The sequence below is a fragment of the Metabacillus litoralis genome, from assembly GCF_020524045.1.
GTDB lineage: Bacteria > Bacillota > Bacilli > Bacillales > Bacillaceae > Metabacillus > Metabacillus litoralis_C.
On sequence record NZ_JAIVKL010000002.1, the window covers coordinates 460,622 to 518,292 of the forward strand.

Below are 57,671 nucleotides of genomic sequence, written 5' to 3' on the forward strand. Positions count from 1 at the left end.
AAATCGTTCGTCTAAAAAACGTGATTACATCTGTAGATCCTCACGCATTTGTAGCTGTTAGTGATGTGCATGATGTGCTAGGAGAAGGATTTACTCTGGACGAAAACAAAAAGCCATTAACTAAATAGTTAATAGCTTATAAATCTTTATTCTTTATATTCTTACAAATATCGCCTTATTGATATTTCAATAGCAAATTCATGAGAAGCTAGATCGAAGTAAACTTGAAATAGAGCATGGAGATAAGTGAAGCTATTAAAAGCAAATTCTGTGAAAGTAAACAAGAATTTCAAATACAGCCTTTTATTCCTTATCTCTCTCTCTTTTTATTTCTTTTTCTTTTTCACCACGATACTTTCTCCACCCAGAATAAGATAGAGCTAATAAAATAACACTTCCTGTAGAGATCATAACCCACAGCAAAGATGGATCCGCTTCATCCTCTTTAATTCTTTCAAAGATTGCTTTTAATTCTTCTTCCATAATATTCAATTGCTCGGTTCGACTTGTTACAGGGATATCTTGAAAGAGTTTATCTTCTACTACAGAAATATGAACATCCATCCTTTTTACTCTCTCAGTATCCAAGTCTATTTGGATACTTGGATAAATTACTTCATATAAAGCTAAAAATTCATTAAGATCATGTTTAAATGACTGTTTATCTCCTTCTTCAACATCATTCTTCATCTGTGAAAAGGTAGCCATAATGGAAGATTCCATTGCTCCCCATAAAGGTTGGTGCTCTGAAACCATTGCATCGACAACCAACCTAAACTTTGTTAATGTACGAACCTTTTCTTCCTTACCAATTTGATTATTTAAAATGACATTTTGAGCAGTTTTGTATGTACTAGTAATGGTCCGATAGTCATCTAGTGAAATATATTCACGATCAATTGGTATCTCCTCAAATTTCACAGCAAAATAGGTTAGCAATTGGGCAGACTCACTAAAGCGTTCTTGCTTTGCTAGTTGTAATGCTGTATCTGAAATTTCATTTAATGATTCCCAATCATAGGTTTCTTCTGCTAATACTGGTTTTATATGAATCAGCAATATCCCTAATATGAGAGCAAATATTATTTTCTTCATCCTTGTCCCCCCTAGAGCTTCTATTACAAAACGTATGTTAATTTGGACAAGGTTAGACCATTTTTTTATGGTTTAATTTTTTTTATTATTGAGTACATCATAAAGACCAGCTCACTTATTACTTAACTTTTTAGATGTAATAAAGTACATGAAAAAATTTACAAATATTATACTTACAAAGACTTTGACTATAGGACGCAATATTGAGTATTAATTTTGACCTAGGGGAAATTTGAAATGTTGCCTTTAGGTTTATGATTTCTCTTATTCTCTTAGTAAGTATTAATTTCCTGTAAAGAGTTAGGCACTCCAACACAATGTTTAACTAATTAAATATTAAATAAGAGGCTGGGACATAAGTTTTTAAGCAAATGATAAACCCGAAATATTAGGAGATATTTAAATTAATTATTCACCTAATATTTCGGGTTTTTATTTGCTGTATTTAATTAGATTTTTTGATCTTGCATACTATTTTTAAGAACTAGTGGAATGAAGCGGAAGACATTTGACTCCTGAGGGTGTAGAGGAAAAGCTGAGACCCCACAGGCGCTTGCGCCGAGGAGGCTTAGCTTCCTCCCCGGCGAATCTTATGTCTGCAGCGCAATGGAACAAACTTGTTTCTTTCAACTTAACTGAATTTAGATTTATTCGTCTTTTTGTATGACATCTTTAATTATGTCCCAGACTCTTAAGGTAATTTAAGTTGAGTTGTTTGTTGTTTTAATACTAATAAATAGGCAATTACTATTGAAACAATACTTAACCAAAAGGTCATATACCCTATTTCATTAATATAATCCATCAAGAGACTATATCTTGGCATCATCTCAAACACATAATCTATTACATCATTATGTAGTGTCCATATTGCAGCAATTAATAAGTGTCGTAATTTGAATCGATAATATGGAGAATACAAAAGTCCTTGAACAGCCATACCAAAGTGTGAGGCTATTAACATATAACCCTCCCAAGGTAATGAGCCATTGATCAGTAAGACTAAAACATTCATAATTACTGCCCAAATTCCATATTTAAATAAAGTAACTATAGCCAACGCTTCTATGAGAGGTAAGTTTTTTTTCATTAAAAACCCTATTAAAACGATCACAAAAAACAAGCTAGCTGTTGGGCTATCAGGCACAAAGATATAAAAATGAGCTGGAGTTTCAACAAGCTGGCTTTTATACCAATAATATCCATAAAGTGTACCGAATAAATTTATAACGAACATTATCATTAAAATAGGTTTTTGTCCTAATAAAAACTGGAACATTTTTATCATTTTTTCACACACCAGACTATTAGAAGTATTTTGATAAGTCTCTAGCGTAATATACATAGCTTTTCTTACTTCTATTGTAACCTTATAGCACATACTTAGTCCTCTTATGAGCATTAACTAAAAATATACATCAAAATGGTACAAACTTGTTGGCCCTTGATTAGCCTAGAATAAATAAGTCTTTACAAAAAAAAGCTGACAAATGTCAGCTTTATTTTGAAGTAACACCAGAAATGAATTCTGATAATACTTTTAATTCCTCATCAGTACCTTTGAAGACTCCGGCAGGCATACTACCTTGACCATTTTTAGCAATATCAGCAATTGCATCAGGCTCTAATCCATTATCAACAAGTGCCTTACCAGCTGCTCCACCTTCAAGATTATCACCGTGACAAGAAATACATCCTTGTTCTTGGTAAATTGCATATCCTTCAGACTCTTTATCTATCTCAGCTTCTACTTGGATTTTCCCTTGCTCAGCAGCAGCTTCCCAGTCATGTGTAACAACTGATTCCCAAGTTAGATAAAAAGTTGCAGCAACACCTAATATCATCATACCAACAGCAATAGGACGTTTAGCTGGTCGGCGCTCTGAACCACGATCTAAGAATGGTGCAAGCATTAATGCACCAAACGCAAGTCCTGGAATAACAATTGCACCAACAACTGTATAAGAACCAGCAGCAAACTCATATTTTAGTAATTGGTATAAAAATAAGAAATACCAGTCTGGTAAAGGAATATAACCAGCATCAGTAGGATCAGCCACACGCTCAAGTGGTGATGGATGAGCTACAGTTAAACATAAAAATCCGATTAAAAAAACAGCACCAACTAACCATTCCTTTAGGAGGAAGTTTGGCCAGAATGCTTCTGTCTTCCCTGGGAATTCCGAGTAATCCTTCGGAATATTCGGTTTTCTCTCTGCAGGAACACGAGAGTCACCAACAAATTTCATACCTTTTCCGCGATGCATAATTTCCCCTCCTTACTAAGGTGGTTTACGAAACTAATAATAAGTTCATAAATAAAATTTAAACTAATAGTAATTCTTATAGTGGACCAGAAATACCTTGTTTACGAATCATAACAAAGTGAGCTGCCATTAAACCAAATAATGCAGCAGGTAAGAAAAAGACATGGATTGCGAAGAATCGAGTAAGTGTTTGAGCACCAACGATTTCTGGATGTCCAGATAACAATGTCTTAATAGTAGGCCCTATGAATGGAACTGATTCAGCAATTTGCAACGTAACTTTCGTAGCAAATAATGCTTTCATATCCCAAGGTAATAGATAACCTGTTAAACCTAAGCCAAGCATAATGAAGAAAATTAGTACGCCAACAACCCAGTTTAACTCACGAGGTTTTTTATAAGCACCTTGGAAGAATACACGTAATGTATGTAAAAACATCATAACGATAACTAAACTAGCTCCCCAGTGGTGCATACCACGAACTATTTGACCGAAAGCCACTTCATTTTGCAAATAGAATACTGATTCCCAAGCATTCTTAATATCTGGTACGTAGTACATTGTTAAGAACATACCAGAAAGAATTTGAATAACTGTAACAAAGAATGTTAATCCGCCAAAACAATAAACGAAAGCGGAAAAATGGTGTGCAGGGTTAACGTGTTCAGGAACTTCATGGTCAGCAATATCGCGCCACATCGGCGTAATATCTAAACGTTCATCAACCCAATCATAAATTTTGTTAAGCAATAGATTACGCCTCCCCTCGTGGTTTTGCTTTACCTAAGAATAAATAGCCATCCTTAACTGCATGTTGATAAACATCAAGCGGTGCAATTGGAGGTGTTCCTTTAACATTAGTCCCATCTTTTTCGTATCTTCCATAGTGACATGGACAGAAAAATTGGTTTGGATTAGCTGGGTCATTATTCCAACCTACTGTACATCCAAGATGTTTGCAGACTGGTGATAATGCAGTGATTTTGTCGCCACTTTTAAATACCCAAGCTGATTTTGTTTCTTCTGATTCATACCAAGCATCTTTTTGTTTGATTTTAAAGTCAAAGCGTTGAGGTTCTTCTGTAATTTCGTCAACACTAACCACTTGCACTAAATCTGTTACTTCTGCTGGTCGGAGCACTGGGTCAAGTGCGAAGCGAACCATAGGCATTAACATACCTGCAGCCATGAAACCGCCTACACCAGTAAGCGTGTAGTTTAGAAATTGACGTCTAGAAACTCGATGTTTTTTCTCGCTCATCATTTTCCCCCCTCTATCTTAAGCTCAGTCCGTTTAGGACATACGGAAATGATATATAAAACTAGGACATACTCATGATATATCAATCTTGGGATGAGGTCAATAAAATCCTGTTTTTGAATACTAGAAATGAAAAGGTTTTTATTATTTATTCCAAGATTGTAATAAAATGTTCAAAATTTGTTCGACTTGATCTTGCAAAAGCTTTCTTTTCAACTGATCGTCCATGTGTTCGAAGGGAACAGTTGGTAACCATACTACATGATCTTCAAGCACATCGGACTTTGTTTCTTTTATTGATTCATCACTAGTTAGAAAAATGATATACTTAAATTCTTTTTGAATTTCACTTTTCCAATCTTCCATCATATGAATTACATGCTCGTTATTTTTTAGATATGACAGCGTTGGAAAAAGGAAAACCCTACCTTTCAACTGCCTTTCTAATTCTGTACTTACATAATGAATAAATTCTCCTTTGGCAGCAGTGCTTTTAAAATCTGAATTCAAAGATATCGGTGTTAGAGGTACAACTGCAGTATCTACATACTCTTTCGATTGACTATACTTGTCTACATCACCTGAAGACCATTTCATTTTTTTCACTCCCTACAATAATCACGCATTAAGTCTATTATAAAGCTTGCTTATTTATTTGTTAACTATATCATATTCTCTAATAAACTTTGCTTAGACAAATAAATAGGCTGACATAAATGCCAGCCTATTTATTCGATATCTTTAAATATTCACTTATCATTTTGCTTTTTTAGTATTCTTCCTCTAGGATTAAAGGTGCTTTTCTTTCGGAAAATCGTATGACTGAACCTGAACACATTAAAAAGCTTTATTTAAGGTAATCAACTGTTCTGTTAGCTTTTGAAACCCTTCTTTATCTTGTTTATCAAGGGCCTCATCAATTAACTGAAGAAGCTTCTCTTTTTGAAAGCTTTGGATGGAATGCTTTAGTACTTTTTCCGCTACTTCACGATCTTTTTCATTTTCATGAAGGTGCTCTGGCATAAAAGGATTCGATTCGAGAACTGCTGCGTATTGTGGTGATTGATAAGAAGACCTGAAATTTAATTGAATAAAAAGTTCTTCGTCTTTATTTAAACGAATGTCATGAAAAGATTTTTCTGCATCTGTTGTCATAACATTTTCTTTATAAAAGCGAAAAGGTACTTCTTCAACACAATGAGTAGACATAATAATTCCTCTAGGACAATATTGTGCTTGTTCAACAAAGTGAACATTTTCCATCAAGGTATCATGACTCATTAAATAATTTAAAATCCACACACATTCTCTTCTTTTCAGTTGATAATGATTTAAGAACCACCTGATGAAATCTTTCTTTTCATGGACAGATACAGGGGCCACCATACAATTCCCTCCTCTGCAGTTCATTATTTCTTACTTTGATAATTCCACAAAGTGAAAATGAAATCCTTCTTATATCTCTTAAAACTCATCTTCTAATTGTAACAAAATCTCACCTATTTCGACATTCGAAGGATCTTGCTTAATGATTTGTTCAAAAACACTTTTCGCTTCTTTCCTCTTTCCTTCTTCCAACAAGAAATATCCGTATTCATGTAAAAACTCTTGTTGTTCCTTGAAAAAATTATATGCAACATGGTAATGATTTAATGCCTGTGTATAGTCTTCTTTTTGGTGATAAGCTCGTGCTAAGTTCCATTCAAACTGAGGATCTTCTTCACCATATCGTTTACTTTCACTAATTAGATCAATAACTTCATCATATCTTTCTTCTTGTAAAAAGATATGTGTTAATGTAATTGCAGCTTCCATATGACCTGGATCAATTGCAAGTGATTCTCTTAAAAGAGATTCAGCTTTCTTTGTGTTGCCCAGCTTTATTGCTATTTTGCCTCCAAATAAAAACAATTCCTTGTTATATTCATCGACCTTGATACCTTCTTCAACGGTTTCAAGACTTTCTTCTAAAAGCCCTTCATGTTCATATGATTTTGCCAAATATAAGTACAAAGAAGTAAACTGTGGATCTGCTTCTTTTAGTTTTATAAATTGTTGTATGGCTGTTTTATAGAATCCGCCTTGAAATGCTGTAAAGCTATAACCAAATAAACTATGTGCATCTTCATGTTCTATTATTCCTTGTTTATAATGTTCTAAAGCTTCTTCAAAATTCCCAACTGCACTTAAACATTCTGCAAGCCTTAGCTTGATATGAACACCTGAGATGACCTGTTGCTCATTCTCAATATTTTGATAAAAAGGAATAGCATGCATATACTGACCTTGATGAAAATAAAATTCCCCCAATGCAAAATCAATAATTGGATCGTCAGGCAATAAATGCTTTGCTTCTTTTAATTTTTGCTCACTTACCTCAGCGAGACCTTGTATCTGATATAAGTCAGCTAAAAGTAAAAGTGCTTGTGGATATGCTTCATGATCTACAGAAATCGAATTTAATAAATCAATCGCTTCTTCTTCTTTTTCCATATCTAAATTGATTTCAGCCAAAAACAATGTTATTTGAGTTTCTTCCGGATAAAGAAAATGTAATTCTTCAATCATATTATGAGCTTTGTCTATAATCCCCCACTGATAATATTGATCTGCTAAATGTAGTTTTTCTTCGTCATGTAGTGTTGGTTCAATGTTTTCTAATAAATTTAGCCCTGATTCTGTTTCACCGTTATTCACAAGACTAATTGCTTCGTTTAGTACTGTGTTAAACATACATTTTTCCTTTCTTTTTGGCTCTGTTATACTTTGTTGTTGATTTCCGTTACAATCAATCGCTTTCCCGTGATAAAAGGCTTTTTGCCTAGAGAAAAATAAGGACAATTCTTCATAGGAACGAGAACCTGATAGGTGCAAGCGCCTGTGGGTCTCCCATTAACACGACTAAGCAGGAGTCAATCAACAAAGTGTTAAAAATCAATATTAAGCTTTAACATAGCCTTCTTTTCAATGAGTTTTTATTACGAATTTGTACTTATTTAGTGTAGGTTATAAAATCATTTAGGACTTATACTTAGCATTTCAAAATCTAATGAAAGAAGAAGTCAAATACCTCATAAACACTACAGTTTTTTTTAAGTAGTTAGAAAAAATATCTTCTTACTCATATCATACCTTAAAGAGTCATCTGATGTGATATAAAACGACCTGAAATAGGAATAAAACATTCTTCACCTGTACCTGGATTAAAAGAAATTTCCCCATCTATATTTATTAACTTTCCATGGTGAATTGTAAACATAGGAGGACTACTATTTAGGATTGGTTGTCCATCTGTATGATATTTTATGTTATCTAATTTATACAAATTATAATTCACTTGTCCACCTACACGTATTTCTCCTTTTTCAGGATATATACCCAATGTCATCAATGAATCTCTTGTTAGTTGTTCACCATCGGTTAATTGATGTGACAAAGAAGATAATCGATGCTCTTTCATATGAATTTCCCAACTTTTTAACAATTTTTGTGTGAAGCTTTCTTTATATAAACCTTCTTCTACAAAAGGTACTAAAGTAATTGGATTTGAAAACATTGCGTCTCTAATCCATCCCCATGATTTCCCTCTCATTTTATCATCTTCACATAGTTCAACAAAAACAACAGAAATATTTTGTTGTCTTAACTTTCTTAATAAAGAGGGTTTTAAAATTTTCAATGGAATTTTCACACCTATATAATAATCAATAGGTGAGTTTATCATAAGATGTCGTCTTTGTTTAAGCTTAGGCAAAAGATCTTGCTCTTTTTCCACTGAGGTAACCGTTAACAACGTTGTACAACCTTTTTTTACATAGTTTTCAATTATATGTTGTTTGAATTCTTGAAAGTGTAATGGTGATTGAAGAGAAAAATCAAGCATAACATAACCTGGGGTTAATAAATATGAGCTCATATCCATTCTTATAAATCGGAAATTACTTAAAGATGTTTTCATAAACTCTATTTTATTACCTTTTATTAACAAAGAAGTTTTCGTCGTACCACCCGATTTTAGTAATGTTGCATTTTCTATGATATAACACATTTCTAAGCGCCCCCTTTCATCTCCTTAAGACAAGCTATGAAAGAAGGTATTCTTTTATGCTTAGTTATCATTTAAGCTTTTAAAAACTTATTATGAAGTAAAGAAATCCTATTATTTCATCATTTTAAAGTATATATAAAAACGAATAATAGTTTTGCACACCACGACATCCTTTAAGCCTTTATCTTTCATATGGAGTAAGTAGAAAGAAAAAAACACTAGGAGCCTTTTTGATCGTTTTAAAAGGTGCTCTATACCTTTAAATAGCTATTGACTGAGGAATAGGAATTAGGGGTTATCTTTTTTCCTATCGAGGTGATACGCCTTCATACTTTACGTTTTTAAAAAGGCTATGTTAAAGCTTAATGTTGATTTTTAGCACTTTGTTGATTGGAGTGAAAGGCATGAGACTCCTGTGGGAGAAGCGTGTCAAAGGGAGACCCCACAGGCGCTTGCGCCGAGGAGGCTCCCGGACCGCCCGCGGAAAGCGAATGCCTGTAACGGAAATCTACAACAAATTTTAACAGAGCTTTTAAAAAAGCCTAAGTACTATTCAAGTAAAACACAACATGAATAGTACTTAAGCTCTATGATAAAACTATTTAGAAAGTGAAGATAAGTGCTCAAAAAAATTAGGGTAAGACACATCAATTGCATCAGCATCTTCTAGTTGAACAGGTTCATTTGTTATACATGAAGCTATTGCGAGCATCATTCCAATTCGATGGTCACCGTGACTTGATACAGTGGCATTACCTTTTAAAGAAGTTTTACCTGATATAACCATACCATCATCAGTAGCACTGATATTTGCTCCAATTTTAGACAATTCTCCTACAACTGTATCAATACGATTTGTTTCTTTCACCTTAAGTTCACTTGCATCTTTAATGATTGTCTCTCCTTCAGCTTGTGTTGCAAGTAACGCAATAACAGGGATTTCATCTATTAGTTTAGGTATTAAATCTCCACCAATTGTTGTTCCTTTCAATGTTGATGTTCTAATGATGATATCTGCAATTGGTTCAAATGAGTGTTCTTTATGAGGAATCACTTCAATTGATGCTCCCATCATTTCTAAAACATCAAGAATTCCAGTTCTAGTTGGATTAATCCCAACATTTTTAAGTACAATCTCACTATCTGGAACAATAGCACCTGCAACTAGGAAAAATGCAGCAGATGATATATCACCTGGTACAAAGATATTAGTTGCTTGAAGACTTTGTCCACCAACCAATGATGCAGACTTTTCATCTTCATATACTTCAACACCAAATGCTCTTAGCATTCTCTCAGTATGGTCTCTTGATTTATGTGGTTCCGTTACAATTGTTTCTTCTCCATTTGTTTGTAAACCAGCTAACAAAATGGCTGATTTAACTTGTGCACTTGCAACAGGAGATTCATATCGAAGTCCTTTTAAATTTCCACCTCGAATGGATAGAGGAGTATATTGTCCGTTTTCACGTCCATCGATAGAAGCACCCATCATCTTTAACGGTTTTGTTACCCTAGACATTGGTCTTCTAGCAATTGATTCATCACCAATTACACAGGAGTGAAAAGGTACTCCTGCTAATATTCCCATCATTAGTCTAGTCGTTGTCCCTGAATTTCCAACATCTAAAATATCAGTTGGTTCTTCTAGACCTTGTAGTCCTTTACCTTCAACAGAGACTTGGCCTTCTTGAATATTTATTGTCACGCCCATCTTCCTAAAGCATGAAACTGTACTAAGACAATCTGCCCCCATTAAAAAGTTTGATATAGTCGTTTTACCATTTGCTATAGAGCCGAACATAATCGCTCTATGGGAAATTGATTTATCTCCCGGGATATCAATTTCACCTGTTAAACGCTCAACTTTTAATAATTTCTTGAAATCAGACATTTGTTCCACCTCATTAATAATTTATCTTAAGTAAACAAAACTATTTATTATAATCACAATCAAGTATTTCGATAATGCATCTATTAATATACCCTCATATAACGTGGTGACATCAATTTCATAAGCTTTCACAATGCTTATATAATGGCTTCATAAAAATTGTTACCAAAGGAAAGATTGATTTGCGCCACAGGATGCTTGCTCCCATCAACCCTAAACATTTTAGTACGCAAGAAATGCAAATCACCATTTACTTATTTGAACCTATATAATAAATGTATCATAGGAAGAGTATTTACTAATACAGTCTATTGCAAGCTCTCTATCATGCTCTGTTTGGAAACTTAATCTTAAAACCCCGTATATCTCTTCTCGTGTTTCAATAATCCGTATATTTGTTAAGCTGATTTTTTCTTGAGCTAAGAAACCAGTAACTTCTGAAATAATTCCTGGATAATCTGGTACATCTACATATAAATCATAAAATGAGGGAATTGCTCCTTTTTGGTTTTCAGGCAAACCGTCTCGATAATGTTTCGCATGTTCAAAATAATCATACAAATTTTCTGCCTCTTCATTTTCGACAAAACCCTTGACCCGTTCCATTTCAGAGATCCATTCATCAAACAAATGTAATAGAGGACCTTTATTATGGATAAGAATATCTCGCCACATATAAGGGTTACTAGAAGCGATTCTTGTAATATCACGAAATCCTCCAGCCGCAAGTCTCTTTACAAGTGGAAATTGCTCTTCATGATTTTTTGCTTGGTATACTAAACTAGCAGCAACAATATGAGGGAAGTGACTAATAACACCTGTTACTCTATCATGTTCCTGAGGGGACATTTCTATGAAATTAGCTTTCGTGCCAGCTAGAATATTTTTTAATTGGGCTAAATCATCAGAAGTAACATATTTTGAAGGAGTTAAAATATAAAAGGCATTTTCGAATAAGTGTGGCTTCGCAGCTAATATACCCGACTTATGTGAACCTGCCATTGGGTGACCCCCAACAAATTTGATTCTACCATTTAGATATTTATTTGCACTGTCTACTATTTTCACTTTTGTACTGCCTACATCAGTGATAATTACATCTTTCTTCAAATCTACATCTTTTAGTTCTTTTATAATATTTATTGTTTGTTCTACAGGAGTTGAAACAAATATTATATCCACCATTGAAAGCGAACTTGGAAAAATCTCAGATGATACTTCATCTATTGCTCCTAGCTTTTTCGCAAGTACTGCTTGGTCTTTATTAATATCGAAACCGATAATATGTATGGATGGATCTTTATGTTTAATTGATAACGCAATTGAACCTCCAATTAAACCAAGACCTATTAAATATATTTTTCTAACCATTTTTGATCACCTTTTTTGGCCTATATCATAGAGGCTTATTCGAAAAATCACATAGAAAATTTAAATTGAATATTTAGTTATTTCTTAAAAGACTTCTTTAAAGCTCATTGTCGTTTTTTGAAAATTTGTTTTTATTACAGAAAGATAGAGCTCCTGTTTAGAGAAGTGACAAAGGAAGCCCCCACAGGTCGCTTAACTTCCGGGAGGCTCCCGGGCCCAGTAAATCCCTGTAATAAAATTAACAACCACGTTTAACAGTGACTTTAGAAAAAAGAGAGATCAAAACAAACATAGCTCCCTTTAGTAGGAGAGCGCTTGTATTCATCCCTCTTTTTATAAGGCTCTTTTCTGAAATTTTTTTGCTATTTGACCTAAATCTCTGTTAGAAACAGTGGAATCACCGTATAAAAGGTACTATTCTATAAGAAAAGATGCCACTAGACTTTATATAGTGCTGTTTCCATCAAGTATTAAAAAGCAACAAAGTTTAAGTAACAGTTTTTTATAATTAGACTATTGTATTTTTATTGCTCAAAAAGAGTCTATATTTTATACACCTTTAATCAATAAGACTTCTAAAACTAAATAAGAGGTACATCATGAGATATAGTCAATATATTATGGCTCTGTTAAACTTTGTGGTTGATTTCCGTTACAGGCATTCGCTTTCCGCGGGCGGTCAGGAAGCCTCCTCGGCGCAAGCGCCTGTGGGGTCTCCCTTCGACACGCTTCTCCCGCAGGAGTCTCATACCTTTCACTCCAATCAACAAAGTTAAAAATCAACCTTAAGCTTTAACATAGCCTATATTATTTAACGAATTCTTTTAAGATCTCAATGATTTCATTATTTTGATTTTCAGTACCTACTGTAATTCTTAAGTGTGTAGGAAATCCTAATGCATTACCTGAGCGAACGATATACCCTTTTTCTAATAGAGCTTGGAAAACCTCATCAGAATCACGGTTAAAATCGATTAAGATAAAGTTCCCCTCTGAAGGGTAATAATCTAATTTTAATTCCTCACAGAATTGGTAAAATTGTTGTAATCCTTTTTTGTTTTTTATACGACACTCTTCTACAAAGTCTGGATCATCCAAAGCGGCAACTGCAGCTACCTGAGCTATGCGACTTGTATTAAAAGGTTCGCGAGCTGGTTCTATTTTACGAATAAGCTCTGCATTAGCAATGCCATAACCAATTCGTAAAGAAGCTAGTCCGTATGCTTTAGAAAAAGTGCGGAGAATCATTAAATTTTCATAATCATTTAATAATGAAACAGTTTGAGGATAATCCTCTGCTAAAACATATTCATAATATGCTTCATCAACTACTACTAACACATGCTTAGGCACTTGACTTAAGAAATTCAGCAAAGCATCTCTTGTTACATATGTACCAGTGGGATTATTAGGAGTACAAACCCAAACAACTGTTGTATTTTCATCAATTTGCTTAAGCATTTCTTCCAAATTATGATCACCATTCACAAGAGATACCTCTCGTATTTCCGCTCCTTCAATAACAGCATTATGCTTGTATTGAGGAAATGTAGGTGTTGCCATAACTGTGTTTGTTTGCGGATTTAGTAAAGCTCGACAAATAATTTGTACTACTTCATCTGAGCCATTTCCGAAGATGATCTCTTCTTCTTTTACCTTAACGTGTTCTGCTACTTGTGTTCTTAATTTAGCACTATAACCATCAGGGTAAATCGCTAATTGTTCTAATTCATCAACTATTGCTTGCTTTGCTTTTGGTGAACAACCATATGGATTTTCATTTGAAGCAAGTTTAACAACTTTTGATAAATTGAATTCCTTTTTCACTTCTTCAATTGGCTTTCCTGGCTGATACGGTTTCAAACTTAATAATTGTTCTTTTACTTGCACTACTTAACACCTCTCCTATATGAAAAGATCGTACTCACTTTTGCATTTAAAGTCATTAAACTTTCATAACTAAAACAGTGACTTCTATCATAAATTCTATTGAAAGATAAAGCAATTTTTCATGCGATAATCACTGTTAATTTTCAGTACCTAAAGAATATATTTAGAGGCTTTACATAAGAATTTTCTCGGAAGTATAGTTTTTTCAAAGTAGAAGACTTTCATTTTGTATAAAAGACTTTGTAAACTTTCTGTTGATTTCCACCCCAAGGCCTTAGCTTTCTATTGTTTGATGAGACTTTCAAAAGAAGAATTACTCAGTCTTATACAAAAACAAGTAAGTGTTTAAAAATCAAGAAGCTATTACAAAGTCTCTATATAGGAATTCTACCTTTCCTTCACAATAAATATGAGATTACAGATTTTAACTAACAAAATTCGTCGCAAATGCTCTAAACTGATTTATTGCTTCTTGTCGTGTACTTTCATTCATTAGTTGATTTCCTAATCGCTCGATTTCACGTACTAATGCACTACCTACGACAACACCGTCTGATATGTTAGAAAGCTCTTCAACTTGCTCTTTTGATGACACGCCAAAACCAACAACAACAGGTACATTACTATATCTTTTTACTTCATTTAAAAAATTTTCAATGGATTTGTCGAAGTTCTTTCGTTCTCCTGTAACACCTAATGATGAAACACAATAAACAAAACCTTCTGCATTTTCTGCAATCATTTTTATTCTATTTGAGGATGTTGGCGCAATTAGAGAAATAAATGAGATATTATGTTCTTGACATTTAACTCTAAGCTCTTCGCTTTCTTCAAACGGAATATCTGGGATAAGCAGTCCATCTACAGTATTTTCTCGCAGTAAAGCGAAAAAGGATTCTTGATCTAATTGTAACACAGGATTGTAATACGTAAATAAAATAATTGGTATTTTCAAACCTTTTTTGCGCATTTCAGGTACAAGTTTGATTGCCTTTATGATATTCATACCTTTTTCTAATGCACGACTTGATGCTTTTTGAATAACAGGTCCATCTGCAACTGGATCTGAATAGGGAATTCCCAATTCTATTGCCGATGCTCCTGCATCTTGCAGGGCGATAGCTAATTCAATGGTAGAATCAGCATGTGGATCACCTGCCGTAATAAAAGGGATAAATAAATTATTTTGTAACGGTTGTTTGAAGAGTGCTGTCATGATTTTCTACCTCCTTATAATACGACATTAATGTATGAACATCTTTATCTCCTCTACCTGAAAGACAAATAAGGATTGAATCTGATTTTTTCATAGACTTTGCATGATCAAAAGCGGATGAAAGAGAATGAGCTGATTCAATAGCAGCTAACAGCCCTTCTTCTTTCGCCAACAATTCCAATGCATTCAATGCCTGTTTATCAGTAACACTCTCATATTTAACACGACCCGTTGAAGCCAAATGTGCATGTTCTGGACCAATTCCAGGATAGTCTAAACCAGCTGAAATAGAATAAGGTTCTGTGATTTGCCCATATTCATCTTGTAATAAATACGTTAATGAACCGTGAAGGACACCTCTAGTTCCTTTTGTGATTGTAGCTGCATGCATATCAGTGTCAACACCCTTACCAGCTGCTTCTGTAGCAACAAGTTCAACATCATCATTTAAGAACGCTGCAAACATTCCAATTGCATTGCTTCCACCACCAACACATGCCATTACTTTCGTAGGTAAACTTCCCTCTAATTGAAGAAATTGAGCTCTTGCTTCGTCACCGATAACACGTTGAAATTCTCTTACAATATAAGGATATGGATGTGGCCCTACAACTGACCCGATAATGTAAAAATGATCTTCACAATGTTGAACCCAATAACGCATCGCTTCATTCGTAGCATCTTTTAATGTCTTATTTCCACTTGTTACAGGAATGACTTCCGCTCCTAGTAATTGCATACGAAATACATTTAATTCCTGTCTTCGAACATCCTCTTCACCCATAAAAACTTGACATTTCATACCAAATTTTGCTGCAACAGTAGCAGTAGCCACACCATGCTGACCTGCTCCAGTTTCTGCAATAATTTTGGTTTTACCCATCCTTTTGGCTAGTAGTACTTGACCAATTGCATTATTAATCTTATGTGCGCCTGTATGATTTAAATCTTCACGCTTTAAATAGATCTTTGCTCCACCTAATTTTTCAGTTAAATTACCTGCAAATGTAACAGTTGTAGGTCTGCCTGAGTATTCCTTTAGTAAATGATGATATTCTTGCATAAATAAAGGATCATTCATTGCTTCTTTATGTGCTTTTTCAATTTCAGCTAATGGACTCATTAAAGTCTCTGGCACAAACCGTCCGCCAAAATCACCATATCGGCCTTTTTCATCTGGATACATTGACATAATGTAACATCCTTTCTTCTATCTGTTGAATTTTGGCTTCACTTTTCTGATCATCTACTTCTATACCACTCGAAAGATCAATTCCTTGAGGCTTTAATTCTAGTAATCTACTAATATTATCTTCATTTATACCACCAGCTATAAAGCATTCTTTGTTGTGTAGCCATGCATAATTAATGTATTGGGGTGCTGCTTTCCAATCAAAGCTAACCCCTGTCCCACCCCAGGCACCTTTTATTCTCGAATCAATGACAAATCCATCAACAGTATCTACAAATTCTTCCATTTGCTTTAAAGTATTTTCATGATGATGAAGTGCTTTCCAAGTCATGATTTCTTCATGATTTTCTTTTGCATGTTTCATTTGTGCTAATGTTTCATTTCCATGAAATTGGATAACATCAACTGGTATTTCAACTAATACATCGTTCAATTGCTTACTCGTAGGATTAACAAACACCGCTACAAGTTTTTTATTCGATATATCAATCTCTTGAAGCCATTTCTTAACATCTTTTGGATCAACCTTACGTTTACTTTCAGCAAAAATAAAACCAATATAATCTGCTCGTGATTGTGAGACAATTCTTAAGTCTTCAATATTGCGAATTCCACAATATTTCAAGTTAGGTTTATCCATATGTCGCCTCTCCAAATAATTGTTTTATTGCAAGTGCTTGATCGTCTTTTCTCATTAACGATTCACCAACTAAGATAGCACTTGCTCCATACTTTTGCACAAGCTGTAAATCATCGTACGTATGAATTCCACTTTCACTAATAAGTAATGTATCTTTTGGAACTGTTAAGGCCATTGATTCTAATTGATGGATATTTGTTTCAAACGTTTTTAAATTACGATTATTCACGCCTAGTATTCTAGGGGTAATCACCTTTAATACTTCATCTAATGTTTCCTGATCATGAACCTCTACTAATACATCTAAAGAAAGCTCTGTAGCATAGTGATAAAGCTCTTTTAATAATGTTGGCTCAAGTGCTTCTCCAATTAATAAAATTGCATCTGCTCCGATTCTTTGCGCTTCATCAATTTGAATAGTATCTATTATAAAATCCTTCCTTAGAATTGGAAGATTAACAGCTCTCTTTACTTGAGTCAAATACTCTTGTTTACCTTGAAAATAAGGAGTATCTGTCAGAACAGATAAGCAATCTGCTCCACCTCGCTCATACGATAATGCTATTTCAACTGGATGGAAATTTTCTTTTATTAATCCTTTCGACGGTGAAGCCTTCTTTACTTCAGCAATCAATGCTGTCTCTCTTTTCGGAGATAACAGAGCGTTAAGAAAAGAGACACGCGGTAACTTTGCATCTTCTGGTAGTACAAGATTTTTGACTTCTTCTTTTTTTGTTAAAATTATTTTATCAAGCATAATTTTCCTCCCGTTGATGCCTTAACATCTCTAACTGTTGAAGTGCAGTTCCATTTCGAATAGCTTCCTTCGATAGCATAACACCCATATCAAGTGTTTTTACATGGTTTGCAACGTATAAAGCAGCACCAGCATTTAATGCAACAATATTTTCTGCACTCGCTGGTCCTTCTCCTCTAAAAATTTGTTCAATCAGAGCAGCACTTTCTTCAGCATTACTCACTCTAAGTTCCTCATTATCTCCTTCAATAAGACCTACATCTTTAGGATTAAGAACATATCTAGTAATGGACCCGTTCTTAAGCTCAACAACATCTGTTTCAGTTGAAATAGAAATCTCATCCAACCCATCTCTTCCAGTTACTAGTAATACATGCTCAGCTCCGAGCCTATTTAATGCCTCAGCCATCTTTTCTGCATATTCAGTTGAAAAGACACCTATTATTTGTCTTTTTGCATTTGCAGGATTAGATAATGGACCTAATAAATTAAAAACGGTTCTAAATCCAATTTCTTTACGTGGATTAACAGCATGTTTCATAGAAGAATGAAACATTGGAGCAAACAAGAAGCTCATATTTCGTTCATTTAGACTGTTCACTGCATCTTCTATTGAAGTTTGAATGTTAACACCTAATTTTTCGAGCACATCTGCACTTCCACTTTTTGAGGAGATAGCCCGATTCCCATGTTTTGCCACCTTGACCTTTAATGATGATACAACAATTGCTGCTGCTGTTGATATATTAAATGTTGAAGCACCATCTCCTCCAGTTCCACAAGTATCAACAACATCACTATCATATTCTAGTGACGTCATATGCTGTTTCATAGATCTAGTGAACCCTACTAGTTCATCAACCGTTTCTCCTCTAAGACGCATGATTGAAACTAGACTTGCAATTTGACTAGATGTTGCATGACCAGTCATAATTGAGTTCATTACCTGCTCTGCTTGTTCTTCTGAAAGAGTATGACCCTCAATACAATGTGCTAGTAGTTTTTTCATCCTCGTCTACCTCCTTAGAAAAGACTTTCTCAGCTAATTGAATCGCTTTTAACATCGCACTTGCTTTATTACATGTTTCTTTCCACTCAAGCTCCGGGACACTGTCGACAACAATACCTGCTCCTGCCTGAACATAGGCTGTATTATTTTTAACTGTAATCGTTCGAATAGTAATACAAGAATCAATATTGCCATCAAATCCTACGTATGCTACACATCCTGCATAACTACCTCTTGCATTTGGTTCTAATTCATTGATAATTTGCATTGCTCGAATTTTCGGGGCACCTGAGACAGTTCCTGCAGGGAAAGATGATAAAAGCGCGTCCATTGGATGAACTTCTTGCTTTAATTTTGCAGTAACCTTAGAAATAAGGTGCATAACATGTGAAAACCGGCCGACTTCCATTAAAGTAGGTGTTGTTACAGAGCCATATTCTGCTACTCTTCCTAAATCATTTCTAGCTAAGTCGACAAGCATATAATGCTCTGCTTTTTCTTTATCATCATTTATTAATTCTTCTTCAAAATATTGATCTTCTTCAATCGTTTTCCCACGTCTTCTAGTACCTGCAATCGGGTGAATTTCAAGATGCTTATCTTGAATATAAATTAACCTCTCCGGAGAGCTCCCTACTAATTCAGTATCATTTATCCGTATATAAAATAAATAGGGTGAAGGGTTAACAATCCTTAAAATTCTATATAATGAAAATCCATCTGTTGAGATTGGTATTTCAAAACGTTGAGACAATACACCTTGAAAAATATCACCTGCTCGAATATACTCTTTTACTTTTTCTACATCTTCTAAAAATTTGCTTTTCTCATAATTTGATTTAATATCATCAAAATTCACATCAAAAGACTCTGATACAGCTAAAGGCAATTGTTCCGGTTGAGTTTTTTGATTTAACATACTAACATATTTATTTAGTTTAGCCTCTGCAAGCTGATATATCGCTTTTAGATTCCCCTCTTTTTCATCACCATTTACCCGAACATAATGAATGAAATATAGTTGTTTTTCATGATGATCATAAGCAATGATTGTTTCACAGACAAAGAACATACAGTTTTGTTGATTTAAGTCATTAGTGTGATGTTTTTCAACTTTTTCGAAAATTGAAACGGCATCATATCCTATATAGCCTACAGCTCCACCGACAAAAGGTATATCTATATCTGGCAATTTAATGGCTAAATGATTTTGTAATTGCTTAAACGTATTCGTAATTGAATGTGATTTTGATAATGTTTTTCTTTGCTCATTTAGGATTGAAAATTCTCCATGACTTTCTTCGATAAATAAAAATGGATTAAGACCAATAAATGAGTATCGTGACCAATTCGATTCAGCATCTTTACTTTCTAATAAATAAACAGCTTCATCTTTAAAGAGTTGAAACAATTGGATTGGTGTAATGGTGTCAACCATATACTTTTCTACAATGGGGATTGTTCGATAATGTTTGCTATCTTTACTAAAAGTGGTAAAAGAAGAAAAATTCAAAATAACTCACTCCTCCAATAAATTGTGGAGAATGAGATTTTAGGAGGTTATAAAATTATAGAAGATTAATTAAAAGCACAAATTTTATTTGTTTTGACATGAGGACTTTTCAAATCATTAATCATAATTTTGAAAAGTCCTATGTAATAAAATTAAAACCCAAAAACACTCTGGTTTTTGGGTAGACTTGTGCCATCATCATATACCTCAGCTAAACTCACTCATTCTCTGCTACCCTATACTCTTATACTCTACTCAACTATTATTTAATCTTCTTCATCATGTTAATATAATTCACTAAAAAATGTCAAGGAGGCATATTCTGATTTCATCATCTAGTTATACCCCTACTAACTATTTACAAATGAACTAAGAAGAAGAAAATTCATTACTTTTGATGTGAAAAAGATGCTCTATTAAAACTATTTTATTAGATCTGGTCTAAGTACAACAGAATTTCTTGCATACACATGTTGAATTTGATTCTGTTCGATATCGCTTTGAACAGTCATCATGATTCTAATACACTTTTCTAGGCTCCCTGGAACAGGTATTTCTTGCATACACATGACTGGAACATAAGTCCATCCTTCTATTTCTCTCAATGCTTTTGCAGGAAAAGTAGCATTAAGATCTTCTGTTACAGTAATAATAACATGTGCAACATCATCAGCATGGATATTGTTTTTTTGAATCATTTCATAAAGAAGCTCACTTGTTGCTTCAACAATCATATTAGCTTCATTTTGATCTACTGTTGTTGCTCCTCTAATCCCCCTAATCAAGATTTCTCCCCCCGTTCTAAAACACGCCACTCTTCAAGTAAAGATTGTAGTTCTTCTTTAGTAAAAGTATTTGAAGTTGTGACTCCAATTTCTTTTAGCATAATCATTTTAATCTGATTAGCTTTTGTTTTCTTATCTTTTGTCATTTTATTAATTAAATCTTCAGTTAATTGTTCTGTTGGTACACTAGTTGGAAACCCAATTGTTTCAAACCACTTTTTTATCTCATCATAAGGTAGTTTTATATTTTGTGATTTATTACTTAACCATAATGCAAATAACATACCTATTGCGACACAATCTCCATGAGAAATTTCACCATAACCAGCTTCTGCTTCTATTGCATGTCCTAACGTATGACCAAAATTTAAAATCTCTCGAAGTCCTAATTCACGTTCATCTTGTGAGACAACATCTGCCTTAATTATAATACCCTCAAGTATCATTCGTTCTATTTTATCAGATGCAAGATCCTCTAAATTGGGTACTTCTTTATAGAGAAATTCATACAAAGTTTTGCTACGGATGAGAGAATGTTTAATAACTTCGGCAAAACCAGAACGTAATTCTTCGTGTGGTAGGCTTTTTAAAAATTGACTATCGTAAATAACAGCTTTTGGTTGATAAAAAGCACCAATCATATTTTTACCCTCAGGATGATTGATCGCTACTTTTCCACCAACAGCACTGTCATGTGCAAGTAAAGTAGTCGGTATTTGAATATAAGGAATTCCTCTCATAAAGGTAGCAGCTACAAATCCTGTTAAATCACCTACAACACCGCCACCAAAAGCAAGGATAACAGACTTTCTATCTAGTCCTTGCTTTAGTGCATATGATTGTAATTCATAAAACATATCAAATGATTTGGAAGACTCACCATTTCTGATAACAAACTTACACGTTGACCATTTTTCACTTACCATTTTTTCTAAGTCATTACCATAACGTTCATCTATATTATTATCTGTTACAATAAGTACCTTAGAAGGTGATAGCTCTGATAAGACTGGTAATAGCTCTTTTATTACCTTTTCTCCGACAAGTACTGGGTACGTTGAATCTGATGTTTGTACCAATAGTGAGTTCATTTTAAAAATCCCTCGAGTACGTGTGCATTTTCTGAATATTTTCTTTAATCAAATCCATACGATCTAATCCAAATTGCTCGACGATTGCATTTGCTATTTCCCATGCAACAACTGACTCAGCTACAACACTTGCAGCTGGAACAGCACAGCTATCTGAACGCTCAATACTCGCGCTAAAAGGTTCTTTCGTTTCAATGTCTACACTTTGTAAAGGTTTATACAAAGTAGGAATTGGCTTCATTACTCCTCTAACAACAACAGGCATTCCAGTTGTCATTCCGCCTTCAAATCCACCTAAATTATTTGATTTACGAGTATAACCTTCCTCAGAATCCCATTGAATTTCATCATGAACTTGACTACCAAATCTTCTCGCTGCTTCAAAGCCAATACCAAACTCGACTCCTTTAAAAGCATTAATACTTACGATAGCTCCTGCAATTTTACTATCGAGTTTACGATCATAATGAACATAACTTCCAATACCCGCCGGTAAACCTTCTACAACTACTTCTACAATTCCACCAATAGAATCGCCATTTTCTTTCGCTTGGTCAATAGCTTCCATCATTTTCACTTCAGCTTCACGATCATAGCATCTTACTTGTGATTCCTCTGTTACTGCTAACAAATCATCTATGTTTTTATAATTCGTATTCTTTGCTCTGACCCCACCTATTTCTAATACGTGACCAACTACTTTAATGTTCAATTCTGCTAAAATCTGCTTAGCTAGTGCACCCACAGCTACACGAACGGTTGTTTCACGTGCAGATGAACGTTCTAAAACATTTCGCATATCCCGATGTCCATATTTCATCGCGCCAACTAAATCCGCATGTCCGGGACGAGGACGTGTAATTTGACGTTTAACTTCTTGTTCTTCTTCATTTGAGATAGGTTCAATTCCCATAATTTTAGTCCAATGCTTCCAATCTCTATTTTCAACCACAAGTGAAATTGGTGAACCTAAAGCTTTCCCATGTCTAACACCACCAAGAATTTGAACTTGGTCCTTTTCGATTTGCATTCTACGACCTCGACCGTAGCCCTTTTGTCTTCTTGCTAAATCAGAATTTATCGCTTCTGCCGTTAAATTTAGTCCAGATGGTACACCTTCAACAATTGCAGTTAATTGAGGTCCATGTGATTCACCAGCTGTTAAATACCTCATTCTACTCTCTCCCTTCAACGCACTAACGCTTTTAAGTAAAAATATAACATAACTTTTTCTAAAAAAATAGAAAATTCTTATCTCTTTTGATAAAAAAATGTATCAACAGAGGCTAAATCGAAGCGTTCAGCATTAAATATTTGCTCAGTACTTCCTACAAAAAACACCCCTTGCCTTTTTAAAGCAGTACTAAATTTCGTATATAATACTTCTTTAGCTTCTTCAGTAAAGTAAATAAGCACATTTCTACAAACAATCAAATCAAACTGTGTATCAAATGGATCTGCAAGTAAATTCTGCTTTTTAAAAGTTACAGTTTTCATGATTTCATCGCTTACTTTATAATTTGATCCTTCTTTCACAAAATATTTTTTTCTAATATCATCTGGAACTTCATTCAAAGATCTTTCAGGATAAACCCCTAGTTTTGCTCGAGCTATGACATTTTCATCAATATCAGTTGCTAGCACCTTCACTTTTGACATGGGCATCAACTTAGATAGAATCATTGCAATCGTATAAGGCTCTTCGCCTGTTGAACACGCTGCACTCCATACTTTCAAGTTATTGTTCTTTTCTAGTAAACTGGGTAGTATCTTTTCTTCGAGTATTTCCCATCTTTTATAATTGCGATAAAATTCAGATACGTTAATTGTCATGCGATCTAAGAATTCATAATAAAGCTCTCGTTGATTATTTAAGCCAGAAAAAAATTCTAAAAAGCTTGTGAATCCTCTTTTTTCATACAATGAAGTTAGTCTTCTTTTCATTTGGGCTTCTTTATAAAGTGATAAGTCAATACCGGTTTTGGATTTTATATTCTTAATAAATTTTTCATAATCTTGATCACTCATAACAACTCTCCTATTGTATTTCCTGATAGTATTTTTGTAGATCTGTCTAGGAGCCTCTCCCGTTTAGCACCATAAAACAATGTGCTAACAACAACATTGAGACTTATCATAGCCTATTAGTTAAAACATCTAAGAAATTTTTATTCATTTAGGAATAATTTATAGTATATCTTATATTTATTAGAATTTGCGAAATTTTTGCAGAAAATGACGAAACATGAAAATAGAATGTTATTTTCACTACCATTTCAGTTCATTTTTTTATAAAAGCTATCATTGAGACCTGTTTAACTTTTCATGAGATTTCACCATAAGGAATGCCACAATCCGCATACATACAGTACATGCACATTGATGCCTAACTCCTTATAACATTACAAAAGAAACAAAAAATCAAAAAATAAGTCCAAAGTATCCTGTTTCCAACCAATGATGCTCTTTCAATTCTATATTGGTTACGATCTATGAGAAAACGGGAGTATGTTGATAAATGATGTATTATCAGATGCATATGAGTATTAAAAATGCTTTTACTCGAGATGAAAAATCTTTGTGTGGAGTGAAATTCCCCTGTAAGATAGCGTGGACCACTACAAGGTGTTTAACATAGCGAGCGAACGTTTGTATATAGTATAATTTTTATTTTTAATGATGTTAACCATTGTTGTTAAGTTCCGTTACAGGCATTCGCTTCTCCCACAGAAGTCTCTTTTATTCATCTCTACCAAAGCCTAAAATCCAATATTAGCTTTAACATAGTCTTATTTTTAAATTGACAATTCATAGTCAATTATTGGGGTGATTTATTTTTTCGTAATAAAAAAAACTAGCAAATGCTAGCTTTTTTAATATATCCAATTATTTATTAACTTTTCATACTCAACAATTTCATTTTCATTGAAAAATAATGAAATTTCTCGTTTTGCACTTTCAGGTGAATCAGATCCATGAATGATATTCTTACTAACATACATGCTATAATCACCTCGTATTGTACCAGGTTCAGCATCTTTAGGATTTGTCTTGCCCATCATCTTGCGAGTGATCTCAATTACATTATCTCCTTGCCAAACCATGGCAAAAACCGGACCTGATGTAATAAAATCAACAAGCGCATCATAAAATGGTTTACCTTTATGCTCACCATAATGCTTTTCAGCTAATTCTTTCGGTATTGTCATTAATTTGGCTCCAACCAATTGTAAGCCCTTACTTTCAAATCGACCAACAATTTCCCCGATCAGTTGACGCTGCACCCCATCAGGTTTTACCATTAAAAATGTTTTTTCCATAATATTCTCCACCCCATAAAAATTATGTATAGGCTTTCATACCCCAAGAAAATAATACCATGTATTGGGATATGAATGCAATCTCAGGGATGGAGAAAATTAGAACTATCTAAAATTTTCTTTTTCCAATATATTTTGCAATACTATGCAAAGTAGACCGAGCACGATTCTTTGGAAGAGTTTCCAAGATATCAAAGGCCTTTTTTAAATACTGATCACTTACTTTAGCTGATTTTTCTATAACGTCTGAAGCTAATATCATTTCTAATACGGGCTCTATTTCTTTAGGTGTCGTTTCATTAGAAATTTTTATTATTTCATTTTTTATTTCAGGTATTTCTAACGCAAATAAAACAGGAAGAGTAATATTTCCCTGAAGAAGATCACTTCCTACTGGTTTACCTAAGTCTTTTTCGGTAGAAGTAAAATCCAGTATATCGTCAGTAATTTGAAATGACATCCCTACATAATAACCAAACCAGTATAATTTATGATGAATCTCTTTTGTTGCTCCAGATGAGACAGCACCCAATTGGCAACTTACAGCAATTAAAAGCGCAGTTTTTCTTTTAATTCGTTTTAAATATGTACGTAATGATTGATCAAATCGATATTTATCTTTTATTTGTTCTATTTCACCAAGACATACTTCAACAATGGCTTTTGATAAAATGTGATGAGCCAGTGGATCATCTATATTTGTCATCACTTCCAATGACCTGGCAAGTAAGTAGTCTCCTGTATACATAGCTATCCGGTTATCCCATCTAGATTTAACAGTGGGTTTTCCCCTTCGCATCTCTGCATCGTCTATTACATCATCATGGACAAGTGATGCCATATGAATCGTCTCTAATGCCACGGCAACATATTTTACTTTGTTAATGTTATAGTCACCAAACATAGAAGAAAGCAAAACAAATACTGGGCGGATTCGTTTCCCTCCCGCTTGCAATAACTCTAAGTTCGCTTCCTTTAATAAGGAATACTCCGAAATAGAGGTTTTTTCAAGTTCTTGTTCAATTATAGAAAGATCATTATTTAAGAAAGAATACAATGCTTTATATTTCATATAAATTCACCTTAATACATCTTTTTGTAGTACAAACGTTTTTTCGTTTATTGTCTAACTAATACATATTTTCAAAGTAAAAGACCACAATGTTTAAGAAGCAAGCCTGTAGAGAAAACTTCTTATAACAAAGTGGTCTGGCAAAACCTCATCATTATCTTTTTTCTTTTACTCCAAGATGCATTGCTGCAACTCCACCTGTAAATGGTTTCACTTCTACTGTTTCAAATCCTGCTTCTTTAAACATACTAGCTAATTCTTTCATACCTGGGAAATCTCGAGCTGATTCCTGTAACCATGAATATTCTTTATAACTTTTTGCAAATACCTTTCCAAATAAAGGCATAACGTAACGAAAATAGAGAGAGAAGAATTGTTTAAAAACAGGTAGTGTAGGTTGTGATGTTTCTAAACAAACAGCTTTACCACCAGGTTTAAGGACACGATGCATTTCTTTTAGCACCTGTAAGTAATCTGGTACATTTCTCAAACCAAAACCTATTGTTACGAAATCGAATGATTGATCTTCAAAAGGTAATTTCATAGCATTGCCATGAATTAGCTCTATATTATTAAGTTTTAATTGCTTAACTTTTTCATGACCAATTTGTAACATATTTTGACTAAAATCTAAACCGACTACTTTACCTTTTGAACCAACTGCATCAGCAAGTGCTATACTCCAATCAGCAGTTCCACAGCATACGTCTAAAGCCTTTTGACCAGGCTTTACGTTCATTCTCTTCATTGTTTCTTTTCTCCAAGCCTTATGGCGCTGAAAGCTTATTACAGAATTCATTTGGTCATAGTTTTTATAAATTTTTTCAAAAACTCCATGGACTCTTTCTTCCTTAGACTGATCCATCTTTATTAACCTTCTTCCACTATCTTGTTATCATGTAATGATGATTGAAAATGATCTGGATGTAAATGTTTAAGTAGTAGCTCTCTTAACATAGAGTTCTGATAAAAACCCTTGTTAATTAATTCGACTGTTTCTTCAAACAAACCATTACATGTTTTTGTTAGATTATTTATCGATAATTTGCTTTCAAAATTAGTATGAAATTTTTCATGAGAGAGTCTTTTATATGTAAGAAATTTGGTTGTTAACAATTTAAGGAAATCCAATTTGTAATGATCAGTTATTTTTTGAAATAGAGATGTTTCAACAACAATAACACTTTCTAAAAATTGCTTTTCATTTGCTTCCTTATCATGATATAGCCTGATTTTATGTTCATTTATTTCCTTAATAGCAATTGCTAACGTACGAACCATGTTAATGTCCTTAATATTTGAAAGTAACAAATAATATAATCCGCTAAAATAGTCACCAGCTAGAACAGTTAATTGTCTTTGAACAAACTCATCTGAATTTATCACATTCGTAGTTGTAACATCGTCATGCGTATCAAGAGCAATTTGAACTAACATTGCTGTCAAAATGTAGTTTGTTTTTAATTCCATAGTAAGGTCTATCTCATCAAAAATTGCATATAAAAGCAGCAACTTATCATCATCTATTTTAGGAGAAGGTAAATGCTTAATCAAAAATGGATGTGTTAGTTTTACCTCTAGAGCTTCTTTGATTTTTGCTAACTGTACATCGATGTCCTGCAAATATATCACCCTTGTCCCCGAATTAACATTTTATCTCTATTTTCACTAGTCAATGAATATCTATATATTATTTCCTAGCAAAAGTTATGTTTTTGTGAAAAAAGGGGACGGAAATTTCACTAACAAAAGTGTTCTCGTATTCCTTTACTCCACATCTTAAGCAAACATTCTATCAATATTAAAGATACGTTTTATTATAACATAACTTAGAATCATTTTCTTTTTATAAGGTTGGTTTTGCAATGATTGCTGTATTCCTCAATTAGCCCAACTTTACAAATTTCATTTTTTTTATTTCAAGCTGAAATAAAAAGTAAAATAAGCAGGGTAATACCTACTTATTTTCTCGAATCACTTTCTAGCTCACCAATCGCTGTTTGGATTTGTGCTTTACCTCTTATTTTAATAGCAGATGTATGCTCTGTAAATTGAGCAATCATCACTTCGCCCTTGTCTAATTTTTCAGAATGATGAAAGCGTGTATCTGTGCCTCTTGTAAGACCAATTACATTCACACCATCTTCTATCGCTTTAATAACAACAAAGTCATTTTTTTGACTCATGTTTGCACCTACCTATGTCTAGTTTATCTTCCTATTTTATATCATTATTAAATTAATTAGTAGATTATAAAGAATCCTTAATTGAAATACTTATCACTAACCTTTAATTAATGACAAGACCTCTGCTCTTGAAGCCTCATCTTTTCGAAATATTCCTCTAACTGCAGATGTAACTGTTTGTGAACCTGGCTTCTTAATGCCTCTCATTGTCATACACATATGTTCTGCTTCAACTACAACCATGACACCATGTGGTTCTAATGATTTATTAATACTGTCAGCAATTGTTGAGGTAATTCTTTCTTGTAATTGCGGTCTTTTAGCAACAGCATCAACCGCACGAGCTAATTTACTTAATCCTGTTACCTTACCACCTTTTGGAATGTAGGCAACATGCGCTTTACCATAGAACGGAACAAGATGGTGTTCACACATAGAGTAAAACGGAATATCTTTAACCAATACTAATTCCTCATGATCTTCACCAAAAATTGTTTGAAAGTGCTCTGAAGGATCTTCATTTAAACCACTAAAAACCTCAGCATACATTTTTGCCACTCTTTTTGGAGTATCATGTAACCCTTCACGATTTGGATCTTCTCCAATTGCCTCAAGTATTAATTTAATAGCTTGTTCAATTTTCTCATGATTTACGTGTGTCATGTCCAGCCTCCAGGTTATATTTGATTCAGATTCTAGCATATGATTGGGGATAAAAGCAAAAAATAGTATGTATGTAGAAGTGGAGAATACAAATGAAAAGCCCCTTAGGAAGGGGCTTTGTGAAGAAGCTTGTATGTAATGGTTATTACATGACATTTTAAACTTATTTACCTGCTACTGCGTCTTTAAGTGCTTTACCTGGTTTGAAAGCAGGCACCTTGCTAGCAGCAATTTCAATTTCTTCACCAGTTTGTGGGTTACGACCTTTACGAGCCGCACGCTCACGAACTTCAAAGTTACCGAAACCGATAAGTTGTACTTTATCACCATTTTTTAGTGCATCTAAAATTGTATCGAAAACAGCATCAACTGCTTTAGTTGCATCTTTTTTAGATAATTCACTAGCTTCCGCTACTGCGTTGATAAGTTCTGTTTTATTCATGCCTTTCACCTCCTCCCAAAGGGGATGGATTCTTTTAGTCTTCATTTCTTCACAGTTTTGATCAATTCTATACATGTGAGCGTGATATTACTATCAACACGCTTATCTTATATGATTTTTCTACATAATTCAATGATTTTCATCATGAATATTGGTTTTTTAGGAAGAATCGACCAATAAAGAAAAGAAATTCTGTAAAAAGATTAACATAATAAATCAGACGAATCAAGGAATATCATAATAAAAAGTCTATTTATATCAAGGTTTCATTCAAAAAAAAGAACAAATGTTTCTTATTTGACTAATTTAAGTAAATCATTGAATTGAAATTTTTTTGTATAAAACAGCTATTGCCTGAAATTTTATTGTTTTTAAAATACAAAAAAAGGGGAAAACTCTGTATAAATTTTAGTGACATCTTACCTTAAATAATTCGCATATTTTAAGCGAGGTAACGCTGATTACGACAGGTAAAGACGTCAATTAACAACTATCTTTCAGAAAAGAGCTCTAAATTCACTTCAAAAAAAAGACCTCTAAATTAGAGGTCAAAGAATTATAAGATAATAGCTATTAATCCACCAGAGCCTTCATTAATGATTCTCTCCAATGTTTCTTTTAGCTTATAACGTGCATTTTCTGGCATAAGAGATAATTTAGCTTGAATACCTTCTCGAACAATTGAACTTAAGCTTCTTCCAAATATATCAGAATTCCAAATTGATAATGGATTATCTTCAAAGTCTTGCATTAAGTATCGGACAAGTTCTTCGGATTGCTTCTCTGTTCCTATAATTGGAGCAAATTCAGACTCTACATCCACTTTAATCATATGAATCGATGGAGCAACTGCTTTAAGTCTCACACCAAATCTTGAACCTTGTCGGATGATCTCAGGTTCATCTAAGCTCATATCAGCTAAAGCTGGTGCTGCAATACCATAACCAGTTTGCTTTACCATTTTTATAGCATCCGCTACTTGATCATACTCAGTTTTTGCATACGCAAAGTCTTGCATTAATTGTAACAAGTGGTCTTTGCCGCGTATTTCTACTCCTACAACTTCTTTTAAGATTTGATCGTATAAATCGTCTGGAGCATATAAATCAATTTCAGCAATTCCTTGGCCCATTTCGATACCCGCTAAACTTGCTTTATTGATAAAGTCATACTCACTAAATTGTCCTACTACTCTATCAACATCACGAAGCCTCTTAATATCTTTCACTGTATCTTTTACAGCTTCTTGGTAGCTTTGTCTTAACCAATGATTTTCTCTAAGAACCATCACCCAGCTTGGTAGGTTAACATTAACCTCTAAAACTGGAAATTCATATAATGATTCTCTTAATACATTCATTACATCTGTTTCCCTCATACTCTCAACGCTCATTGCTAGTACAGGAATATCATATTTCTCATTTAACTGTTGACGAAGGGCTTCAGTTTCTGGGTGATGAGGATGGACTGTATTAATAATCATAATAAACGGTTTGCCAACCTCTTTTAATTCATCGATTACTCTTGCTTCTGCTTCTAAGTAATCATGACGAGGAATATCGCCAATTGAACCATCTGTTGTAATTACACAACCTAATGTTGAATGCTCTTGAATAACTTTACGTGTTCCAATTTCTGCTGCTTCATGAAATGGTATTGGCTCTTCATACCAAGGAGTGTTTATCATACGAGGGCCATTTTCATCTTCATAGCCTTTCGCACCAGGTACAGTGTAACCTACACAGTCTACCAATCTAATATTGACATCAAGTCCCTCATCTACATGGATGGAAACTGCTTGATTCGGGACAAATTTAGGCTCAGTTGTCATAATTGTTTTACCAGCTGCACTTTGTGGTAATTCATCTTGAGCTCTTGCTTTGTCAGATTCATTGTCAATGTTAGGTAGTACGACTAGTTCCATAAACTTTTTAATAAAAGTAGATTTACCTGTTCTTACTGCACCAACTACTCCTAAATATATATCGCCACCAGTTCGTTCAGCGATATCCTTGAAAATATCTACTTTTTCCAAGTGGATCCCCTCCCGATCATACAATATTGGGATAATGCTTATCCGTCTTCTTATAGGACATTATATATGTATGACGTTGTCCTACTTATTTATGACTTAGTTTCTAAATTTTTTTCATTATCGCTCAAATCTTTGTTATTTCATTAGCTTTGTTAAACTTTGTTTTTGATTTTCGTTACAGACATTTGCTTTCTAGAGCAGTCCTTGAACCTCCTCGTAAGCTGTGCTCGTGAGGTCTCCTACTGACACGCTTCTCTTAAAGAAGTAGTCACATATAGTCACTCCAATCAACAAAGGACTCAAAAATCAATATTATTAACATAGCCAATTCCTTTTAAAAAAAGCGAAAAAGAAAACCCTTCTTTTAGAGTTTATTCTCTAATGAAGGGTTCATGACATAATTATCAAAATAATTTTAAAAACCATAAATTAATTGAAATTTCAGATCAAATACTATTCTTCAGTTCTGAAGATTGGTTCACCTTTATCATCAATAGTATATGGTAATGAGTACGCTGGAACGAAAGGACTATCTTTAACAAGGATATTTAGTATATCATCTCCTTGTTTATAGGAATGATCCTTTTCCTGCAATGCTCTATTTAGGTCGATACGATAATCAACATAAACATTTGCTTCTTTATCAATGATTAAAGGCAAATATTCACCTGTAAAAGGACTCTGAACTGTTGGTGGCTCTTTATAACCTAGTTTTTCATAATCAAGAGTAAATATCTCACTTGTAATAAGATCTTTGAACGGTGGGTATCCTTTTGCTTGACGATACACCTCTAATTTTATTGAGAGTTCATGAAGTTCTTCTGTAACTCTTAAATCAAGCAACTTTACTGTTGGATCTTCTTCAACATCCACTAGTACATATTGATACACCCCACCGCTTTCATAGGCGGTTCCTGGTGGCTCTGCCATATACCTTGGGGTTAACATGGAAAAGTCTATTGGATATTTTTGATAAATTGGTGTTGTCATATCCCTTGTTTTAATTGGTAAGAGTCCGCTGGTATCCTCCTGATATTGATCTACTGAGCTTTGCACAGCAGCTATTTGATCGTCATATGGAATTGAATTTTTCTGTAACTTTTCTTCAGGATATAAACATCCTGTCAAAAGAATACAACCAAGCATAACTACTAAAATTTTATAAAATTTCATTCGTAATGACTTCCTTTTACTTGTATTTATTCTGAAACTGGTCCGCTTAAAACGACAAATATAATAATTATTCCTGCTAGAATCATAAAGATGTAGGCCAAAATGGTAACGATTACTTTTAAAAGACCTTTTAATTTAAATCGACTTAAATAAATGAAAATAATTGAAATAAACATAAATCCCATGGATGCAAACGAAATCCACATTTTCATAAGGGCTGTGCTCATCAATAATTCCTCCTTTAAAAGAAGAACAGACGCTTCTTGTATGTAGTATTTAATTTATAAAAGGTTAAACTCCTTGAACGATTATAATACAGTTTACAAAGCTTGTCCAAATAAGTTTTATCTCTTGATTATGAATCTAAGTTGCTTCAATTTATAGCAACATTTCAAATTGGGGATAAAAAGTTTATTAAAGAGGGGGAAAGCAATCATTGTATCAAGGGAATTATTTATCATTGAGTACAGATTATCTATTAAACGGAGAATAAGTTCAATATATACAAAAAAACTGAAGTAAAGAGGGGACGAACTTTACTTCAGCAAAGGACAAACGACTAAATACTACCCAAAAATAGAACAACTCTTATTTTACTACGTTGCATTTTATGCGGAATAGGATGTTTTGGTATCCTCTAATGCCTATATACGCCAAGTATTATTCGTTAAAGTTATTGAACTGACGATTTAGCAAGGATGAAGATCAAAGACATAACGTTCCGCCGCAAGCAGAATGTAAGACCTTATAGGATATTGTTCCCTTTGATTTAATTCTTGTTATTATATGCATTGGAATTTACGAATGTCACCTTATCAATTAGCGTTTCTCAATTATATTTACTAAGTCTTCCATTTCATGTGTCTTCACACGAGCCATTAAAGAATCCACTGCTTCTTTCGGTGACTTATCATTAAATAACACATCATATAAAGCCTCAGTAATTGGCATTTTCACTTCATACTTTAAAGCAAGTTGATACGCTGCTTTTGTGGTTCGCACACCTTCTACAACCATGCCCATGTTAGCAAGGACTTCATCAAGACTTTGACCTTTTCCAAGTAAGTTACCAGCTCTCCAGTTACGTGAATGAATACTAGTACATGTAACAATTAAATCACCTATTCCAGTTAACCCTGAAAAAGTTAATGGATTTCCACCCATTTTACTTCCTAGCCTAGCAATCTCTGCTAAACCACGAGTAATAAGTGCAGCTTTAGCGTTATCTCCATAACCAAGTCCATCTGTGATCCCAGCAGCTAATGCAATGATGTTCTTTAAAGCTCCACCGATTTCCACACCAATTATATCTGGATTTGTATATACTCTAAAATTTTGATTAATAAACAAGTCTTGAACATATTCAGCAGCACTCATCGTTTTGGATGACGACGTAACTGTTGTAATATGTCTTTGACTTACCTCTTCTGCATGACTAGGACCTGAAAGAACAACAACATCCTTTAACAAGTGTTCTGGCATTTCCACCTCAATTATTTCAGAAATACGCAACAATGTATCAGGCTCTATTCCTTTACTTACATGGACGACCGTGAGCTTATCATCGGCAAATTTCTTCACATCATTCAGAACCTCTCGAATGGCCTTCGTAGGAACAGCTAAAATGACTGTTTGGACACCATTTAGGCTTTCAGCTAAATTTGAAGTTGCTACGATATTTTTAGGAAGATCTATTCCTGGTAAGTATTTCTTATTTTGCTTAGTTGTATTAATTTCATCTATTAAGGATTGACGATGTCCCCAAAGTTTTACTTCATGTCCATTGTCTGCAAGAACGATAGCTAAAGCAGTTCCCCAACTACCTGCTCCTAATACTGTAATTTGTTCCATCTAAACACATCCTTCACAATAAACAGATCAATCAAAACACCTTAGTTAACTCTTACTTTCTTTCTCTTGTAAAAATTTTAATAGGTGTTCCTTCAAATTCAAAGGCAGCTCTGATTTTATTTTCTAAAAATCTTTCATAAGAAAAGTGCATTAATTCTGGATCGTTCACAAAAACAACGAAAGTTGGTGGTTTAACAGCAACTTGTGAAGTATAGAATATTTTTAAACGTTTTCCTTTATGAGTAGGAGTAGGATTCATCGCAACGGCATCCATAATCACATCATTAAGTACATTTGTTTGAACTCTTCTAGAATGATTTTCACTTGCTAAAAGAATTCTAGGCATTAGTGTATGAATTCTTTTTTTCGTTATGGCTGATAGGAATACAATAGGTGCATAATCTAAAAACTTGAAGTGGTCACGAATATTCTCTTCAAATTCTTTCATCGTTTTTTCATCTTTATCTACTGCATCCCACTTATTTACAACAATAACAACAGCTTTTCCAGCTTCATGTGCATATCCCGCGATATGTTTGTCTTGTTCAATAATACCTTCTTCAGCATTTATAACAACTAAGATCACATCAGACCGATCAATGGCTTTTAATGCACGAAGCACACTATACTTTTCGGTTGTTTCGTACACTTTTCCTTTTTTCCTCATCCCTGCTGTATCAATGATAACAAATTCTTGTCCTTCATATTTGTAAACAGTATCAATTGCATCTCGTGTTGTTCCTGCAACATCACTTACAATAACACGATCTTCACCTAAAATCGCATTCACAAGAGAGGATTTACCGACGTTCGGTCTACCAATCAGTGAGAATTTTATTGTTGTTTCATCATAATCCTCTGTTCCAATATTGTTAAAATGTTTAGCCACTTCATCCAATAAGTCACCTAGTCCTAAACCATGAGATCCTGAGATTGGAAAAGGTTCACCAAAACCTAAGGAGTAAAAATCATAAATTGTTGCTCTCATTTCAGGATTATCTACTTTATTTACTGCAAGAACTACAGGCTTATTTGAGCGAAAGAGAATTTTTGCTACTTCTTCATCAGCTGCTGTAACCCCTTCACGTGAATTCGTTAAGAAAATGATCACATCGGCTTCATCTATAGCAATTTCTGCTTGGTGACGAATTTGCGCTAAAAACGGCTCATCTCCTATATCTATACCACCTGTATCAATAATATTGAAGTTATAAGTTAACCATTCACCAGAACTATAAATCCGATCTCTAGTCACTCCAGGAATATCTTCTACGATTGACACACGTTCTCCCACAATTCTGTTGAAAATTGTAGATTTACCAACGTTAGGCCTTCCAACGATTGCAATTACTGGTTTTGCCATATTTTACATCCTTCCTGCACATATCAATTTTTACTGGATTTTCATTATTCAAAATCTAAAAAATAGTTCTTATTATATTTGCACGTCGATACCCCTTTTAGGTGTTAACTTTCGAACATGCTTTGAGTTAAGCTGCCTTTATTGGCACATAACTTCCATCTATAGAGTCAACCTATCTAAAGGATTGTTGAAATCAACTACTACAAATATAAAAATGAGCCCTTTTTATTAAACTTTAACAAAGGGAAACTCACATTAGTCACTAATTTTCCAGACTATAAAAAGAATGTTAGCTTTCCATTTATTTTTCTATACATCACTTCATTCAATCGCACATAAATATGTAATTTATAAATTAATATAGAATAATTATTTTTCCAAGGTAATACCTAACATTCCTATATAAGAATCACGCTAGCGCCTTACTCAACCATCGGGCTAGACATCTTAGCTAAACATCTTATACTTTTTTTTATTATAAAAATAGGCTGACTCATGAAAAATGGGTCAGATCCCTCATTCCAATCTACAAAATAGAAGGGAACGTGGGAGGGGTCAGACCCCTCTTGAGTCAACCTCCATAACTTTTATATATTAGCAGACATTTGATAAATTCACAACTTAGTGTTTGACAATAACATACATGTCATCACCAATACCATGAGCTATACCATCTAAAATGGCTTCAAGGTTCCTAGCATAAAAATGCATCTCTTCTTGTGTTTTGCAAATAAAAATAGCTGTGCCTCCAGCTGCTTTCGTTTGATCTGTTGTAATAATAGCTAGAATATACTTTTCTAATGCACTCACTTTACCCCTCCTTGACGATTAGCTTTCGCTTCAGTAGGCATTCTGATCGCATTTTCAAGTGTAGGCACTTCACCTATAACACGGATTGCTCGCTCAACATCACGTTCTTGTGGTAAAACAAAAACACCTAAGCGACCATCATCAAGATCTCTTTTGGCTAAAGGAACAAGTGCTGGTTCACCAGAATCCCGAAATACACCTAATGCAGTGGAAACATCATGGAGAATTGCTTGTCGTTGACCAAGATTAGCAATAGTCATTTTGGAGTTTGAGTTCTTAGGTGTTAGTACAAATCCCATCCCATAGTTTAAAATGGCTTTTTGTTTTTCAGGTATACCTATATTCATAATGTAAATATTATCTACATATAATCCCGCACCATCAAATCTTATTTCCGCATGTTTAATATCAACAAGATCTTTAATTCTACTACCAGACATTAGTCTTCTAGAAATAAGATAACAGATCACTCCAACAACCAAGGCAACATAAATATTTACCACTAAATAAGCAAACGTAGTAAATAGTGATGTGAAAATGACTAAGTAATTTCTACTCTCAAACGCAATAGCAATACCCTCTATATATGTTTTACCTCTTGGAACTAGCTCGTAATCATCTAACACAGTGAGTGTATTTCTCTCCATATTTCGAACATCACGAAACTGAGAAGCAGCTAGGGTTAAAAAAGTAATAGCAGTAAAATCCTCTTCCATTATAGATGGAACAGCTACTGTTCCTAACCCTGCTGCGATAAATCCTAATGCTACGTGTATTATTTTCCCATGAAGATATGTTGGATATTGACGATAGTCCGTTTTAAGCATATGTAGTCTTGTCAGAACACCTACGATGACTCCAAATAACACTGGCATTGTATATTCATTCATATTATCCCTGCTTTTCCTTTGCTGATTTTTGTAACCTCTGGAGCTTTTGGACATTCTGTTCAAAAAAGATAATGAGCTTTTGAAACATTGTCCATATACAAATAGAAAAACACCCAATAACAACGATATCTAAAAATACGGGATTTCCTATACTTATACTGTTATGGAACTTTGACATAACAAGCCAATATAGCAGTTCCCCATGACATATTGACATAAAAAACAAGGCATACTTTTGCGCAATACTTTTCCCTAAGAAGATTGCGACTATACTTACAACAAAGCTTAGAATTAGTCGATAATCTATTACAAACCAAACAGGATCATATATACTGAATAACATGGTACCTGCATAGGCAAATGTTATTGTTGTAGATGACAAATAGTAATGAATCATATTGTTATTTCCCTGTTTTACTGAAAGATAATAACCTAAAATTAGAAATAACAAAAAAGGCAATGAAAGATGGTACTCTCCTAAAATCATTTCTCCACTACTTGAAAATATGGTTATTAAAATGAAAATGGACATTTTGTCTCTATACCTATTTTTTTCCATAATGAATGTTATATAAATCCATGCTAACCACATGAACCAAAAATAAATAATTCCTTCCACTATTCACCCCTCCTACTATTCCCATTATGTCTCTTTCCAATTAGCTTTAATCGAAAATAAATAAAAAATAGTGCTAATGATATTAAGGTTCATAGTACAAAATGAATATAACGACAATTAAGGAGGTATTGAGATGGGAAAAGATAGACAAGAGAAGAAGTTAAGGAAAAGTGGTAAAGTAGAATCTGATCGAGATCAATCTCTTGATTATCCAGGAGCTACGAGAGTAGAAGGCCCTGAAGCTGCAAGAGAGCGTAATAGTAAATAAAAGTTGCTCAACACTAAAAAGAAGTGATCTTGTTCTGTTATGGATAAAAAGGTTGTTTTTTCATCGAGGAGCTTCAACTATAAAGGTTAAATTGCTGGGGAAGAAAGCATAAGGCTGATTGAATTGGATTTTTTTCTTCTGAACAGGGAAGCTTATAACTCAAGGGAATGAAGTTGTTTACCTGCGAATTAATTAATACATTGTAAGACTAAATACTAAGACTTAGTAAAAATAGCACAAAAAGGCAAGTTGGTTTAAACCAACTTGCCTTTTCAGCATTTAATTTTATGTTTATCTATTACTAAATCTTTTAGTGTCAATACCTCTTTCGGTTAACCAGTGGTGAGTCGAACCTCCAATAACTATTGGAGCTTTTTGTAGTTCAATAATTGTTTTTGTACCTAATGCTGTCATAATAAAAGTTAAATCTTCTAACATATTCTTTATTTCAAGAACTAAATCATCATAGCCTTTTTCGATAAAAATCTTCAACAAATAACCTGCTACACCGGATGCAGAAGCCCCCAATGCAATAGCTTTAGCAAGATCTAGTGAGGTCTGTATTCCACCTGATCCTAGTATTGAGATATCTTTACCAGTACTATTTACTTCAGCAATGGAAGCAGCAGTTGTTATACCCCACTCATCGAAATAGCTTAACACTTGCTTTCGTCTTTTATTTTCGATTTGCGAAAAATTAGTTCCACCATAACCTCCAACATCTATCGCTGTAACACCAATGTCTATTAATTGACGTGCTACTTCACGGTTCATGCCGAAACCTACTTCCTTTACTATGACCGGTACTTCAATTTCATTAACAATTTTTTCTATTCTATTCATTGCATTTGTAAAATCTCTGTCACCTTCTGGCATCACTAGCTCTTGAACTACATTCAAATGAATTTGAATAGCATTTGCTTCAATCATACTAATTGCTGCTTTTGCTTGATCGACGGAAGCCTCACTACCTAAGTTAGCAAAAATCACACCGTTTTTATTTACTCTTCGCATTACTTCGTAGGAAGGTCGTTCACGATTATCTTTAATTGCTGACATTTGTGAACCCACAGCAATAGCGATATTTGTTTCTTTCGCAGCATTAGCTAGTGCTTCGTTTATAATTACAGTGTCTTCACCGCCGCCACCTGTCATTGCGTTTATAAAAATAGGCGAACTTAATGTAAGTTCGCCTACTGTAGTTGATAAATCTATATTCGAAATTGACAAATTAGGTAAGCTTTGGTGAACAAAGGTTAGATCATTAAATCCATTTGAACGTTTTTGTCCAGTGGACAACGCATGCTGGATATGCTCTATTTTTCTTTCTGCTCTTTTGTTCACATTATCACCATTATTTTAATTTTTTTAATTGATCACCAATCAAATCACCAAGTTGAAAACCTGAAGATGATTCTTCTTGAGCTTGATAGTTACTTACATCTTCTGCTGTTGCATTCGGTGATTCCTCTAATTCACGAATACTTAAAGATATTCTTTGCTCAGTTTCATTTACATCTAAAACTTTCACTTTCACTGTTTGATTTACATCAAGAACTTCTTGTGGAGTAGCAATATGTTTATGTGAAATTTGAGAGATATGTACAAGCCCCTCAACTCCAGGAAAAATTTCCACAAATGCACCAAAAGAAACCAAACGCTTCACTGCACCTTCTAATACTTCACCAACTTTTACTTTTTCAGTAATGTTAGCCCATGGTCCAGGTAAAGTTTCTTTAATAGATAAAGATATTCTTTCATTATCACGATCTACTGCCAGAACTTTCACTGAAACTTTTTGACCTTCTTCAACAACATCTGATGGTTTATCAATATGATTATGTGATAATTGAGAGATATGAACTAATCCATCAATTCCACCAATATCAACAAATGCACCGAAATCAGTTAACCTTTGAACCGTCCCCTCAATCGTTGAACCAACTTTAACAGTTTCTAAAAGAACTGATTTTTTCTGACTTTGTTGTTGTTCAATAACGGCACGATGAGAAAGGATAACTCTATTTTTCTCACGATCTAACTCTACAACAATAAGAGATAGAGTTTTATTCATATAGTCTGAGAAATCTTCTACATAATGTGCCTCTACTAAAGATGCTGGGATAAACCCTCTTACTCCTAAATCAACAACAAGACCGCCTTTTACAACGTCCTTAACTTCTGATTCAAAAACTTCTTTTGTAGTAAATTTTTGTTCTAAAGCATCCCAAGCTTTTTCAGCATCAACTGCTCTCTTTGAAAGAACTAATGCCTCATCTTCAACTTTAAGCACCTTTAAATCTAGTTCATCATTTTCTTTTGTCACATCAGAAGCTTTTTCTACATGAAGGCTTGAAAGCTCACTTATTGGTATGATACCAGTATGCTTACAGTTCTCTATCTCGACAATAACCTGTTTCTCTTCCACCTTTGTAACAATACCCTTTAAAATATCCCCTACTTCAGGTGTTTCAACATGAACATTATTTAAATCTTCTACCATCTCAATTACCTCCTTGTCAAAACCTGCGCGACTTTTGATTAACTATATGTATGATTTCATTTTACCACAAAGTTAGCACTCATCTAAAATAAAATGAAATAAACCCTATTATTAAACTTCTAATAAATGCCTCATTTTGTCAAGTAACTAACACTCTCATTAATTATACTTTTTAATGAGATTTCCGATCTCGTCCATGATGATACTTGTCATTTCTTCTGGAGAAATTTTTTCCTGACGGTACTTTTCCATATCAATTGGCTTTCCATAAACAACTTTTATTGACTTTAATGATTTGTAAGGTCCAATTATGGCACACGGAACAACTGCCGCATTCGAACGAAGTGCAAAAAAACCTGCTCCTGGAAGGCCTTTACCAAGCTCTCCATTTTTACTTCTTGTACCTTCTGGAAACAAACCTAAAACATGACCTTCTTTTAAAACTTTTAACCCTGCTCTTAAAGCCTCACGGTCACCCCCACCACGTTTAACAGGAAATGTTCCAAAATTTTTAAGGAGATCCTTTAAAACTGGAACATTAAATAGCTCAGCTTTAGCCATAAAAAACACTTTTCTAGGAGCAGTAACTCCAACTACAGGTGGATCTAAGTTACTAATATGATTGGTACAGAGCAACACAGAACCTTCTTTAGGAAAATGCTCTAATCCTTCAACTTTTATTCTATAGGTAGGTTTAAGGAGGCCTGCAACAACTGATCTAGCAAAAGGATATAATGACACGGTATCAAAGCCTTTCTTCTATATATTCTTCTATTTTCTTCACTACATCTTGAATTGATAAACTTGTTGTATCGATTTCAATTGCATCATCTGCTTTTTTGAGTGGAGCAATTTCTCGCTCAGAATCCAATTTATCACGATTTGCTATTTCTGTTTTTAACTTCTCTAAATCTTCCGTAAATCCTTTTTTTATATTTTCATCATAACGTCTTTTGGCTCTTTCTTCTACGGACGCTTTTAAGAATATTTTCAATTCAGCATTTGGTAATACATGTGTGCCAATATCACGTCCATCCATAACAACTCCACCATCATTTGCTAAGTCTCGTTGTCTTCGTAACATTTCCTCTCTTACCTTTGAATGCATCGCTACAAATGACACATTATTTGTTACCTGATTCGTTCTAATCATTTCAGTTACATTTTCTTCATTAACTAAAACAATTTGACCATTTTCAGAAGGAATAAGATCTATTTTTATCTTTGAAAGTATATTCGCTACTTTATTTTCATCTTTTAAATCAACTTCAGCCTCTATTGCCTTATATGTTAGTGCTCTATACATAGCACCTGTATCAATATAAATATATGAATAATCCTCAGCAATTATTTTAGCTACCGTACTTTTGCCTGCTGCTGCTGGCCCATCAATTGCAACTGATAATTTTTGTTTCATTGTTTCCTCCAAATAGGTTTTTAGTCTAGTAGTTTTTGATATCAAATAATAATGTTTTTAGGTGAACATATTTGGTTCTTTTTAGTCACGCACAAGAAGGTTAAATTAATGGCTACTAGTATAGTGCAAAATACGAATAGAATGATGCACTACACTATAATAGAAACTAAGTAGATATTTTATACTTAGTTATCTTGTGGAAAGAAACTGAAATAGAAGAAATATCCCAGTATCATTCACCTTGACTGAAGGTTTCCAGCCATTCTGTTATTGTAATTTTATTAACACCTTCATACTGAACAACTCTTGATAGATATGGCTGTATATGATTTTGCTGAACTAACACTTGAGCACATATCAATATAATAAATTGAATAATAATTAGTTTTATTAAAATTCGATCGAGTCTTTTCATAGGAAAGTCATCTCCGGCATTTTTTTACTAGTATGCTAAAAAAAACCAGAATTTATTCCGCTATTAGACCTTTTCTCCGCATAAGAATTTGTTGTTCAAAGCAAAAACGAATAACTGTTTGCCGTTTAACTTCATCTAGATCGATAAATTGAATTGGAGCTTTCACAAATTGTTCATTTTCTGCATCTATAAAACGAATAATCTTAGCCTTCAATTTAAGATATTCAATTTTTTCATTTTGAAACGGTAATGAAAACCAAATAGTTACTTCATGATTAGGTTTTACTTTTACAGTCTTTGGAAGGATAATCGCAGCTCCACCAGCACTGATATCTGATGTAACAGCTGTAAAAGGTTCAAATTCTCTATTCATTGGATGAATAGCAATATCTAGAGAAGTATCAATTCTTACATACTCTCTCCTTTGTATCCTAATTAAATGCTCATCTCCAGGATATGTAACAGAAATCATTGGTATATTCTCTTTCACTCTACCAGTTACTTCGGTATGGAAGCGATATGCACTTTCGTTATTTACGAATGAAGCAATTAATTCTGTTCCGAGCATTAAGTAGGCAGTTCGACCTGTTTCACTGTTTACTGGGTAATCAAAATACAACTTATTTCCCTTTTGTTCGACTAACTTACATTTCATTCTTTCAACTACTGATCCCTTTGTTTCTAAGTTTATGACATCCCCAATTTTTATCACATTATCACTCTCTCTGATTGCTCTCTTTCTTATTAAAGCATGGAAGAAAGGGTTGTGCAAGAGGACATTACTTTTAAGAGTTTTGTCCTACAAATGCTTCATTATATGAAACCTTATCCTATACCTCAACCGTTTATAATAGAAGTTTAACTACTCATTTAATGAATAGTGGAATATGTATTTCTTCCTAGTAAAATCAGCACAACAGTTACAAGTAAAGTCTTATTTTAAAGTTCTTTTCTGAACGATTGTTGCTATTTAACCAAAATTTAGAATCTATGCAGTAGTATTCCACTATAAGGGTGCCTTTATATGAAAAAAAGATGCCACTAGACTTAATACAGTGCTGATTAGGGTATTTAAAAGCAACAAAAAATTTGCGATTACAGCCTATTTTAAAAAGGATGATTCTGGTTCTAACAAATAAATACGTCAATTAGCAATAATCTCTTAGAAAAAAACTTTAAGAAAAGCTAAAGCGACGTTTTTTTTATGCTAATATAACCTTGTCAGAAGGCTTCTGTAACTATAGGAAAAAAGACGGGTACCTCATTAAATATTGAGATAGCCGTCTTATAATTCCAATTATACTTCTTGAAAAATAGGCTCTGGATTTTTCAATTTTTCAACTTTTTCCTCAGTTCCATTTTCAGCATCAATGAAAATTCGATATGTGTCATTGTCAATTGTTCCTAAAAACTCATAACATAGTACTTCTTCTTTAAATTCATTCATAATAATCGATAGTCTTTCTTCTTGTACCTCTAATCTTGGGTTTAACATTTTAGCCGCTTCATCACGTGACACTTTCGGCTTAGGAATATCTCGTTTTTTATGTGCAGCTAGATAATCTCTTGCTGAAAATCCAATGACTTTTCCATTATCAAGAGCGACTTTCATTCGAAGAGCATCTGGATAGATTCTCACACCATTTTCAATTGTTACAAATGAAAATACTCCGATATTATCATATTGTGCACTTTCAAAAAGATCTAAATTTTCAAACCCATGATCTTCTAAGAATTCTCTAGCATTTTCTGTTGCTTCATTTAACCCAATCTTCTTTTCTTTAATATCTCTATTTTGTACTAAGAAAATTGGATAGCCACCTTTTTTTGTTATATCCATATTAATATCAGCACTACTTCTTTTATCATGCATAGAGATACTGTAAAATCCGTAGTCAGCACCCTTACCGTTTTCAGTAACTTTTATTTCAGAAACTTCATTGTCTACAAACTCTTTAGCAATTTTTTGCGCTTCCTGCTCAGTGATTTTTTTGCCCTTTAATGTATTAAACCCTTCTCCTAGGTTCTTTTTCATTGAAGTCAAACTTGCCCCAAACTCTGATTCAGAATATGTCTTCACGTTTTCCTCAACCGTTTTAAAACCGTCGATGATTGTATTGTCCATCTGCTTTTGACCAGATGCCAGTGCAAGCTCAACATCCATCCATCTTAAGTTATTCTCAAGAACAAGATTTTGTACTTGTCTAAGCTCTTGTTGAATATCTGCTGCCTTGGAATACATCGATTTTAGTGTTTCATACTCTTTTTCGGATAATGGTTCTTTTTCAAGATCACGAACTGCAGCTCGATAACTAAAATCACTAATTGCTGCTAAGAACTCTTCCGTTTTATTAAAAGGAAGTAATGTTAATGGTAATTGTCCAACATCCGATTGTGCTTCAGAGGTAATCCTCCAAACATCTGCTAGAGCTGGTGATAAAGATTTTCTTGTATTCATTGCTAGTGTACCACCAATTTGATCATGTAATTGATCCACTCGATACGTTAAATCATGAAAAGCACGTTGATAATTATTTTCAGCTTGAACTAAGATCGCATTTTTCTCCTGATGTTCTTTATATCCCCAATAACTTGACCCAATGACAGCTATTGATAAAATCCCAATTAATATCCCACGTATCATGCGTTCTCACCCTTTCTATTCACAGAAAATATGCTTTCCGATACGTTTAATTTGTGGTCTACCCCAAATCCATGAGCTTGTAGCAGTATCTGGGTTGAAATAGTAAACTGCATTTCCTGTTGGATCAAATCCATTTAAGGCGTCTAAAACAGCTTTTTTTGCCGATTCATTTGGTGTAAGCCATATTTGACCATCTGCAACTGCTGTAAATGCACGTGGCTCAAAGATGACCCCTGAAACTGTATTAGGAAAAGTTGCACTATTAATTCGATTTACTATCACCGCAGCAACAGCAACTTGTCCTATATAGGGTTCTCCTCTTGCTTCACCATAAACAGCATTTGCCATAAGCTTTATGTCATTTTGTGAAAACCCACTCGGTATGTTAACTGCTGTTGAATCTTTTTGATTATTTTCTTCTCCTTGATTTTGTTGTTCTTGCTGTTGTTGATTTTGTTGTTCTTGTTGTTGATTTTGCTGTTCCTGCTGTTGTTGATTTTGTTGTTCTTGTTGTTGATTTTGCTGTTCCTGCTGTTGTTGATTTTGTTGTTCTTGTTGTTGATTTTGTTGTTCTTGTTGTTGATTTTGCTGTTCCTGCTGTTGTTGATTTTGTTGTTCTTGTTGTTGCTCTTGATTTTGTTGTTCTTGTTGTTGCTCTTGATTTTGTTGTTTTTGTTGTTGCTCTTGATTTTGTTGTTTTTGTTGTTGCTCTTGATTTTTTTGTTTTTGTTGTTGCTGTTGTTTTTGTTGTTCTTGCTGCTGTTGTTGTTGCTGATTTTGATTTAATTGTGCTTTATAATCTTTTTCTTGTTGTTGTTTTCTTTGCTCAGCAGCTTGTTTCGCTTTCTGAATTTGCTGTTCTGATGGCGCTGATTGAATACTTAATGGGACACCACCATAATGAGTGAATTTTCTACCTTTATTTATTTGTTCGTACACGAAATCTTTATAAAACTTTGTAGAATTGACAAGCATTTCTTTCGTTTTTTGACCAACTAAACCGTCAACTTCCTCTAATCCAAACATATGTTGGAAGTTCCTAGCTGCCCAATAGGTGCTCCATCCGTATACCCCATCAATTGTTCCATGATAATAACCGTTATATTGAAGCCTTGCTTGTAATTCAATAACATCACTACCCGTTGCACCTCTTTGGATAATTTGTTCTGAAAAAGCATGTGCCTCAGGTACATTATGTGATAGAAATTGACATGTGAAGGATGTTAAAGTCACTACTGCAACCATCAACATTATGCGCATGTTTTTCATGTTGCTGCCTCCTCAAGTAGATGTAATTGCTTAAACGTATTTTTTGTAGACTTTGGTATTTTATTCATAACAAATTAAAAGACACCCAAATTAAACAATTCATGGCAGCATAAATTGTTTAATTTGGGTGTCTTTTTAAAGGCATATTATTTATAAAAGTTAATTTTTAAGAATTTGTTAATTGTTAATGAATGTACTCTCCTGCTTAGAGAAGGAAACTCAACGAACACCATAGGCACTCATCTTTCGTGGAGGCTAAGAAAATATATCTTTGAAAAGTTTTTACAGGTGGCATCTCATGAAAATCTAAGGTAGACTTGAATCAAGATTATTAACTCTAGCTTTTTTAGCCTTATGTAAAGCAAACCACCAAAGAAAAAGCATAAACGGAACCATTATATATTTCCAATTCATATAACTTAATAAGATCGTGTCATAAACTGTATGCAAGAAGATTGGAAGGCTCCAAGAAAACAAGATCCATTTCTTTCGATTATTACCTTCAGAGAATTTACCTTTTCCTAAGTAATAACCCATAATAACCCCAAATAATGCATGACTAGAAACTGGTAAAATTGCTCGACCTAAAGCATACTCGACTCCATTTGCTAATAGATATAAAATATTTTCTAAGGTAGCAAAACCTAAAGAAACTGAAACACCATAAACAATTCCATCATAATGTTCATTAAAATGAACATGCTGGTAGATAGTAAAAAATAATACAAACCACTTGAAAAACTCTTCTAAAAATCCTACTGCCACAAAAGTATATAAAGTATCTGAAGTGAAAACCCCTTCAACTTCTAAGACATATTGGACAAACATAATAGGAAAAACTAGCAACGCACCAAATATGAATGATTTCAGCACAAGATAAATTGGCTCTGATTCATACTGATCTTTTAAGTAGAAATAGCTTAATAAAGCAAGACCTGGGGCAATGCCCGCAGAAATAATCGCAATCATTCACAAGCCTCTTTTCTTATTTTGCTCTGTTATATAACTTGTGAGGGTTATTTTCGCTTCAAGTTTGAACACTCATATACCATAGCGGAAAATGAACACTATAGCATTAACAAAGAAATCTTAATAATAATCCTAATAGATTATTCAAGTATTTCCTATAACTTTCTCAACATTGGAAGGAGATTTTTCTTTCATTATCGTACCATGTTATCGTAAAATTGAAAATGTCTACAATCTTAATTTCGTAGATTTTCGTAGAAACAAGGAGGTAAAAATAATGCAGAAAAAAAATATACTATTAATTCACACAGGTGGAACAATTTCTATGCAAGAAAATGAAACAGGTGAAGTGAAACCTGGCGACAAAAATCCCCTTGTTGATTACATTAAAGAAATTCCAAATATAAATCTTATAACAACTGAATTATTCCATCTACCATCACCACATATTACACCAATAAATATGTTGGAAATAAAAAATTATATAGAAACTACTTCTACTTCTCAACAACTGAACGGGGTAGTTATAACACATGGAACTGATACTTTAGAGGAAACAGCATTTTTCCTGGATACAACGTTATCTCTAGATATACCAGTTGTATTAACAGGAGCCATGAGATCAAGTAATGAGCTTGGATCAGATGGTCTTTATAATCTACTATCAGCTATAAATGTCGCATCATCTGATCACGCAATAGCTATGGGGGTTTTAGTTGTTATGAATGATGAAATTCATACAGCAAAAAACGTAACTAAAACACATACAAGTAATGTCGCAACGTTTCAAAGTCCTCAATATGGACCAATAGGCTTTGTAAATAAAGGGGGCGTTTCATTTCATCACAAACCAGTTTTAAATCTTCCTTTACAAGTAACAAATTTAAACAAAAATGTTTACTTGATAAAAGCATATGCAGGAATGGATGATCAATTTATAAATGCATTAGAGCACCTTTCGATAAATGGTCTTGTTATTGAAGCATTAGGTCAAGGTAATTTACCTCCAATGATGTTACCTAGCTTAATAAAATTTATTAAAAGAGGCATACCTATTGTCCTTGTTTCAAGATGCTTTAACGGTATTGTTCAAGATATTTATGGCTATGAAGGTGGCGGAAGACATCTAAAAGAACTTGGCTTTATATTCAGTAACGGGTTGAATGGGCAAAAGGCGAGAATCAAATTAATGATTGCTTTAGAAACAACAACTGATCTCAAAGAAATTGAGGACATTTTTTCTGTCTAGAAGTTTTTTTGGATAGATGTGCATCCTATGGTTTGGGCTAATATGAAACTACTAAAATCTAAACTAAAAAAAATCTCATATGTAGGAACTAGTTAAAATAAGTTCTTTCCATTGCACTGTAGACATTCGCTTTCCACTAGTTCTTAAAAATAGTATGCAAAATCAAAAATTCTATACAAGATAGAAAATAAAAACCCGATCTATTAGGCGAAAGATTAATTGAAATATCACCTAATAAGTCGGGTTTATCATTACCTTATATACTTATGTCCAAGCTACCTTACTTATTTTGAATTGCTTCACATATTAGCTCACCATGAAATCGCCCATTTTCAATAAAAATTTCATTTGCATTGTTCCCTGCTGCGATAACACCAGCAATATATATTCCTTTTATGTTAGTTTCCATTGTATCAGGATTAAAAATCGGTCGCCCACTAAGTGAATCAATTTCAACTCCCATTTTTCTTAAGAAATCATGATCGGGATGATACCCTGTCATTGCAAAAACAAAATCATTTTTTATTTCTTTAATTTTATCTTTCACTTTATATGTAACTGTTTCTTGAGATACTTCAAGCATGTTTGCTTCAAATTCCATTTTTATGGTTCCATTGCGAACAAGTGCTTCAAACTCTGGTAAGATCCAGGGTTTGATACTTGGAGAATACTCAGCACCTCTATAAATAACAGTTACCCTTGCACCTGAATTCACTAATTCTAACGCAGCATCTACACTTGAATTTTTCCCACCAATAACTAAAACATCTTTATCAAAATATGGATGTCCTTCTTTAAAGTAATGATAAACTTTTGGTAAATCCTCACCAGGTATATTCATATAATTTGGATGATCATAATAACCTGTAGCAATTACCACTTGATTTGCTTCATAAATCTGTTTATTTGTATATATGATGAAAGTCGAATTGTTCTTTTCTATTTTTTCTACCTTTTCAAAAGCATTAATACGGATCCCTTTTCTTTTTACTACTTCTCGATAATATGCTAGAGCTTGCGTACGATACGGTTTTCGATTTTCTGTTATAAAAGGCACATCACCTATTTCTAATTTATCACTTGAACTAAAAAAAGTTTGATGTGTTGGATAATGATAAATCGCATTCACAATATTACCTTTTTCAATCACTAATGGCTTTTTCCCTGTCTTTTCCAATGCAAGTGCTGTTGATAATCCACAAGGACCACCACCAACAATAATTGTTTCTTCTTTTATCACCAATCTCCAACTCCTGTTGTTTTAATTATCATCTACGGTTTATAATAGGCACCAAGTTGTTTTTTATACAAAATAAAATCCCCTATCATAAATGATAGGAGATTTTCATTTTGTTTGCAAACAATAAACTTAAATCCAACCTCTAAATCTAGATGCTTCAGCCATTTTACGTACACCAATCATATAGGCAGCTAAACGCATATCAACACGTCTATTTTGACTTGTTTCATAGATATTATTAAATGATTTGACCATTACTGTTTCAAGCTTTTCTTCAACTTCTTCTTCTGTCCAGTAATAACCTTGATTATTTTGAACCCATTCAAAGTAAGATACAGTAACTCCACCAGCACTTGCTAATACATCTGGTACTAATAAAATTCCTCGTTCAGAAAGAATTTTAGTCGCCTCAAGTGTAGTAGGGCCGTTAGCTGCTTCTACAACAATACTAGCACGAATATTAGCAGCATTATTTTCAGTAATTTGATTTTCAATTGCGGCTGGAACTAAAATATCACATTCTAATTCAAGTAACTCTTGATTTGTAATTGTATCATTGAAAAGCTTTGTGACAGTACCAAAACTATCTCGACGATCTAATAAATAATCTATATCTAAGCCATTTGGATCATGTAGACCACCGTAAGCATCAGATATCCCAACAATTATTGCTCCTGCATCATGCATGAACTTTGAAAGGAAACTTCCTGCATTACCAAACCCCTGAACAACTACTTTTGCACCTTCAAGTTTAATTCCTTTTTTCTTAGCAGCTTCTCTTATACAAATTGTTACACCTTTTGCTGTTGCAGATTCTCTACCATGTGATCCACCTAAAACTAATGGTTTTCCTGTAATAAAGCCTGGTGAGTTGAACTCATCAATTCGACTATATTCATCCATCATCCATGCCATTATTTGAGAATTTGTAAACACATCTGGTGCTGGAATATCTTTTGTTGGACCAACAATTTGGCTAATGGCTCTTACATAACCACGACTAAGGCGCTCAAGTTCTCTAAATGACATGTCTCTTGGATCACAAACAATGCCACCTTTACCTCCACCATATGGTAAATCTACAATTCCACACTTTAAACTCATCCAAATTGAAAGAGCTTTTACTTCTCTTTCAGTAACATTAGGATGAAATCTAATACCACCTTTAGTTGGGCCCACTGCATCATTATGTTGAGCACGATAACCAGTAAAAATCTTTACTGATCCATCATCCATTCTAACGGGTATTTTTACAGTCATCAATCTAATTGGTTCTTTCAACAATTCATATACTTCTTCAGGATACCCCAGTTTATCAAGGGCATTATGTATCACCGTTTGAGTTGATTTTAACACATCTAATTTATCATTTTGTGCATCGGTGTTTTTCTCGGCTACCATTAAAAGTTAACCTCCTAAATCTAATCAGTGAATGAAAGAATGTCCACCTTTCAGACATTAGTATACACTTTCAAGGGAGTTATGCAAAGAAGAAATGATATCTTTTTGAATTTTTTACAGGTGATTTCGTATCAATTATGCTTTTAACAATTAGCTTAACCTTTACTACAAACCATAATAATGGATGCGATTTAAACTTTAGCTGATCACCCTTCCAGAAAGACATCTTTGTCATTTGATAATTCGACTTTTTCCTAACGTTTAAAGCTAACTACGAAAACAGCTTAAGAAAAGAAAGTTATTAATATGTAAGAAAAGCAACCGATAAGCTTCGATTGCCTCTTGTATAGTATTCCAGATAATGTTGTAAATTATGAAAATTAGCCAAGAAAAACTAAAAGCAATTACCAGAAATGACGATAAATTTCTTCCACTGCTTTGTTCTCTATTATCACTTTTCCATATTCTTTTAATCTGTGATCTGTTAAAGTAGATGGATTTCCATATTCAGCTAAAACCGATACTAAGTCATCAATATTAAATGGTTGATCATCGTTAAGAAGCAAATAGTACTTTTCTAAATAAAATATAATCATACCATCTTTAACATTTTTTCTGTACAGGTAATTTGATACCTGTATGATATCTTCGAAAGAATTAAATTCGTATATAACATCAAAATTTTCGTCTAGTTTTACTTGCATTTCAATGTATTCGTCAGAAAAATCTTCATCCAATTCAGTTACTTCCTGACTATGAGAAACAATAACAACCATCCCTTGAGCATGAAGTGAATAAACTTCAACAGCAATTGGTCCATGCGCCTCAAAGCCCAATTCAACACTTGCTTCATCCATCATATCACGAAATAGTTGTTGAACCTTTAATGAGTCTTTCCAGAGGTCTTCCTTTGTTAACCCTCTATCTTTTAAATCATCTGTAGTTAAGAATATTTTAATTTTATCATAGTTCAGTCGCTCTAGCCGCATCCCATACCCTCCTGCCGTGAGACCGCTCTATATAAAATCATTGTATGATTTTTATACGAGATGGTTCTAATATTTTTTACAGTTTACACTTTGAGACAAATTTAGACAAGTTAAACGCATTATTTACTCCATGCCTAATTTTCCCTTTAGCCAATTTCCCCATTGTTCCTTATTTTCTCCTAAAATATAAGCTTGGTATCGTATTAAATTTTCATTTGAAATTTTACTAAATCCTTTTCCTCCAAGACCAATATTCAATTGTGCATATTTAGTTGATAAATAATCCACAAGTTCAAATGTTTTCTTTACATTTCTGACTAACGTACAAGATAAAAATAGGAATTCTGGTTTTACTTCGTCTAAAACTATATCAATATCACCTTCTGCAATACTTGCACCTAAATAGATGACTTCAAATCCTTTACGACGTAGAAATAAAGTGAAAATTAATAAACCAAGCTCATGAGTTTCTTCAGGTCCACAAACTGCAACTACTTTCGGTAATAATCCATCCACTGGTAATGTATGCAAAATCATTCCAATCCGCGAGCGTAAAAAAGAAGATGCAAAATGTTCGTGAGCTGAAGATATTTCACCAACTTCCCACATATCTCCAATCTTGACTAATAATGTTCCAAGTATCTCAATGACTACTTTATCAACCGAATAGAGACTAAAAGCTCTGTTTAATAACTCATGTGCCCCACTTTCATCAAATGATAAAAGTGCATTAAGCAGCTCGTCCATTAAATCTAATGAACGGTCTTGCTCATCTACTTTTACCCTCACTTCTGTTTGTTCATTAAACGACATCGGATTTGTTTCAAGTAAATTAACTGCTTGGCTAATAGTAAACCCCTTATTGACTTTATTGATAAGCCATCTTAAAATTTTTATATGATTTTCAGAATACAAACGATGACCAGATTCGTTTCGTATAGGTGCGATCATATTATATCTACGTTCCCACGCTCTAAGTGTACCAGCTTGAATACCTAGCATCTTGGAAACAGCTTTAATATTATATTTGCCTTCTTGAATCGACATAGAAATATCCCCCATTAGAAAAACTCTGTATAAAAATTATATCTAATTGTTCCCTTTGTGTAAACTTTGTATAACAATTGAATAAACCATGCTTAATCTAAGCATGGTTTATTCAATGTAAATTCAAAAGAGAATTCCTTATTCACTTGGTTTTTTCTTTAATTGAATAAAATGGGCTTCAGCAGGTGCACCTAGTCGAAGGGGGACTAAAGTTGTGCCATACCCATTGCTTATTAACATCATTGCCTTTTTTAACAAATGCAACCCGCCTTTTTTATACATTCCTAAACCTAAAATACGTATTTGGCCACCATGTGTATGTCCGCTTAATATAAGTGATATTTGATCTTCATTAGATATTTTTTCATAAATATCGGGATTATGACTTACTAATATTTTAAAGCCTTGAGAGCTATTCATTAATGCGAGATCTAATCTATCACGATCCTTGCTCATATCCTCTACCCCAAGTAAAATGACATTTTCACCTAAATTAGAGGTAAGTGTAACGGAAGAATTATTCAGACAAACAACACCACAATCTTTTAACACTTTTTCTAAATTTTCTTTGCCTACTTCATAATCATTGTTTCCAAAAACAAAATAAATAGGTGCAATAGGTGCAATATCCTTTAGTTGTTTTATATTTTGTCTAACTCTTTCTAAGGGAACACCAGATTCTATTAAATCTCCACCAATAATGATAATATCAGTATGATTTCGTAGTTGTTCAATTAATTTTTTTGAGATAATCCTCCTATGAATATCAGAAATAAAAAATAGATTTAATGAGTTAAAGCTTACTGGGAATGAGTCAAACTCAAGCACATGTGTTGTTAAATTATTTTCACTTCCTTTTTTTAGCATAATCAAAAGTAAGCATCCGATAAATAAAACACAAATAAATAAAAATAGTAACAAAAAAGCACCTCAATTCTGAAATACATTATATTCAATGAAGTTTTATAATTAGGCTGTTTTTTAAACTTTGTTGATTTAAGAAAACTGATGGAATCATCTTCTGTATAAAGTCAAGTGGCATCTTTTCTTATACAGATCTGACCTTTTAACAATAATACACGGGTTCTAACAGATATAAACGTCAATTAGCAACACTCTTTCGAGCATATAGTTAAAATCACTTCTGCTATTATATAACAAAAAAGCCAATCATTTCTAACTTAATGAAATGTTTGACCTTCTTATTAGATAATGACTTGACCACGAATATTTCAACCTATCAAGTTTTCCCCATTCTTTATAACATTAAAACCAACTTATAAAATTACTTTAATAAATTTACTTGCTTTCATGAAATAAATTAATATCATATTCTTCCTTCATCATTGTAAAAACTTCATCGCGATTTTGCCATGGTGTTGGCAATGGCCATAATTCTGCACTTTTTCTAATAACCTCACATCTTAAATTATGATATTCCTTTTCTGCTTTATCTTCCTTCTTTTTATAAAATTGGGCTGTTGCATAGCCACCAACAATGAGTAACACAATAAAGATATGAATTTCTCCATCAAAAAGAGAGCGAAATACAATTTCTATTTGTCCTCCAGCAGGTTTTATAAGAAACGTATATAAATAGACCACAAACCCCATTAACATGAGGAAAGTAATAAATTGAGCTTTAAAACACTTTTTTTTATAATCATCAAATTTTCTTTTTCGTTCAACTAAATTTTCTAACATTTTTTTTGTAGGAGCATCAGTATGGTCCTTTAACAACTGAATTCTCGTTTCAATCTTAATCACGTCCCCTCATACACTTTTACTAGTAGTTATTACATTGTATGAAGTTGTCCTATTAGATATGATTTTACAAACCCTGCTAAAAGATCAAAGGCTTCCTTCTTAAAAAATTAATACTTAAGAATTTTATTTTAAGTTGATTTTTTTCGAAAGTTGCATTCATTTTATGAAGGGACACACTTTAATTTTTATTGTTTTACTTATATAAAAAAACTTTTCAAAAAAACAAAAAAAATCTTCCACATTATAAGGTTGTTTTACCAAATGTGGAAGTCTGTAATTATTATTTTATCGGTATTTTTAGAGTCTGTCCTACGTAAATATCATTTCCATTCAATCCATTATATTGACGAATAATTTCCTCACCAGACCGACTATTATAGTATTTAATTGCGATTTTAAACAGGGTATCATCTTCTCCAACTCGATGTGTTTTTATTTGGCTATATTTTTGAATATCAGAAGAAGATTGATTACTATTTCCTGTATCGTTGTCATCGGTTTGTTGAGGATCATCATTCTTCACTTCATTGGTTTCCTCAACTTTCTCTTCTACATCTTCAGAAACAGTCTTTTTTTCTTCAGTTTCAGCTTCTGGATCAGTTTCAGGTTCAACCAATGGTTCTTCTTTTTCAGTTGATACAGTTTCTTCAACCTCTTCAACAGAATCATCAGTTGAAGTCGTATCTTCATTATTTTTTGGGATATAAACTGTATCATTGCCAACTGTTTCTTCATTTTGATTTTTTGCTTTAGTGCTATCACTATTATAGTAAAGATAAAATGAAAAAATCAAAACAGGAACTAAACAAAAAAACAATGCTAATAAACTAATAACTGGATACTTTAATTTGATTTTGGACTTTTTTTCCTTGTTTTTATGAACTTCACCACGCGGTGGATAATCACCATGTTGTTCTTTATAATCATCAATCATCTTTGTTCTTAAATTCTCTGCTTGGTCGGTCCGTTGTTTTTCAATTTCACTCATCATTTTTCACCCCATTTACATATTGCCATCTTATTTGAATAGCAAAAACTAAATCAATTAAAAAGTGCGCAATAATTGTCGTATATAAGCTACCTGTCATATCATAAAAAACTCCTAATAAAAAACTTATAGACATAACCATTAGAAATAACAACCATTTTGAAAGATAGCGAAAATGTAAAATAGCGAATATTATACTCGCTATCCATATTCCCAAATTTGTTTGAAGCACACCTCTGAACAATAATTCTTCTGAAAATGCAATAAGTGCTGTTAAAAATATAATATGAAGAATAGATCTTTTACTAAAAATTTTCTCATTAATACCACCATCATCGATTAAATACTTTGGTGCATATTTAAATATCAAAGAATCTAATATAATGACTAGCAATGCTACGCCAATTCCGTAATAAATAATTGTCATATTCTTAAGTTGAAAAAGATTTAGAAAATCCTCAAACCTGTCAAAAAGAATAAAACTTAAGATAAGAGAAAGAAAAAGCAATAAAAATTGTGTGAAGTAAAGATTTTGAACAATTTGTTTATCTGTTAACTTTTTAATGATTTCGTTTTGCTTTTTATACAATTTCTACTCACTCACCCTACGGAAAATCTCATCTAACTCTTTGACCCAATTAAAAACATTGGTTTTATTAACATTCTTATTCTTACTTATGAACTGTTCATAGTTTACTCCACAACAATCACAACAATTATCTTGGATCATTTTTAATTCCTCGTCAAAATATGCTAGCAATTGTTTCCTTCTACAATCAGTTGTATTAATCCATTTTGACATAGTATTTAGTTTATCATGTTTAATCAGTATTCTTTTTTCAATCTCATTCCAGATAAACGATATCATTGTTTCTGGATCTAATGAGTGGCTATGATAGATATTTTCAATATATCTACATTGAATCTCTGTTAATCCACACATTTCGATCAGTTTATCACTAGTAACAGGTATATGTTTGTTTTCCTCTAAAAAGTAAATGGTTTGAGACAATTTTTCGTAAGTTGGGAATTCCGATTCAACAAGTGCCTT

58 protein-coding genes (2 of these 58 running past the window's edge) are annotated in these 57,671 nt (G+C 33.4%); 3 read left to right on the forward strand and 55 right to left on the reverse strand.

The features are described from left to right. Positions 1-128, forward strand: the 3' portion of a protein-coding gene (locus tag LC076_RS05680; protein ID WP_226666851.1) for a YitT family protein. Its footprint begins 745 nt before the window's first position; 128 of the gene's 873 nt are visible here — the last part of the coding sequence; the start codon falls outside the window, past its left edge; the stop codon is at positions 126-128. A 175-nt stretch (positions 129-303) separates the two neighbouring features. Here LC076_RS05680 and ypjB read toward each other — a convergent pair whose 3' ends face one another. The 37 genes from ypjB to LC076_RS05865 form a co-directional block, all read right to left on the reverse strand. Further along, positions 304-1,095 carry a sporulation protein YpjB gene (gene ypjB, locus LC076_RS05685; protein ID WP_226666852.1) on the reverse strand — a complete coding sequence of 264 codons (792 nt, stop codon included), beginning with the start codon at positions 1,093-1,095 and terminating at the stop codon, positions 304-306. Positions 1,096-1,786: 691 nt separating this feature from the next. Then, on the reverse strand, positions 1,787-2,380 hold the full coding sequence (locus tag LC076_RS05690; protein ID WP_226666993.1) for a DUF1405 domain-containing protein: 594 nt from the start codon (positions 2,378-2,380) through the stop codon (positions 1,787-1,789). Between the two features lie 214 nt (positions 2,381-2,594). Continuing rightward, complete coding sequence (locus LC076_RS05695; protein WP_226666853.1) at positions 2,595-3,362, reverse strand: menaquinol-cytochrome c reductase cytochrome b/c subunit; 768 nt, start codon at positions 3,360-3,362, stop codon at positions 2,595-2,597. A gap of 76 nt (positions 3,363-3,438) precedes the next feature. Further along, positions 3,439-4,113, reverse strand: coding sequence for a menaquinol-cytochrome c reductase cytochrome b subunit (gene qcrB, locus LC076_RS05700; RefSeq protein WP_146946130.1), 675 nt, complete (start codon positions 4,111-4,113; stop codon positions 3,439-3,441). Between the two features lie 4 nt (positions 4,114-4,117). Then, the gene (locus LC076_RS05705; protein ID WP_226666854.1) at positions 4,118-4,624 is read right to left on the reverse strand and encodes a ubiquinol-cytochrome c reductase iron-sulfur subunit; all 507 of its coding nucleotides are present in this window, start codon (positions 4,622-4,624) and stop codon (positions 4,118-4,120) included. Between the two features lie 144 nt (positions 4,625-4,768). Further along, positions 4,769-5,221: a YpiF family protein gene (locus LC076_RS05710; protein WP_226666856.1), complete on the reverse strand. Its 453-nt coding sequence runs from the start codon at positions 5,219-5,221 to the stop codon at positions 4,769-4,771. Positions 5,222-5,461: 240 nt separating this feature from the next. Continuing rightward, a complete protein-coding gene (locus tag LC076_RS05715) occupies positions 5,462-6,010 on the reverse strand; it encodes a ReoY family proteolytic degradation factor (protein WP_226666857.1) in 549 nt (182 codons plus the stop codon). 78 nt (positions 6,011-6,088) lie between these two features. Further along, on the reverse strand, positions 6,089-7,357 hold the full coding sequence (locus LC076_RS05720; RefSeq protein WP_226666858.1) for a tetratricopeptide repeat protein: 1,269 nt from the start codon (positions 7,355-7,357) through the stop codon (positions 6,089-6,091). Between the two features lie 400 nt (positions 7,358-7,757). Continuing rightward, positions 7,758-8,672, reverse strand: a complete 915-nt coding sequence (locus LC076_RS05725) for a hypothetical protein (RefSeq protein ID WP_226666859.1) — start codon at positions 8,670-8,672, stop codon at positions 7,758-7,760. 598 nt (positions 8,673-9,270) lie between these two features. Further along, the gene (gene aroA / locus LC076_RS05730; RefSeq protein ID WP_226666861.1) at positions 9,271-10,566 is read right to left on the reverse strand and encodes a 3-phosphoshikimate 1-carboxyvinyltransferase; all 1,296 of its coding nucleotides are present in this window, start codon (positions 10,564-10,566) and stop codon (positions 9,271-9,273) included. Between the two features lie 264 nt (positions 10,567-10,830). Beyond that, a complete protein-coding gene (locus tag LC076_RS05735) occupies positions 10,831-11,937 on the reverse strand; it encodes a prephenate dehydrogenase (RefSeq protein ID WP_226666862.1) in 1,107 nt (368 codons plus the stop codon). Between the two features lie 807 nt (positions 11,938-12,744). Next, positions 12,745-13,827, reverse strand: coding sequence for a histidinol-phosphate transaminase (hisC, locus tag LC076_RS05740; RefSeq protein ID WP_226666863.1), 1,083 nt, complete (start codon positions 13,825-13,827; stop codon positions 12,745-12,747). A gap of 424 nt (positions 13,828-14,251) precedes the next feature. Continuing rightward, on the reverse strand, positions 14,252-15,043 hold the full coding sequence (gene trpA, locus LC076_RS05745; RefSeq protein ID WP_226666865.1) for a tryptophan synthase subunit alpha: 792 nt from the start codon (positions 15,041-15,043) through the stop codon (positions 14,252-14,254). Then, on the reverse strand, positions 15,009-16,235 hold the full coding sequence (trpB, locus tag LC076_RS05750) for a tryptophan synthase subunit beta (RefSeq protein WP_226666866.1): 1,227 nt from the start codon (positions 16,233-16,235) through the stop codon (positions 15,009-15,011). Before trpB ends, trpA begins: the two co-directional genes overlap by 35 nt. Next, entirely contained in the window at positions 16,216-16,875 is a 660-nt protein-coding gene (locus LC076_RS05755; RefSeq protein WP_226666867.1) for a phosphoribosylanthranilate isomerase, read from the reverse strand. The genes trpB and LC076_RS05755 overlap by 20 nt, the downstream gene beginning before the upstream one ends. Beyond that, on the reverse strand, positions 16,868-17,632 hold the full coding sequence (trpC, locus tag LC076_RS05760) for an indole-3-glycerol phosphate synthase TrpC (RefSeq protein ID WP_226666868.1): 765 nt from the start codon (positions 17,630-17,632) through the stop codon (positions 16,868-16,870). The genes LC076_RS05755 and trpC overlap by 8 nt, the downstream gene beginning before the upstream one ends. Continuing rightward, on the reverse strand, positions 17,625-18,641 hold the full coding sequence (gene trpD / locus LC076_RS05765) for an anthranilate phosphoribosyltransferase (protein ID WP_226666869.1): 1,017 nt from the start codon (positions 18,639-18,641) through the stop codon (positions 17,625-17,627). The genes trpC and trpD overlap by 8 nt, the downstream gene beginning before the upstream one ends. Then, positions 18,613-20,157 carry an anthranilate synthase component I gene (trpE, locus tag LC076_RS05770; RefSeq protein ID WP_226666995.1) on the reverse strand — a complete coding sequence of 515 codons (1,545 nt, stop codon included), beginning with the start codon at positions 20,155-20,157 and terminating at the stop codon, positions 18,613-18,615. The genes trpD and trpE overlap by 29 nt, the downstream gene beginning before the upstream one ends. 419 nt (positions 20,158-20,576) lie before the next feature. Continuing rightward, complete coding sequence (aroH, locus tag LC076_RS05775; protein ID WP_226666870.1) at positions 20,577-20,939, reverse strand: chorismate mutase; 363 nt, start codon at positions 20,937-20,939, stop codon at positions 20,577-20,579. After that, a complete protein-coding gene (gene aroB / locus LC076_RS05780; protein WP_226666871.1) occupies positions 20,936-22,030 on the reverse strand; it encodes a 3-dehydroquinate synthase in 1,095 nt (364 codons plus the stop codon). The genes aroH and aroB overlap by 4 nt, the downstream gene beginning before the upstream one ends. A gap of 1 nt (position 22,031) precedes the next feature. Continuing rightward, positions 22,032-23,204, reverse strand: a complete 1,173-nt coding sequence (aroC, locus tag LC076_RS05785; protein WP_226666872.1) for a chorismate synthase — start codon at positions 23,202-23,204, stop codon at positions 22,032-22,034. 77 nt (positions 23,205-23,281) lie between these two features. Next, positions 23,282-24,058, reverse strand: coding sequence for a CheR family methyltransferase (locus tag LC076_RS05790; RefSeq protein ID WP_226666873.1), 777 nt, complete (start codon positions 24,056-24,058; stop codon positions 23,282-23,284). A gap of 845 nt (positions 24,059-24,903) precedes the next feature. Beyond that, positions 24,904-25,350 carry a nucleoside-diphosphate kinase gene (gene ndk / locus LC076_RS05795; protein WP_226666874.1) on the reverse strand — a complete coding sequence of 149 codons (447 nt, stop codon included), beginning with the start codon at positions 25,348-25,350 and terminating at the stop codon, positions 24,904-24,906. A gap of 109 nt (positions 25,351-25,459) precedes the next feature. Next, the gene (gene hepT / locus LC076_RS05800) at positions 25,460-26,422 is read right to left on the reverse strand and encodes a heptaprenyl diphosphate synthase component II (protein ID WP_226666876.1); all 963 of its coding nucleotides are present in this window, start codon (positions 26,420-26,422) and stop codon (positions 25,460-25,462) included. A 154-nt stretch (positions 26,423-26,576) separates the two neighbouring features. Continuing rightward, positions 26,577-27,287 (reverse strand): demethylmenaquinone methyltransferase, encoded by a 711-nt coding sequence (locus LC076_RS05805; protein ID WP_226666877.1) that lies wholly within the window; start codon positions 27,285-27,287, stop codon positions 26,577-26,579. Positions 27,288-27,292: 5 nt separating this feature from the next. Beyond that, complete coding sequence (locus LC076_RS05810) at positions 27,293-28,054, reverse strand: heptaprenyl diphosphate synthase component 1 (protein WP_413465949.1); 762 nt, start codon at positions 28,052-28,054, stop codon at positions 27,293-27,295. A gap of 329 nt (positions 28,055-28,383) precedes the next feature. Then, the gene (mtrB, locus tag LC076_RS05815) at positions 28,384-28,608 is read right to left on the reverse strand and encodes a trp RNA-binding attenuation protein MtrB (protein ID WP_146946152.1); all 225 of its coding nucleotides are present in this window, start codon (positions 28,606-28,608) and stop codon (positions 28,384-28,386) included. Between the two features lie 96 nt (positions 28,609-28,704). Beyond that, positions 28,705-29,271: a GTP cyclohydrolase I FolE gene (folE, locus tag LC076_RS05820; protein ID WP_226666879.1), complete on the reverse strand. Its 567-nt coding sequence runs from the start codon at positions 29,269-29,271 to the stop codon at positions 28,705-28,707. Between the two features lie 163 nt (positions 29,272-29,434). Continuing rightward, positions 29,435-29,713 carry a non-specific DNA-binding protein Hbs gene (hbs, locus tag LC076_RS05825; RefSeq protein ID WP_146946154.1) on the reverse strand — a complete coding sequence of 93 codons (279 nt, stop codon included), beginning with the start codon at positions 29,711-29,713 and terminating at the stop codon, positions 29,435-29,437. A gap of 556 nt (positions 29,714-30,269) precedes the next feature. Next, entirely contained in the window at positions 30,270-31,748 is a 1,479-nt protein-coding gene (gene spoIVA, locus LC076_RS05830; RefSeq protein ID WP_226666882.1) for a stage IV sporulation protein A, read from the reverse strand. 453 nt (positions 31,749-32,201) lie between these two features. Next, positions 32,202-32,921 carry a hypothetical protein gene (locus LC076_RS05835; protein ID WP_226666883.1) on the reverse strand — a complete coding sequence of 240 codons (720 nt, stop codon included), beginning with the start codon at positions 32,919-32,921 and terminating at the stop codon, positions 32,202-32,204. Positions 32,922-32,947: 26 nt separating this feature from the next. Then, complete coding sequence (locus tag LC076_RS05840; RefSeq protein ID WP_226666885.1) at positions 32,948-33,148, reverse strand: DUF2768 domain-containing protein; 201 nt, start codon at positions 33,146-33,148, stop codon at positions 32,948-32,950. A gap of 592 nt (positions 33,149-33,740) precedes the next feature. Then, positions 33,741-34,772, reverse strand: coding sequence for an NAD(P)H-dependent glycerol-3-phosphate dehydrogenase (locus LC076_RS05845; protein WP_226666886.1), 1,032 nt, complete (start codon positions 34,770-34,772; stop codon positions 33,741-33,743). A 52-nt stretch (positions 34,773-34,824) separates the two neighbouring features. Continuing rightward, positions 34,825-36,135, reverse strand: a complete 1,311-nt coding sequence (der, locus tag LC076_RS05850) for a ribosome biogenesis GTPase Der (RefSeq protein WP_226666887.1) — start codon at positions 36,133-36,135, stop codon at positions 34,825-34,827. A gap of 621 nt (positions 36,136-36,756) precedes the next feature. Beyond that, entirely contained in the window at positions 36,757-36,945 is a 189-nt protein-coding gene (locus LC076_RS05855) for a capping complex subunit for YIEGIA (RefSeq protein WP_226666889.1), read from the reverse strand. Beyond that, complete coding sequence (locus LC076_RS05860) at positions 36,942-37,835, reverse strand: YIEGIA family protein (RefSeq protein ID WP_226666890.1); 894 nt, start codon at positions 37,833-37,835, stop codon at positions 36,942-36,944. The genes LC076_RS05855 and LC076_RS05860 overlap by 4 nt, the downstream gene beginning before the upstream one ends. A gap of 1 nt (position 37,836) precedes the next feature. Then, positions 37,837-38,454, reverse strand: a complete 618-nt coding sequence (locus LC076_RS05865) for a hypothetical protein (protein ID WP_226666891.1) — start codon at positions 38,452-38,454, stop codon at positions 37,837-37,839. A 133-nt stretch (positions 38,455-38,587) separates the two neighbouring features. On the opposite strand from LC076_RS05865, the gene LC076_RS05870 reads away from it, so the two are divergent. Further along, positions 38,588-38,722: a YpzI family protein gene (locus tag LC076_RS05870; RefSeq protein ID WP_226666892.1), complete on the forward strand. Its 135-nt coding sequence runs from the start codon at positions 38,588-38,590 to the stop codon at positions 38,720-38,722. A 291-nt stretch (positions 38,723-39,013) separates the two neighbouring features. On the opposite strand, the gene fni is transcribed toward LC076_RS05870, so the two are convergent. The 9 genes from fni to prsW form a co-directional block, all read right to left on the reverse strand. Further along, on the reverse strand, positions 39,014-40,066 hold the full coding sequence (gene fni / locus LC076_RS05875; RefSeq protein ID WP_226666893.1) for a type 2 isopentenyl-diphosphate Delta-isomerase: 1,053 nt from the start codon (positions 40,064-40,066) through the stop codon (positions 39,014-39,016). Between the two features lie 10 nt (positions 40,067-40,076). Next, a complete protein-coding gene (rpsA, locus tag LC076_RS05880; RefSeq protein ID WP_226666895.1) occupies positions 40,077-41,225 on the reverse strand; it encodes a 30S ribosomal protein S1 in 1,149 nt (382 codons plus the stop codon). Positions 41,226-41,384: 159 nt separating this feature from the next. After that, the gene (locus tag LC076_RS05885) at positions 41,385-41,966 is read right to left on the reverse strand and encodes a lysophospholipid acyltransferase family protein (protein WP_226666896.1); all 582 of its coding nucleotides are present in this window, start codon (positions 41,964-41,966) and stop codon (positions 41,385-41,387) included. Positions 41,967-41,970: 4 nt separating this feature from the next. Continuing rightward, positions 41,971-42,642 (reverse strand): (d)CMP kinase, encoded by a 672-nt coding sequence (gene cmk, locus LC076_RS05890; RefSeq protein ID WP_226666897.1) that lies wholly within the window; start codon positions 42,640-42,642, stop codon positions 41,971-41,973. Positions 42,643-42,874: 232 nt separating this feature from the next. After that, positions 42,875-43,057: a DUF5359 family protein gene (locus LC076_RS05895; protein ID WP_226666898.1), complete on the reverse strand. Its 183-nt coding sequence runs from the start codon at positions 43,055-43,057 to the stop codon at positions 42,875-42,877. A gap of 52 nt (positions 43,058-43,109) precedes the next feature. Further along, positions 43,110-43,769, reverse strand: coding sequence for a flagellar brake protein (locus LC076_RS05900; protein ID WP_226666899.1), 660 nt, complete (start codon positions 43,767-43,769; stop codon positions 43,110-43,112). Between the two features lie 585 nt (positions 43,770-44,354). Then, complete coding sequence (ypeB, locus tag LC076_RS05905) at positions 44,355-45,701, reverse strand: germination protein YpeB (protein ID WP_226666901.1); 1,347 nt, start codon at positions 45,699-45,701, stop codon at positions 44,355-44,357. A 15-nt stretch (positions 45,702-45,716) separates the two neighbouring features. Continuing rightward, positions 45,717-46,970: a spore cortex-lytic enzyme gene (sleB, locus tag LC076_RS05910; protein ID WP_226666902.1), complete on the reverse strand. Its 1,254-nt coding sequence runs from the start codon at positions 46,968-46,970 to the stop codon at positions 45,717-45,719. A gap of 306 nt (positions 46,971-47,276) precedes the next feature. Continuing rightward, positions 47,277-47,939, reverse strand: a complete 663-nt coding sequence (gene prsW / locus LC076_RS05915) for a glutamic-type intramembrane protease PrsW (protein WP_226666903.1) — start codon at positions 47,937-47,939, stop codon at positions 47,277-47,279. Between the two features lie 277 nt (positions 47,940-48,216). Between prsW and LC076_RS05920 the strand changes: the two genes are divergently transcribed. Beyond that, complete coding sequence (locus tag LC076_RS05920) at positions 48,217-49,188, forward strand: asparaginase (protein ID WP_226666905.1); 972 nt, start codon at positions 48,217-48,219, stop codon at positions 49,186-49,188. A gap of 280 nt (positions 49,189-49,468) precedes the next feature. On the opposite strand, the gene LC076_RS05925 is transcribed toward LC076_RS05920, so the two are convergent. The 9 genes from LC076_RS05925 to LC076_RS05965 form a co-directional block, all read right to left on the reverse strand. Beyond that, entirely contained in the window at positions 49,469-50,428 is a 960-nt protein-coding gene (locus LC076_RS05925) for a YpdA family putative bacillithiol disulfide reductase (protein WP_226666996.1), read from the reverse strand. Positions 50,429-50,557: 129 nt separating this feature from the next. Then, positions 50,558-51,829 carry a Glu/Leu/Phe/Val family dehydrogenase gene (locus LC076_RS05930; protein WP_226666906.1) on the reverse strand — a complete coding sequence of 424 codons (1,272 nt, stop codon included), beginning with the start codon at positions 51,827-51,829 and terminating at the stop codon, positions 50,558-50,560. Between the two features lie 404 nt (positions 51,830-52,233). Beyond that, the gene (locus LC076_RS05935; RefSeq protein WP_226666907.1) at positions 52,234-52,818 is read right to left on the reverse strand and encodes a genetic competence negative regulator; all 585 of its coding nucleotides are present in this window, start codon (positions 52,816-52,818) and stop codon (positions 52,234-52,236) included. A 123-nt stretch (positions 52,819-52,941) separates the two neighbouring features. Then, positions 52,942-53,865 carry a MerR family transcriptional regulator gene (locus LC076_RS05940; RefSeq protein ID WP_226666908.1) on the reverse strand — a complete coding sequence of 308 codons (924 nt, stop codon included), beginning with the start codon at positions 53,863-53,865 and terminating at the stop codon, positions 52,942-52,944. 138 nt (positions 53,866-54,003) lie between these two features. After that, on the reverse strand, positions 54,004-54,732 hold the full coding sequence (locus LC076_RS05945; RefSeq protein ID WP_226666997.1) for a metallophosphoesterase: 729 nt from the start codon (positions 54,730-54,732) through the stop codon (positions 54,004-54,006). 432 nt (positions 54,733-55,164) lie between these two features. Beyond that, a complete protein-coding gene (locus tag LC076_RS05950) occupies positions 55,165-55,632 on the reverse strand; it encodes a DUF2663 family protein (protein ID WP_226666909.1) in 468 nt (155 codons plus the stop codon). 280 nt (positions 55,633-55,912) lie between these two features. After that, on the reverse strand, positions 55,913-56,620 hold the full coding sequence (locus LC076_RS05955) for a LysM peptidoglycan-binding domain-containing protein (protein ID WP_226666911.1): 708 nt from the start codon (positions 56,618-56,620) through the stop codon (positions 55,913-55,915). Further along, positions 56,613-57,209: a CPBP family intramembrane glutamic endopeptidase gene (locus tag LC076_RS05960; RefSeq protein ID WP_226666912.1), complete on the reverse strand. Its 597-nt coding sequence runs from the start codon at positions 57,207-57,209 to the stop codon at positions 56,613-56,615. Before LC076_RS05960 ends, LC076_RS05955 begins: the two co-directional genes overlap by 8 nt. 3 nt (positions 57,210-57,212) lie before the next feature. Further along, positions 57,213-57,671: the final stretch of a RecQ family ATP-dependent DNA helicase gene (locus LC076_RS05965; RefSeq protein ID WP_226666913.1), read on the reverse strand. The gene runs 1,029 nt beyond the window's last position; 459 of the gene's 1,488 nt are visible here — the last part of the coding sequence; the start codon falls outside the window, past its right edge — the gene reads right to left on this strand; its stop codon occupies positions 57,213-57,215.

Bases quoted from the DNA above. Each gene is read 5' to 3' on its own strand.
- ypjB (WP_226666852.1), bottom strand. From the start codon at position 1,095: ATGAAGAAAATAATATTTGCTCTCATATTAGGGATATTGCTGATTCAT.
- LC076_RS05695 (WP_226666853.1), bottom strand. From the start codon at position 3,362: ATGCATCGCGGAAAAGGTATGAAATTTGTTGGTGACTCTCGTGTTCCT.
- LC076_RS05705 (WP_226666854.1), bottom strand. From the start codon at position 4,624: ATGAGCGAGAAAAAACATCGAGTTTCTAGACGTCAATTTCTAAACTAC.
- LC076_RS05710 (WP_226666856.1), bottom strand. From the start codon at position 5,221: ATGAAATGGTCTTCAGGTGATGTAGACAAGTATAGTCAATCGAAAGAG.
- LC076_RS05715 (WP_226666857.1), bottom strand. From the start codon at position 6,010: ATGGTGGCCCCTGTATCTGTCCATGAAAAGAAAGATTTCATCAGGTGG.
- LC076_RS05720 (WP_226666858.1), bottom strand. From the start codon at position 7,357: ATGTTTAACACAGTACTAAACGAAGCAATTAGTCTTGTGAATAACGGT.
- LC076_RS05725 (WP_226666859.1), bottom strand. From the start codon at position 8,672: ATGTGTTATATCATAGAAAATGCAACATTACTAAAATCGGGTGGTACG.
- aroA (WP_226666861.1), bottom strand. From the start codon at position 10,566: ATGTCTGATTTCAAGAAATTATTAAAAGTTGAGCGTTTAACAGGTGAA.
- LC076_RS05735 (WP_226666862.1), bottom strand. From the start codon at position 11,937: ATGGTTAGAAAAATATATTTAATAGGTCTTGGTTTAATTGGAGGTTCA.
- trpA (WP_226666865.1), bottom strand. From the start codon at position 15,043: ATGACAGCACTCTTCAAACAACCGTTACAAAATAATTTATTTATCCCT.
- trpB (WP_226666866.1), bottom strand. From the start codon at position 16,235: ATGTCAATGTATCCAGATGAAAAAGGCCGATATGGTGATTTTGGCGGA.
- LC076_RS05755 (WP_226666867.1), bottom strand. From the start codon at position 16,875: ATGGATAAACCTAACTTGAAATATTGTGGAATTCGCAATATTGAAGAC.
- trpC (WP_226666868.1), bottom strand. From the start codon at position 17,632: ATGCTTGATAAAATAATTTTAACAAAAAAAGAAGAAGTCAAAAATCTT.
- trpD (WP_226666869.1), bottom strand. From the start codon at position 18,641: ATGAAAAAACTACTAGCACATTGTATTGAGGGTCATACTCTTTCAGAA.
- aroB (WP_226666871.1), bottom strand. From the start codon at position 22,030: ATGAACTCACTATTGGTACAAACATCAGATTCAACGTACCCAGTACTT.
- aroC (WP_226666872.1), bottom strand. From the start codon at position 23,204: ATGAGGTATTTAACAGCTGGTGAATCACATGGACCTCAATTAACTGCA.
- LC076_RS05790 (WP_226666873.1), bottom strand. From the start codon at position 24,058: ATGAGTGATCAAGATTATGAAAAATTTATTAAGAATATAAAATCCAAA.
- ndk (WP_226666874.1), bottom strand. From the start codon at position 25,350: ATGGAAAAAACATTTTTAATGGTAAAACCTGATGGGGTGCAGCGTCAA.
- hepT (WP_226666876.1), bottom strand. From the start codon at position 26,422: ATGAAATATAAAGCATTGTATTCTTTCTTAAATAATGATCTTTCTATA.
- LC076_RS05805 (WP_226666877.1), bottom strand. From the start codon at position 27,287: ATGGATCAGTCTAAGGAAGAAAGAGTCCATGGAGTTTTTGAAAAAATT.
- mtrB (WP_146946152.1), bottom strand. From the start codon at position 28,608: ATGAGTCAAAAAAATGACTTTGTTGTTATTAAAGCGATAGAAGATGGT.
- folE (WP_226666879.1), bottom strand. From the start codon at position 29,271: ATGACACACGTAAATCATGAGAAAATTGAACAAGCTATTAAATTAATA.
- hbs (WP_146946154.1), bottom strand. From the start codon at position 29,713: ATGAATAAAACAGAACTTATCAACGCAGTAGCGGAAGCTAGTGAATTA.
- LC076_RS05835 (WP_226666883.1), bottom strand. From the start codon at position 32,921: ATGAAATTTTATAAAATTTTAGTAGTTATGCTTGGTTGTATTCTTTTG.
- LC076_RS05840 (WP_226666885.1), bottom strand. From the start codon at position 33,148: ATGAGCACAGCCCTTATGAAAATGTGGATTTCGTTTGCATCCATGGGA.
- LC076_RS05845 (WP_226666886.1), bottom strand. From the start codon at position 34,772: ATGGAACAAATTACAGTATTAGGAGCAGGTAGTTGGGGAACTGCTTTA.
- der (WP_226666887.1), bottom strand. From the start codon at position 36,135: ATGGCAAAACCAGTAATTGCAATCGTTGGAAGGCCTAACGTTGGTAAA.
- LC076_RS05860 (WP_226666890.1), bottom strand. From the start codon at position 37,835: ATGAATGAATATACAATGCCAGTGTTATTTGGAGTCATCGTAGGTGTT.
- LC076_RS05870 (WP_226666892.1), top strand. From the start codon at position 38,588: ATGGGAAAAGATAGACAAGAGAAGAAGTTAAGGAAAAGTGGTAAAGTA.
- rpsA (WP_226666895.1), bottom strand. From the start codon at position 41,225: ATGGTAGAAGATTTAAATAATGTTCATGTTGAAACACCTGAAGTAGGG.
- cmk (WP_226666897.1), bottom strand. From the start codon at position 42,642: ATGAAACAAAAATTATCAGTTGCAATTGATGGGCCAGCAGCAGCAGGC.
- LC076_RS05895 (WP_226666898.1), bottom strand. From the start codon at position 43,057: ATGAAAAGACTCGATCGAATTTTAATAAAACTAATTATTATTCAATTT.
- ypeB (WP_226666901.1), bottom strand. From the start codon at position 45,701: ATGATACGTGGGATATTAATTGGGATTTTATCAATAGCTGTCATTGGG.
- sleB (WP_226666902.1), bottom strand. From the start codon at position 46,970: ATGAAAAACATGCGCATAATGTTGATGGTTGCAGTAGTGACTTTAACA.
- prsW (WP_226666903.1), bottom strand. From the start codon at position 47,939: ATGATTGCGATTATTTCTGCGGGCATTGCCCCAGGTCTTGCTTTATTA.
- LC076_RS05920 (WP_226666905.1), top strand. From the start codon at position 48,217: ATGCAGAAAAAAAATATACTATTAATTCACACAGGTGGAACAATTTCT.
- LC076_RS05930 (WP_226666906.1), bottom strand. From the start codon at position 51,829: ATGGTAGCCGAGAAAAACACCGATGCACAAAATGATAAATTAGATGTG.
- LC076_RS05935 (WP_226666907.1), bottom strand. From the start codon at position 52,818: ATGCGGCTAGAGCGACTGAACTATGATAAAATTAAAATATTCTTAACT.
- LC076_RS05940 (WP_226666908.1), bottom strand. From the start codon at position 53,865: ATGTCGATTCAAGAAGGCAAATATAATATTAAAGCTGTTTCCAAGATG.
- LC076_RS05945 (WP_226666997.1), bottom strand. From the start codon at position 54,732: ATGCTAAAAAAAGGAAGTGAAAATAATTTAACAACACATGTGCTTGAG.
- LC076_RS05955 (WP_226666911.1), bottom strand. From the start codon at position 56,620: ATGAGTGAAATTGAAAAACAACGGACCGACCAAGCAGAGAATTTAAGA.